A 55018-nucleotide genomic window follows, 5' to 3' on the forward strand; every position below is an offset into this window, starting at 1 on the left:
TCGCCCTTCTTCACGAGCGCGCCGTCCTTGAAGTTGACCGACACGATCGTGCCCGACACCTGCGGGCGCACGTCGACCTTCTCGATCGCTTCGAGACGGCCGGAATAGCTTTGCCAGTCGGTCACCGTCTGCGGCACGACGGTGGCGACGTCGACTTCGGGCAGCGGCGCCGCCTGTTTCTCGGGTGCGCTCGCATTGACGCGCAGCGCGCCGAACGTGCCCAGCCCGACGACGGCGAGCGTCGCGATCGCGGCAACCGCGATCCGGGTGCGAGGGGTGCGTAGGATGGCCATGGTGATCTCCAAGTGAGCGTGGATTGGATTGGTTATTCGGTTCGATTCGCGATTCGGTTCGGCTGGCACGCCTGGAAGCGGCACTGGAAGAAGCGCACGGCTTCCTCGAACGCGGCCTCGTGCGTCGCAAGCGCCGCGTGCGTAATGTCCGGGTAGCGGATCACCTGGGTGAGCACGCCGGACGAGATCAGGCAGCTCGCGTATTTCTCCGCCTCGACGTGCAGCACATCGTTCTGCGCGGTGACGATCAGCGTCGGCGGCAGGCCGCCGAGGCGCACCGACTCGAGCGGTGCCGCATACGGGTGCATGCGCTGCGACGCCTGCGGCAGGTAGGCGCGGTAGCACGCCGCGCATTCCCGCGCGGTGATGTCGGACGCGAGGCGCTCGGCGTCGCCGATGCGCGTCATGCTCGGGTCGAGCATCGGGCCGAACAGCGCCTGCGCGGCGATCGGCACGTCGCCGCGGTCGCGCGCGATGAAGGCGAGGCAGTTCGCGAGCTGGCCGCCCGCGTCATGGCCGGCGACGCCGATCTTCTTCGGATTGCCGCCGAACGCGCGAGCGCGGGTCGCGGCCCACACCGCCGCGCGATATGCGTCTTCCGGCGCGGCCGGAAACGGATGCGCGGGCGCCAGCGAATAGTCGACGGAGACTACGAGCGCCGGTAAGCGTTCTGCTAAAAAGCGCGCGGCGAAATCGGCGTCGTCGAGCGTGCCGCGCACGAAGCCGCCGCCGTGGAAGTAAAGCACTACCGGCAGTCCGGTTTTATCGGGACGGCGATAGATGCGCAGTGCAATGTCCTGCGCATAGCCGGGGATCTCCACCTCGGCGACCGTCAACGCCGCGCCGGCATTGGCATTGGCCGGCAGCGCGGCTTTCAGGAATTTGCTGAATTCAGAAGCGTCCATGACGAAACGTCATCCATTTCAAGATGGATCGCATTCTGGGTCCGGCAGACATCCGGATAAATGCCTATAATCCGGCAACACAATTCAACGACCCCGAACAATCACAGGCTGCGTTCACCTCAGGTGACGCAGCCTTGTCGTTGGGTCAGTCAAATGCGGAGGTAGCGATGGATCGGCTGCAAGCCATGCAGGTGTTTACACGCGTCGTCGACACGAGCAGCTTCACCAAGGCGGCAGAAACGCTCGGTCTGCCGCGAGCCTCCGTCACGACGATCATCCAGAACCTGGAGGCGTTCCTCGGTGTGCGGCTGATGCACCGGACCACCCGCCGGCTGTCGCTGACACCCGACGGCGCCGCGTACTACGAACGCTGCGTGCGGATCCTCGCGGACGTCGAGGAAACCGAAGCAAGCTTCCAGAACAACAACCGCAAGCCGCACGGAAAATTGCGTGTCGACATGCCTGGCTCGCTCGGACGGCTGGTCGTGATCCCGGCGCTGTGCGAATTCCACGATCGCTATCCGGACATCGACCTGCAGCTCGGCCTGACGGACCGCCCGGTCGACCTGCTGCAGGAAGGCGTCGACTGCGTAATCCGGGTGGGCGCATTGCAGGATTCGTCGCTCGTCGCGCGCCGCGTCGGCCTGTTCGAAGGTACGTCGGTCGCATCGCCCGCGTATCTCGAGAAGTACGGCGAGCCGCAATCGATCGAGGACCTGAGCCAGCACAAGGCCGTGAACTACTTCTCGAACCGCACCGGCCGGATGATCGACTGGTCGTTCCTGATCGACGGCAAGGAAGTCGAGGTCAAGATGAACGCGGTCGTGTCGGTGAACGACGCGGACGCATACGTGAGCTGCGGGCTCGAAGGCTTCGGGCTGATCCAGCCGCCGCTGTTCATGGTGCTGCCGTACCTGCGCGACGGCCGGCTGAAGGAAGTGCTGCCCGGCTACAAGCCGCTGCCGATGCCGATCTCGGTCGTCTATCCGCACAGCCGCCATCTGTCGCCGAAAGTGCGCGTGTTCGTCGACTGGGTGGCCGAGGTGTTCGACCGCTGCCCGCTGTTGAGCGGCAAGAAGGGCCTCGACGCGACCTGCACGAAGCGCACGTTCGAGGATGCCGAGCGCGCGCCGGCGCTCGACACGCCGGTGCTCAACGAGTGGGTGGCCTGAGCGGCACGCAAGGGTTGTACAAGGCCGGCGCACGCCGGCCGTCCCGTCACTTCACCCGCCAGGCGGCCATGAAATCGCCGGCCCGGCCGGCGGGTGCATCGCGATCCGCTCGCTTCACGCGCGCCAGGGCCCTCGCAACGTCGGCGCGCTGCGCGCTCACGTGCCGCGCGCAATGGCGGTCGACCACGCCGATCTGGTTCTTCAGGAACGCGATCGTCTGTTCGATGCCCCCGCGCACACTCGAGTGGCACCACGCCAGCAACTGATACTCCGCCATCAGCGTGCGTGCGAGTTGCCGGCGGCGCTGCACCAGCGCCTGTACGTAGCGCAGTTGCGGATCGGACAGCGGTGCAACGATCCGGCTGCAAGACGGATGCCGCACGAGCACGCACGCCAATTCCGCCAGCATACGGGCACGCGCCCCTTTCCCTTCGAGCGACCGCTCGGCCGCGCCCGCGACGAAATCGCGGGCATGGTGCGGATTGACCACCACGACAGGCAACCGCACTGCCTGCAGCGCACACGCCACTTCCAGCTCGAGACCGCCGGCTGCCTCCAGCACGATGAGCGCCGGCGACCATTCGGCAATCGCATCGGTCAGCGATTCGATGCCGAACGTCTCGTTCCGGTATCCGAGAATCACGCTCAGCGACGACACGGAGATTTCAACGATCTCGGTCGCGACACTGATGCCGACGTACACGGGATCCGTCCCCAACGCCTCGTCTTCCTGCTGGATTGCACAGTCGCTCATACGCTTTCGCGCCTCCGTCCCGCCCGCTCGCACATGCCGGCGCGGGCTTCGACCTTGACAGCAACAAATGTCATAAACAAAATGTAAGATTGACGAATGGAACTGGTTCCATCCGCAACGGCAGCACATTCGCCGCCGTTGCACGGCAAACCTCCGTCCATGCGTCGCGCCCGTCGTCATCTGCAGCAGCACCGCTGCGGCACACGACCCGCCCGCCTCTTCTCGACATCGACACGACGACGTTTCATATGCCAAATGATCAGGATTCCTCATCCCGAGACAGTTCATCCGTGTGCGCAGCGATCTCGAACCGGCTCCGATCCTGGCCACGCAGCCACGTCGGCTCCCGACCGACACCTGACCACGTCTGCCCGGTCTGCGGATTGAAATACTTCACGCGGCGCTTTTTGCTCCGAGCGCCCGCGCCTGGAAAAACCACGTCTTGGCTAAAACCGAATTCTTCGATGCACCGCCGCACCTCGAGCAACACGGTTGCCGCTATCGCGAGACGTTCCCGCTCCAGCTGCTCTTCGAGCAGCGCCTTCTTTTCGATGAACGATCTGTAGATCAGCATGCCTGCCTCCGAAAAACGCACGTCCGCGGTCGTCGCATCGACGCCATGACGGCACGTCCAAGCGTAATCGCGCGAGCTGGTCCAATTGACAACTTTTGTCAACGCGCGCCCATCGATACTAAATTCAAGAACAAATTAAATCCCGATTATCTATTTTTGCATTTCCAAAAAAGGCTTCGAAAAATCTTGATTTAAAAAATCAAAGAAAATCCAACTTATTTCGGTTTAAATAATTCCACTGAAGTTCACAATTGTTGACAATTCAAGAACGCAGCGATGCGAACATCGTGGCTGCTGATTGCCCGCTTACGGGCGGTTCCGCGCGGATCGTCACACCCGATGCAGCCCGATCGATTCGCCCGCTACCAAAGGAGTACTGAAGATGAACGTTCTATATCTCGAGGACGATAAAACTTATATCGAATTGATCACCGCAGTACTGGAAAAATCGGGATACCACGTGCATGCGGTGAGCAACGGTCACCAGGCAATCCGCCATCTGGAAAGCTCGGTCGTCGATCTGCTGATCCTCGACTGGCTCGTCCCGGGGCTGTCCGGATTCGAGGTTCTCAAGTGGACCCGCGAACGCATCGGCGGGCGCCTGCCGATCCTCTTCCTGACAAATCGTGTGCGGGAGGACGTGATGTTCTCCGCGATCAACGCAGGCGCCGACGACTACATGGTCAAGCCGGTCAACGAGTTCGAGCTGCTGGCGCGGGTCAATGCGCTGCTGCGCCGCGCGTATCACGACGGCGTCGTCCGTCAGAGCGTGCTCGACGTCGGCGGCTACCGGATCAGCATGAAGACGCGGACGGTGCTGCTGCATGGCGCGCCGGTCAGGCTGACGCCGCGCGAATTCGATCTCGCCGTGCTGCTGTTTCGCAATCTCGGGCGCATCATGCCGCGCGATGAACTGATTCGCTCGCTGTGGGGACGCGACATGGCCGGCGTGTCGCGCAGCCTCGACACGCACATCTACCGGCTGCGGATGAAACTCGCGCTCCATCCGGCGAACGGCGTGCGGCTCAGCACGATCTATACGCTCGGCTATCGGCTCGAAGCGGCCTGACGAGCGCGCGCCGGCCATTCTTCCTCGATAGGCACAGCACTATTGCGCCAATAGGATTCATGCATCGCGCGGCGGACGGCACGACCGCCCGGGGCGTGCCGCCATCCCGCGCCAGCCCCTTGCGGCATCGCGTTGCGCGATATCCCCAATGCGCACGCGGGATACGATTGTTCCGCCCTGACGACAATTCAATTCGCTGAACCGCCATTTATCGCAGCGGGTTCGACTCTTAGAGTAAACCCTGTCGCGCAACCCCATGCGCATCGAATCGACAGGAGTTCCATCATGAACCGCCGCGGTCTGCTCTCCGCCCTCGTTCTCGCACTCGCCGTGTCCGCGCCGGCCTTCGCCGACACCACCCCGGTTCACGCGGGCGATTACAGAAACACGTCGTTGTACAGCCAGAACAACGGCCCCCGGACCCGCGCCGAAGTGCTCGCGGAACTGGAGCAGGCGCGCCACGACGGCACCGTCGAACGCCTGCGCAAGGAAACGTCGTACGCGCAAGGGCTCGATCTCGTGCCGCGCCCGTATCGCCCGACGCCGGAAGGCAATCAGCTCGCGGGCGCCGGCCGGTAAACGGACGACGCCGCGCGGCGGGCCATCCCCGCGCGCGGCGTCGCGATCTGCATCAGGCAATCAGCCAGTCAATTGAAGGAGTTCATCATGAACGATCAACTGCCCTCGCCGCTCGATCACTGGAACAGCGATACGCCGGTCTGGACGCCGTATCGGCCGTCGCAGCATTCGCACTGAACCGTCAGCGGCGCGGCACGCCGCCGCGCCACTCGCCCCAGTGCGACACGATGTCCTGCACGAGCGGATTGCCCGCGCGGTACAGGTTTTCGGTCGCCGAGGCGAAGCCGCCCTGGTCCGCGTAGTTCAGCAGGTTGTCGACGCTCGTCTGCCCCGCATACGGCCGGTCGAAGTCGGAGCCGGTGCGCAGCACCGCCACGCGCGACAGGTCCACCCGCTTCACGCTTGCCGCACGCTTGAGCGCCTCGAACGTCGCGTTGTCTTCCTGCGCGGTCATGCAGTAGGTGCCCTTGCCGTCCGTCAGGATCTTCGTCCATTGCCGCGCGCGCTCGCCGAGCAGCGTGCCCGAGAACCACGTGTTGCCCGACGACGTGTCGCAGCGGATCACCGACGGCGGCTGGTTCGCGGGCGCGTAGCCGAACTTCGCGCGCGCGGCCTGCGCCTGCGGGCTGTCGGCGAGCACCACGTTGCGCGACAGCGCATACGCGGCGTCGGCCAGCTGCGGGTTCAGCTGGAACACTTCGTTGCGGTAGTCGAGCGGCGGCTTTTCCGTCGGGCTCTTCGTGTTGATGCCGAGATAGCCGGTGTTCCAGCCGGCGGGAATCTCGCGCGCATCGAGCTCCCACTGGATGCCGAAATCGACGAGGTAGTTCGCCCACGCGGCGGAGCCCACCGTCCCTTGCGCGGGGTCCACGCCGGCGATGCCGGAGATCAGGAAATACGTGTGCCGCAGGTCGAAGCGCTGCGAGAACGTCAGCGCCATGATCGACGCGGTGGCGTTCGCATAGCCCATGCCGGTCGTGATCACGCACACGTCCTGCTTGTTGCAGTGGACCGCGGGGTAGTCGGGCGACAGGCCCGGCACCGTCACATCGCGCCACGGGCCGAGACGATCGAGCCAGGCCTGGCCTTCCGGCCCGAACATCGTGATGATCATGACCTTGACCGGGCGGCCCTGTGCGCCGGTCTCGGCAAACGCATTGCCCGTGTTGTCCTGCGCGATCGACGGTGCGGTCGCACAGGCCGCGAGCGAGAATGCGGCGGCTGAAAGAATGGAGCGAGTCAGCATCGGCGTTCCTTGTTTGGGTGATGTTGGGTGAGAACGACTGTCGGAGACTGCGCGACGGAGTATAAAGCGATCGGCATCGATGCGGGATGCGTGGCGCGACGCCAGCGGCGGGATGCATCAAGCGCCGCCGGCTTCGGATGCGTGCGATGCAGCGCGGAATCGCAGCGTCAGGGGAAAACGTCAGGAATACTATCCGCTCGATCCCGGCGGACGTCGCGCGCGCCGCCGCGCGCGCGACAGATCGATCAGATCACGTCGACGCGCCCCGGCCCGTCGACCATCTCGCCGATCACCGCCGCGCGATCGAACCCGTCCGCACGGAAGCACGCGAGCACGTCGTCGACCGCATCCGGCGCGCAGGCGACAAGCAGGCCGCCCGACGTCTGCGGATCGGTCAGCAGCGCCTGTGCGACCGGCGGCAGCGCATCGGCGAGCCGCACGTCCGCGCCGTACGCGGCCCAGTTGCGCCCCGACGCGCCGGTGAACACGCCGTCTGCCACGAACGCCTCGACGCCCGCGAGCCACGGCAGCGACGCGTAGTGCACGCGCGCCGTGAGCCCCGCACCGCGCGCGAGTTCGAGCGTATGGCCGAGCAGCCCGAAACCCGTCACGTCGGTCAGCGCATGCACGCCCGGCAGCGCGGCCAGTTCGGCGCCCGGCCGGTTCAGCTTGGTCGTGGTGGCGATCATCTGCGCATAGCCCGCGTCGTCGAGCTGGTTTTTCTTCAGCGCGGCCGACAGCACGCCGACCCCGAGCGGCTTGCCGAGCACCAGCACGTCGCCCGCGCGCGCGGCCGCGTTGCGCTTCACGCGCGACGGATGCACCACGCCGATCGCCGCGAGGCCGTAGATCGGCTCGACTGAATCGATCGAATGGCCGCCCGCGACCGGAATCCCGGCATCCGCGCACACCGCTTCGCCGCCGCGCAGCACCGCCGCGATCGTCTCGTGCGGCAACACGTTGATCGGCATCCCCACCAGCGCGAGCGCGAGGATCGGCTTGCCGCCCATCGCGTACACGTCGGACAGCGCGTTGGTCGCCGCGATGCGGCCGAAGTCGAACGGATCGTCGACGATCGGCATGAAGAAATCGGTGGTCGCGACGATCGCCTGCTCGTCGTTCAGGCGGTAGACCGCCGCGTCGTCGGAGGTTTCGGTGCCGACGAGCAGATCCGGGAACAGCGCCGGCGGCGTCGCGCGCTTCAACAGCTCGGACAGCACGCCCGGCGCGATCTTGCAGCCGCAGCCGCCTCCATGCGACAGGCTCGTGAGGCGCGGAACGGCGGGCGGGGTCTGGGTGGCTTCGGTCATCGTCGGCATCCGGTGAATAACAACGTTCTATTATCGACAATTCCGCGCCCGCGCGCGCGCCGCCCACATAATGACGGCGCTGCCCCGTCCGTCTTCCCTCTGTCGCCCTCCATGGATCACCTGTTCATCGGCCTCGTGCTGTGCTCCGCGCTGCTGCACGCCATCTGGAATGCCTTCCTGCACGTCAGCGAGGACCGGCTCGTCCAGCTCGGCACGATGTCGCTGCCGTATCTCGCGTTCGGCGTCGCCGGCGCCGCGCTGCTGCCCGCGCCGGCGCCCGCCGCGTGGCCGTATATCGCCGCGTCGGCCGCGCTCGAGGTCGCGTACTGCTTCACGCTCGCGCGCGCGTATCGCAACGGCGAGTTCGGGCAGATCTATCCGATCGCGCGCGGGATATCGCCGCTGCTCGTGTCGGTGCTCGCGTTCGCCATGCTGCACGAACGGCCGACGCCGTTCGGCTTCGCGGGGATCGCGCTGGTGTCGTTCGGGATCATGTCGCTCGCGCTGCGGCGCGGCTTCCAGTTCTCCGGGGAAGGCGTGCCGTACGCGCTGCTGACCGGCGTGTTCATCGCCGCGTATTCGATCTGCGACGGGATCGGCGCGCGCGTCGCGGGCAGCGCGCTCGCCTACATCGCATGGGTATACCTGCTGTGGAGCGTGCCGCAGATCGTGCTCGTCTGCGCGGTGCGCGGCGGCCCGCGCGCCGTGCTCGGCTCGCGCGTGGCGCTGAGGCAGGGCGCGATCGCCGGCACGATCTCGCTCGCCGCCTACGGGATCGTGATCCTCGCGTACCGGCACCTGCCGGTCGCGACCGTGTCGGCGCTGCGCGAGACGAGCTCGATCTTCGCGGTCGCGATCGGCTGGTTCGTGATGCGCGAGCGGCCCGGCGCGCAGCGGCTCGTCGCCTGTGCGCTGGTGGTCGCGGGCGCGGCGTTGATCCGGATGTGAGCGCACCGCTGCGCACGCACGGCGCTCACGCGACGGCAATACCCGGCCGGTCGAACGCCCGCTCGTCGATCGCCTCCGCCAGCGTCGCGAACGCCGGCGCGATCTCCTGCTCCGGCACGCACGCATAGCCGAGCAGCAGGCCCGACGCCGCGCGCTCGCGATCCGCGTAATACCCGGACAGCGGCCGCACGACGATGTTGCGTGCAAGCGCGGCCTGCGCGACCGCGCGATCGTCGACGCCATCCGGCAGGCGCGTCACGAGATGCAGCCCGGCATCGCTGCCCGCCGCCTGCAGCGTGTCGCCGTAGCGGCGCGCGACCGCGTCGAGCAGCATCTCGCGGCGCTGCCCGTACAGCGTGCGCATCTTGCGGATATGCGACACGAAATGCCCTTCCGCGATGAATTCCGCGAGCACCGCCTGCTGCAGCAGCTGCCCTTCGCGATAAAGCTCCGCGCTCGCCGTCGCGAAGCTCTCCGCGAGCGGCTCGGGCGCGACCAGGTAGCCGACCCGCAGCCCCGGGAACAGCGTCTTGCCGAAACTGCCGACGTAGATCACCTGCCCGGCCGTATCGAGCCCCTGCAGCGACGCGAGCGGGCGGCTGCCGTAGCGGAATTCGCTGTCGTAGTCGTCCTCGATGATCCAGCAGCGGTGCTGGCGCGCGTATTCGAGCAGCATCCGCCGCCGCGCGAGGCTCATCACCATCCCGAGCGGATACTGGTGCGACGGCGTGACGAGCATCAGCTTCGGCGGCTCGGCGAGATCGGCGGCCGACGGCGCGATCCCTTCGTCGTCGACCGGGATCGGCCGCGTCGTCAGCCCCGACACGTTCAGCACGCTGCGCACGCCCCAGTAGCACGGGTCCTCGGTCCAGATCGCGTCGCCGGGGTCGGTCAGCAGCCGCACCGCGAGGTCGATCGACTGATGAATGCCGGTCGTGATGACGATCTGCTCGGGCGTGCAGCGCACCGAGCGCGACGTGCGCAGGTAATCGGCAAGCGCCTCCCGCAGCAGCGCCAGCCCGCCGCCCGGCGCGTAGGTCAGCAAATCGGGGCGCAAGCGCCGCCAGTACTTGTTGTGCAGCCGGGTCCACACGCGCGCCGGAAATCGCGACACATCGGGCACGCCCGGCATGAACGCGCCGCCCTGCCGCTTCGACACGCCCGCCCCCTCGACGAGCCGCGCGCCGCGCGCGGACAGCGGCCGCGCGGCCGTCGGCAGCGTCACGGCCGGGCTCGCCAGGTCCGGCGGCGCGCCGACGATCTCGTCCGGCGCGCTGTCGGCGACGAACGTGCCGCGGCCGGTGGCCGAACTCACGTAGCCCTCGAGCGCGAGTTGCTCGTACACCTGGGTGACGGTATTGCGCGCGATGCCGAGCTCGGCCGCGAGCAGCCGCGACGACGGCACCCGCGTGCCGGCCGGCAGCTCCCGCGACAGGATCGCCTGCTGCAGCAGCCGGTGCAGCTGCCGGTAGATCGGTTGTCCGCCGCCGCGCACGAGACGCTGCGCCAGCCAGTCCGACAACACGCTTGCCCGCATGATTGGCTCCTAACTATTTATTGAAATGGCTCTGATTGTCAGAGCCAAATCTGATTATAGTCGCCGTCATGGGCTGCCGGAGCGCGCCCGATTCCTTCTCACCGGATACGAAACATCAAGGAGATGACCGTGAAGAATGCCGATCTGCAGGCCCGCAAGAACGCCGCCACCCCGCGCGGCGTCGGCGTGATGTGCGACTTCTACGCAGCCCGCGCCGAGAACAGCGAGCTGTGGGACGTCGAAGGCCGCCGCTTCATCGATTTCGCCGCCGGCATCGCGGTGCTGAACACGGGCCACCGTCACCCGAAGATCGTCAAGGCGATCGCCGACCAGCTGAACAACTTCACGCACACGGCGTACCAGATCGTCCCGTACGCGTCGTACGTCGAGCTAGCCGAGAAGATCAACGCCCGCGCGCCGGGCGACTTCACGAAGAAGACCGCGTTCTTCACGACCGGCGCCGAAGCCGTCGAGAACGCGGTCAAGATCGCGCGCGCGGCCACCGGCCGTCCGGGCGTGATCGCCTTCTCGGGCGGCTTCCACGGCCGCACGATGATGGGCATGGCGCTCACCGGCAAGGTCGCGCCGTACAAGCTGAACTTCGGCCCGTTCCCGGGCGACGTGTTCCACGCGCCGTACCCGAACGCCGTGCACGGCGTGACGACCGCCGACTCGATCAAGGCGATCGAGATGCTGTTCAAGGCCGACATCGATCCGAAGCGCGTCGCCGCGATCATCTTCGAACCGGTGCAGGGCGAAGGCGGCTTCAACCCGGCGCCGGCGGAATTCGTGCGCGCGCTGCGCAAGATCTGTAACGAGCACGGCATCCTGCTGATCGCCGACGAAGTCCAGACGGGCTTCGCGCGCACCGGCAAGCTGTTCGCGATGCAGCACTACGACGTGCAGGCCGACCTGATCACGATGGCGAAGAGCCTCGCGGGCGGCATGCCGCTGTCGGGCGTCGTCGGCCGTGCGGACGTGATGGACGCGGCGGCTCCCGGCGGCCTCGGCGGCACGTATGCGGGCAACCCGCTGGCCGTCGCGTCGGCGCACGCGGTGCTCGAGATCATCGACGAAGAGAAGCTGTGCGAGCGCGCGACGCAGCTCGGCGACGTGCTGAAGGCCAAGCTGAACGCGCTGCAGGCCGACGTGCCGCAGATCGCCGACGTGCGCGGCCCGGGCGCGATGATCGCGGTCGAGTTCCTGAAGCCGGGCTCGGGCGAGCCGGACGCCGATTTCACGAAGCGCGTGCAGGCGCGTGCGCTCGAGCGCGGCCTGCTGCTGCTCGTGTGCGGCGTGTACTCGAACGTCGTGCGCTTCCTGTTCCCGCTGACGATCCCGCAAGCCGTGTTCGACGAAGCGCTCGTCATCCTGGAAGAAGTGTTGAAGGAAACGGTCGGCGTGCCGGCCTGACGTCCCGCCCCTGATCGCGCCGCCGCCGTCCCGCCATTGCGCCGGACCGCGGCGGCCGTCGCATCTGCAGCATCCGCAAACAGGCATCCCCATGAGCACTGTCCAAGAAACGCTTTCCCTGAAAGACCCGTCGCTGTTCCGCCAGCAGGCCTACGTCAACGGCGTATGGCAAGGCGCCGCGAACGGCGAGACGTTCGAAGTCCGCAACCCGGCGACGGGCGGCCTCGTCGGCGTGGTGCCGGCGATGGGCGCGGCCGAGACGCGCCAGGCGATCGAAGCCGCCAACGCCGCATGGCCGGCGTGGCGCAAGAAGACCGCGAAGGAACGCGCGGCGATCCTGCGCAAGTGGCACGACCTGATGATGGAACACGCCGACGACCTCGCGCTGATCCTGACGACCGAGCAAGGCAAGTCGCTGGCCGAGGCGAAGGGCGAGATCGGCTACGCGGCATCGTTCCTCGAGTGGTTCGCGGAGGAAGGCAAGCGCGTGTACGGCGACACGATTCCGACCCCGGCGAGCGACAAGCGCATCGTCGTGACGAAGGAGCCGGTCGGCGTGTGCGCGGCGATCACGCCGTGGAATTTCCCGGCGGCGATGATCACCCGCAAGGTCGGCCCGGCGCTCGCCGCCGGCTGCCCGATCGTCGTGAAGCCGGCCGAGGCGACGCCGTTCTCGGCGCTCGCGATGGCCGTGCTGGCCGAGCGCGCGGGCGTGCCGGCCGGCGTGTTCAGCGTCGTGACGGGCGACCCGAAGGCGATCGGCGGCGAGCTGACGTCGAGCCCGATCGTGCGCAAGCTGTCGTTCACCGGCTCGACGCCGGTCGGCCGCCTGCTGATGGCGCAATGCGCGCCGACGGTCAAGAAGGTGTCGCTGGAGCTCGGCGGCAACGCGCCGTTCATCGTGTTCGACGACGCCGATCTCGACGCGGCCGTGCAGGGCGCGATCGCGTCGAAGTACCGCAACAGCGGCCAGACCTGCGTGTGCACGAACCGCTTCTACGTGCATGAAGCCGTGTACGACCAGTTCGCGCAGAAGCTCGCGGCGGCGGTCGGCCAGCTGAAGGTCGGGCGCGGCACCGAGCCGGGCGTCACGCAAGGCCCGCTGATCAACGAAGCGGCGGTGCTGAAGGTCGAGGCGCACATCGAGGACGCGCTCGCGAAGGGCGCGACCGTCGTGACGGGCGGCAAGCGCCACGCGCTCGGCCACGGCTTCTTCGAGCCGACCGTGCTGACGGGCGTCACGCCGGCGATGAAGGTCGCGAAGGACGAGACGTTCGGCCCGCTCGCGCCGCTGTTCAAGTTCAGCAGCGACGACGAGGTGATCCAGCTCGCGAACGACACCGAGTTCGGCCTGGCCGCTTACTTCTACAGCCGCGACATCGGCCGCGTGTGGAAGGTCGCCGAAGCGCTCGAATACGGGATGGTCGGCGTGAACACGGGCCTGATCTCGAACGAAGTCGCGCCGTTCGGCGGCGTGAAGCAGTCCGGCCTCGGCCGCGAAGGCTCGCACTACGGCATCGACGACTACGTCGTGATCAAGTACCTCTGCCTGGCCGTCTGACGGTTCGGGGCCTGCCGCTTCGGCGACAGGCCCTGGCCGCCCGGCCGGAACCGGGCGGCCCGACGCGGGCCGGCGCCTCTCCGTTGCGCCCGCGTCACCTTGATACGCGCGATGTCTCCCCGCTCCGCGGACGCGATTTCGATCGCGGCATCCGCCGAACGAATACTGTCCAAAACGGCCAGCGCATCCAGATCAACGTCGGTATAACGCCACGCAAGGCGTTCGAAGGCGCGCCTTTGGGCCGAACCAGCTTCTCGCGGGTCAGCCAGCGCCGCGCCAGCCGATTCGCGGGCGCGCGGCTGAAACCGCTGAAGCGGCGCAGGTAGCGCAACACCAGCCCGCGACTGGCGCGCTTGAGTCGGCGATGGTGCCGCCGGCCAGCACCGATGCGATCCATGTGCAGCGCGCTACGGGCATCGATTGCGGGCACAAATTCCAGCGTCTCGGTTCCGTCGAGTATGGCGCGTACCTGTTCGATGGTGCGAATTCTTGTTTCATTCAAATCGATGATCATCCACAGATCATCAACCATCCCGACTAGCCTACAGTCCATCGGCAGTCGATCCCTTGCCGCGTCCGCTTCAGCCCAGGCTCATCGTCCCGTTGAAATGCGGAGGAAATGCTCCATCCAGGCTCATCTTCCGCTGGACAGCGCTTTGGATTGCTAACATAAATCATACTCGTCCAATATACGAATCAATCGCTACCGGCGACCCTCCATAGCTCGTCCATACGACTGAGGAAACGACCATGAGCCGACGAGCAGTCAGGAACGGCGACACGACGACAACGGGCGGCATCGTCATCGCCGTTACGTCTACGATGTCCAATCACGGCAAAAAGGTCGCCCTGGATGGCGACAAGGCGACATGCGGAAATTGCGAGGGGACGTTCCTGATAGCGGGCAGTGCGCAGCGCATGATTCACCGCGGGCGATGTGTTGCGCTGGAGGGTGACGCCGTACTCTGTCCATGCGGGCAAAACCGACTCATCGCGGGTAGCGACAGCTCGATTTTCTATGGCGGCAAAGGCGGTCACAATGCAGCGAACCCGTTCGTCACACCTTCGACATACACTCCCACGAGACACGCGCCCGGGTCGGGCATCCATGACGATCAGTTCGTGATCCGCGACGTGCGGACAAAACAACTGTTAAGCAACGTGCGCTATTGGATCAAGGATCAATCCGGGAACGTGCTGGCGTCAGGCGTGAGTGACCGGAACGGATGTACCGTGCGCGTGCAGACCGAAGGCGCGCAGACATTGAAGCTTGTAATCGAGGATTGAGCTGATGGGGAACCAAACTACCGTTGCCGAAACAACGACAAACACCATCTCAGGATCACAGCGATTCGCGGACGTTGACATGCGGCCGATCTGCGAAAACATGCCTAATTCAGAATTCCGAGTCGTATTCGCCAAGGCTCAGGCCAAAGCCGTCGAGAAGCTAGGCGCACGCACCGCCGCTTTGCAAAGGTGGTCGCAGTCCGAAAAAAATCGCGTGTTCAAGTGGTTCGGCCGTAACGACGAGCGAACGCGTATGCACCTGCTCACCGGCTTAACGAAAGTGCTTGATGTAGTTCGAGCGTTCAACGAAAACAATGTCGTTCGAAGCGGCAGTGCTGGCGATCTGGCGACGGGCTGCACGCCTCATCCGCGCGGAACAGCCAACGAAGCCGCTCACGTATGCGCACCGGACACGGCAACACATACCATCGCTATCAGCGCGCGATTCTGCACGATGCGCCCATGGACCGACGGTGCTGATTCTCATGTATCGACTATCATCCATGAAGCAACCCACTTCCGCGACACCATGTCTTCGACAGACGATCAATACACAATCACGCCATTTCTCGCGCCTTGGGGCCGGTCAAATCCTGACTTGGCAATCCACAACGCCGACAGCATCGCGGGGTACGTTGTCGATGGCGACTAAATTCCTAACCGCCGCCGCGCTCGCGTTGTGCTGCGCACATGCAGCATTCGCGTGTGACGGTGCGTCGAACATGCCCGCTCATTACATCGATATTGTTTTCGATGCTGATTCGAGCGCGATTTCTCCGGCCGAACTGTCGAGGTTGTCGGCATGGTCGAGCGACATGCACAAGCGCTTTCCGATCATTGATACGGTATGGCTGATCGGACTGGCCAAGCAATCCGAACGTGACGCGCAACAGCTTGCAACGCGACGAGCGAAAAACGTGATGGCGGTCCTAGATCAGTTTTCGATCCGTGGCGAGAAAAGCGCCTTGGCAGGGAAAATTTTCAAGCCGGACGAGTTCGGTCAATCCGGGCGACGCGTCGAAGTGAACGTTAGTCCGGGATGCCCTAACCACTGTTGCCCGAACCTGAATCCCATACCCAGGACGCAATGACGTAGCACGACACCCCAACGCCGGCCCGCGCAATGCGGGCCGCCTTCCTCCTGCCTCGCACGTTTCCGCCATCACCGAAACGCATTCACCGCATCGACGAGCCGCGTCGCCTGCTGCTGCAGGCTCTCCGACGCCGCCGCGCTCTGCTCGACCAGCGCCGCGTTCTGCTGCGTGATGCTGTCGAGATGCACCACCGCCTGATCGACCTGCGTGACGCCCGAGCTCTGCTCGGCGGTCGACGCGCTGATCTCCGCGATCAGGTCCGACACGCGCTTCACCTGCGCGACGATGTCCTCCATCGTCCGGCCCGCGCCGTCGACCAGCTGCGCACCCGATGCAATGCGTCCGACGCTATTCTCGATCAGCGTCTTGATCTCCTTCGCCGCATTCGCGCTGCGCTGCGCGAGCGCGCGCACCTCGCCCGCGACCACCGCGAACCCGCGCCCCTGGTCGCCCGCGCGCGCCGCCTCCACCGCCGCGTTCAGCGCGAGGATGTTGGTCTGGAACGCAATCCCGTCGATCACGCCGATGATGTCCGAGATCCGCCGCGAGCTCGCGCTGATGTCATTCATCGTATTGACGACTTCGGACACCGCCTGCCCGCCGCGCACGGCCGCCTCGCTGGCCGAAACGGACAACTGGTTCGCCTGCTGCGCCGTCTGCGCGTTGCTGTCGACGGTCGCCGTCATCTGCGCCATCGACGCCGCCGTTTCCTGCACGCTCGACGCGGCCTGCTCCGTGCGCGCGCTCAGGTCGTTGTTGCCCTGCGCGATCTCGCTGCTCGCGCGCTGCACGTTGTGCACCTGCTCGCTGACGTCGTCCACCAGCCAGCGGAACATCAGCCCGAGCTGGTTGATCGTGCGCAGCGTCATGCCGATCTCGTCGATGCGGTTCATCCGCACGCCGCTCCGGCTTTCGCCGGTCGCGACGTTCAGCGCCTGGTCGCGCAACTGCTTCAGCGGGCGCACGATCTGCGCATCGAGCCACACGCCCGCCGCGGTAGCCAGCCCGGCCGTCACCGCCGCGAACGCCGCGAGCGGGACGCCCGTCAGGCCGCAGGCCCAGCCGGTGCCGACCACGGCCGGCGCCATCACGAGCAGCGCCGAATGGATCCGCCCGCGCACCGACATCGTCTGCAGCAGCGACGCGGCGCGGAAGATCCCCGTGCGAACCACCAGCCCCTTGAAGAAGCGCCGGCTGCCGGCCTTGCCTTCGCGGAACGCGCGATACAGCGCGTCGGCGGCCGCGACCTCGTCGCGCGGCGCCTTGGTGCGCACCGACAGGTAGCCGTGCGGCCGGCCGTTGCGCATCACCGGCACCGCATTCGCGCGCACCCAGTAGTGGTCGCCGTTCTTGCGGCGGTTCTTCACGAGCGCAGACCACGCCTCGCCGCCCTTGAGCGTCGCCCACATGTCGGCGAACGCCTCCTTCGGCATGTCCGGGTGGCGCACGAGGTTGTGCGGCTGGCCTTCGAGCTCTTCGCCCGCGTAGCCGCTGATCTGGATGAAAGTCGCGTTCGCGTACGTGATGATGCTGTCGGTGTCGGTGGTCGACATCAGCGTCGCGTCATCGGGGAATTCGAATTCGTGTTGGGTAATGGGCTGGTTATTGCGCATCAGCAGGGCTCCGAATGGCGGGTCTCGCGCCCGCTTCAGGATTGACGACTCGGGACCGTTCGCGTCCGGCTTCATCGCATGCGAATGGTCATGCCTCTGCTATTCGGCAAACTCTTCTAAAACCTTACCCCTTGCGTGTAAAAAATATGTCAAAAAAGAGTGCGCACTGATTTACGTCAACAAAATTGCTTTTCCGAGAAATGATCGACCCATTAATGAACAGTAAAAATCAAATAAATAGCAATACGATTATTTCTGTTTTCAAAACATGAAATTTCCCGGAATAGACGCGCAGGCATTTTCCGGCATCGAATGCCGGCATTCACGCGGCGGAGCGTGCCGGCGCCCCGCCGCGCCCGCCTCACTGGAACACGTTTACCGCATCGACGAGCCGCGTCGCCTGCTGCTTCAGGCTCTCCGACGCCGCCGCGCTCTGCTCGACCAGCGCCGCGTTCTGCTGCGTGATGTTGTCGAGATGGACGACGGCCTGGTCCACCTGCGCGACGCCCGTGCTCTGCTCGGCCGTCGACGAGCTGATTTCCGCGATCAGGTCCGACACGCGCTTCACCTGCGTGACGATGTCCTCCATCGTGCTGCCCGCGTCATCGACACGCCGCGCGCCGGACTCGACCCGCTCGACGCTCGCGTCGATCAGCGCCTTGATCTCCTTCGCCGCATTCGCGCTGCGCTGCGCGAGCGCGCGCACCTCGCCCGCGACCACCGCGAACCCGCGCCCCTGGTCGCCCGCGCGCGCCGCCTCCACTGCCGCGTTCAGCGCGAGGATGTTGGTCTGGAACGCAATCCCGTCGATCACGCCGATAATGTCGGCGATCTTGCGCGAGCTCTCGGTGATGTCGCTCATCGTCGTGACCACCTCGGACACCGCCTGCCCGCCCCGCACGGCCGCCTCGCTGGCCGAAACGGACAACTGGTTCGCCTGCTGCGCCGTCTGCGCGTTGCTGTCGACGGTCGCCGTCATCTGCGCCATCGATGCCGCCGTCTCCTGCACGCTCGACGCGGCCTGCTCCGTGCGCGCGCTCAGGTCGTTGTTGCCCTGCGCGATCTCGTTGCTCGCGCGCTGCACGTTGTGCACCTGTTCGCTGACGTCGTCCACCAGCCAGCGGAACATCAGCCCGAGCTGGTTGATCGTGCGCAGCGTCATGCCGATCTCGTCGACGCGGTTCATCCGCACGCCGCTCCGGCTTTCGCCGGTCGCGACGTTCAGCGCCTGGTCGCGCAGCTGCCGCAGCGGGCGCGCGATCTGCATGTCGAGCCAGACGCCCGCGGCGACGGCCCCGCCCGCCGCGCCGACGGCGAATGCGGCCAGGCCGCCCCCCGTCAGGCCGCAGGCCCAGCCCGCGGCGATCACCGCTGGCGCGAGCGTAAGCAGCGGCAAATGCAGCCGCCAGCTCACCGACAGCGTCTGGAACAGCGACGTGACGCGCGCAACGCCCGTGCGCACGATCAGCCCCTTGTAGAAGCGGCGATTGCCGGCCTTGCCTTCGCGGAAATCGCGATACAGCGCCTCGGCGGCCGCGATCTCGTCGCGCGTCGCCTTCGTGCGCACCGACATGTAGCCCTTCGGCTGGCCGTTGCGCATCACCGGCACCGCATTCGCGCGCACCCAGTAGTGGTCGCCGTTCTTGCGGCGGTTCTTCACGAGCGCCGTCCACGGCTCCCCGCCCTTGAGGGTCGCCCACATGTCGGCGAACGCCTCCTGCGGCATGTCCGGGTGCCGCACGAGATTGTGCGGCTGGCCTTCTATTTCGTCGCTGGAGAATCCGCTGACCTGGATAAAGGCCGCGTTCGCGTAGGTGATGTAGCTGTTCGTGTCGGTGGTCGACATCAACGTCGCGTTATCGGGAAACTCGAATTCGCGTTGGGTGACGGGCTGATTGTTGCGCATGGGGTAGGGCTCCGGTGGTCGGGTCTTGCGCCCGCTTCTGGATTGACGGATTTCGACCGGCGCCTCCCGGAATTCCGCAAGCCACCGATTCGATCCCTACGCTTTCGGCATCTTTTTCGAAAACATGATCCGTCTAAGGGTAAAACATGTACATCTAATGCGATTTCTTATCTCCATCAAACAAATCGTTCATGGATAAACGCCAGACCCAATCCGGACAAGGTTTCCAGCGCGGTCCGACGATGAATCCCGCAGCGTGTCCATGCATCGATTGATTCAATGAAATTGCCTCGATCGCAGTGCGAATATGTCTCGTTTCAGATCGGCGCATCGCATCAAATCCATGCGGCCCAAAACAGAACCGCCCGGCCTCGCGCGACAGGCGCGCGAGCCGGGCGGACGGGATGCGTGCGGCCGCGCCGCACGCACGGCATCAGATGCGTTCGATCGCGAGCGCGATGCCCTGGCCGACGCCGATGCACATCGTGCACAGCGCATAGCGGCCCTTCGTGCGATGCAACTGGTACATCGCGGTGGTGACGAGCCGCGCGCCCGACGCGCCGAGCGGGTGGCCGAGCGCGATCGCGCCGCCGTTCGGGTTCACGCGCGGATCGTCGTCGGCGACGCCCAGCATCCGCAGCACCGCGAGCCCCTGCGACGCGAACGCCTCGTTCAGCTCGATCACGTCGAACTGGTCGATCGTCATGCCGAGCCGGGCGAGCAGCTTCTGCGTGGCCGGTGCCGGGCCGATGCCCATCACGCGCGGCGCGACGCCCGCCGTCGCCACACCGAGCACGCGCGCGCGCGGCGTCAGGCCGAAGCGCTTCGCGCTCGCCTCGTTCGCGAGCAGCAGCGCACATGCGCCGTCGTTGACGCCCGACGCGTTGCCGGCCGTGACCGTGCCGTCCGGACGCACGACGCCCTTGAGCTTCGCGAGCGCCTCGAGCGACGTCTCGCGCGGATGCTCGTCGCGTGACACGACGAGCGGGTCGCCCTTCTTCTGCGGAATCGTCACCGCGACGATTTCCTCGGCCAGCGTGCCGTCCTGCTGCGCACGCGCGGCCTTCTGCTGGCTGCGCAGCGCGAACAGGTCCTGGTCAGCGCGGCTGACGTTGTAGTCGGTCGCGACGTTCTCGCCCGTCTCCGGCATCGAGTCGACGCCGTGCAGCTGTTTCATCAGCGGATTGACGAAGCGCCAGCCGATCGTCGTATCGAAGATGTCGGCCTGGCGCGCGAACGCGGTGGCCGACTTGCCCATCACGAACGGCGCGCGGGTCATGCTCTCGACGCCGCCCGCGATCATCAGCCGCGCTTCACCGGACTTGATCGCGCGCGCGGCGGAGCCGACGGCGTCCATCCCGGAGCCGCACAGCCGGTTGATCGTCGAGCCCGGCACGTCGATCGGCAGGCCGGCCAGCAGCGCGGACATGCGCGCGACGTTGCGGTTGTCCTCGCCGGCCTGGTTCGCGCAGCCGTAGATCACGTCATCGATCGCGGCCCAGTCGACGTCGCGGTTGCGCTCGACCAGCGCCTTGAGCGGCACCGCGCCGAGATCGTCGGCGCGCACGCCGGACAATGCACCGCCGTAACGCCCGATCGGGGTGCGGATGGCATCACACAGGAAAGCTTCGGTCATCAAGTGTCTCCAGGAATCCAGGAAATGGAACGGGCACCCCCATTGCATTGCCCGCCGGGATGCGCTCTAATGTTCTATATACGAACATAAGATCGTGTATCGAACGTTCGAAGCATCATAGGGAGCGCGGGGACGACCTGTCAAGCGCCGGCGGCGGCCGCGTGGTTGGCGTGTCAGGCCCCATGCGCTATCTTCTCGGCTGCACGACATTCCGACAGCTCATGACTACCGAAGACATCCAGGCCAAACCCGGCGACTCCTACGTCCAGTCGTTCGCGCGCGGGCTCGCGGTGATCCGCGCGTTCGACGCGAACCGTCCCGAGCAGACCCTCACCGAGGTTGCGTCGGCGACCGGCCTCACGCGCGCGGGCGCGCGCCGGATTCTCCTCACGCTGCAGACGCTCGGCTACGTCGAGGCGGACGGCCGGCTGTTCCGGCTCACGCCGAAGATTCTCGAGCTCGGCTTCGCGTACCTGACGTCGATGCCGTTCTGGAATCTCGCGGAACCGGTGATGGAGCAGCTGTCCGCGCAGATCCACGAAAGCTGCTCGGCCGCGGTGCTCGACCGCACCGAGATCGTCTACGTGCTGCGCGTGCCGACGCACAAGATCATGACGATCAACCTGTCGATCGGCAGCCGGCTGCCCGCGTACTGCACGTCGATGGGCCGCGTGCTGCTGTCCGCGCTCGACGATGCGGCGCTCGACGCGACGCTCGCGCAAAGCGGCATCCGCGCGCACACGCAGCGCACCATCACGGATCTCGGCGAACTGAAGGCGACCATCGCGCAGGTGCGCCAGCAGGGCTGGGCCGTGGTCGACCAGGAACTCGAAGTGGGGCTGATGTCGATCTCCGCGCCGATCCGCAACCGGCGCGGGCAGATCATCGCGGCGATGAACGTGAGCGGCAATGCGCAGCGGCATACCGCGAAGCAGATGGTGAAGGAGTTTCTCGGGCCGCTGCAGCAGGCTGCGCAGACGGTGTCGGAGCTGGTGGCGCGGCGCGGGTGACGCGCGCGCGGCGGATGCCGGACGCATAAGGCGGAAGCCGGGGCCCCGTTCGGCGCCGGCGCCCGCCGCGCACGAGCCGTCAATCGCCCGTGTCCCCCGCCGTCTCCCGCAGCATCGCGACCGCCGCCAGCGACACCAGCACGCACACCGCGACATACCCGGCCGGCGCGAACTTGCTGCCGGTGGTCTGCACGAGCCACGTCGCGACGAGCTGCGACGTGCCGCCGAAGATCGTCACCGCAAGCGCATACGCGATCGAGATCCCGGTCGCCCGCACGCGGCGCGGGAACGATTCGCACATCAGCGCGAATTCCGACGCGGACCCCATCGAGTAGAACAGCAGCATCAGCGCGGTCAGCGGCATGATGACCGACAGCGACGGGTGACGGTTCATCAGCCAGAACGCGGGGAACAGCAGCGCGACGAGCACGCCGCGGCCGACGAAGATCGGCAGGCGCCGGCTGCCGATCCTGTCCGACAGCCAGCCGAACAGCGGGCACGTGACCAGCATCACGCACCCCGACGCGACGCCGACGAACATCGACAGCTTCATCGGCAGCCCGAGCGTGTGGATCGCATAGGTCGGCATGTAGAAGGTCAGGATGTAGGTCGACACCGTGCCGCCCATCACCGTGAGCGTCAGCAGCAGCACCGTGCGCGCGTGCTGCGAGAACAGCTCGCGCAGCACGCCGCCGTCGATGCCGTGATGGCTGTCGCCGGGCGCATCGTCCGCGAGCCGCCGGCGCAGGAACATGCCGACCGGCGCGATCAGCACGCCGACGAAGAACGGAATCCGCCAGCCCCAGCTTTCGAGCGCGCCCTTCGCGAGCGTGTTCGACAGCAGCGCCGCGAAGCCCGAGCCCATCAGCGCGGCGCCGCCCTGCGTCGCGAGCTGCCAGCTCGCGCGGAACCCGCGCCGCGACACGCCGCCCTGTTCGAGCAGCGTCGAGGTCGCCGCGCCGAATTCGCCGCCCTGCGAGAAGCCCTGCATCAGCCGCGCGCAGACGACGATCAGCGGCGCGGCCACACCGATCTGCGCATACGTCGGCGCGATCGCGATCAGGCCCGTGCCGAGCGCCATCAGCATGATCGTCAGGTTCAGCGCGGCCTTGCGGCCGTGGCGATCCGCGTAGACGCCGAGCACGATGCTGCCGAGCGGCCGCGTGAAGAACCCGGCCGCGAACGTCGCGACCGACAGCAGCAGCGACGTCGTCGGGTCGCTCGACGGGAAGTACAGCTTGCCGATCAGCACCGCGAAGAAGCCGTACACGGTGAAATCGAAAAACTCCAGCCAGTTGCCGATCACCGCCGCCGCGATCGCGCCGCGCCGCGTGACCGAAGGGGCAGCGGGTCGGGCGTCGGCCGCGATGGCGACGGACGCGGCGGCAGGCAATGCGAGAGGATCTTTCTGCATCGTTCAGGTCTCCGATCGAATCGGCCGGAAGCGCCGGCCGCGTGCTGCCGGCTTCAGCGGCCCAGATAACGCTCCACGAGGCGCGTCCAGAACGCCGCGCCGATCGGCAGGTTGCGATCGTTGAAGTCGTATTTCGGGTTGTGTACCATGCAGCCGTCCTCGCCCGCGCCGTTGCCGAGGCGCACGAACGAGCCCGGGCGCTGCTGCAGCATGAACGCGAAATCCTCGCTGCCCATCAGCAGGTCGGTCTGCTCGACGACGTTCGCATCGCCCACCAGTTCGCGCGCGACCTGCGCGGCGAAATCGGTTTCCGCATCCGAATTGACGACGACCGGATAGCCTTCGATGTAGTCGACCTGCGCGGTGGCGCCATAACTCGCGGCCTGCGATTCGGCGAGCTCGACGATGCGGCGCTTCAGCAGCGCGCGCACGTCGGGGCTGAACGAGCGCACGCTCAGCTCGAGCCGCGCGCCGTGCGGGATCACGTTGTTCGCGGTGCCCGCGTGCATCGAGCCGACCGTGACGACCGCCGGCTGCGCGGGGTCGACGTTGCGCGCGACGATCGTCTGCAGCGCCATCACGATGCTCGCGGCGACGACCACCGGATCGACCGTGAGATGCGGCCGCGCCGCGTGCCCGCCGACGCCGTCGATCGAGATGATCGCCTTGTCGCCGGCCGACATGAACGGGCCGCGCCGCGTGAGAAACACGCCGGGAGCCGCGCCCGGATGGTTGTGCATGCCGAACACCGCGTCGCACGGAAAGCGCTCGAACAGGCCGTCGTCGATCATCTTCTTCGCGCCGCTGTCGACGCCATGCTCCTCGGCCGGCTGGAAATACAGGTGCACGGTGCCGGAGAAGTTGCGGGTTTTCGCGAGATGCTGTGCGGCGCCGAGCAGCATCGTCGTGTGGCCGTCGTGGCCGCATGCGTGCATCTTGCCGTGCGTCGCGCTCGCGTATGGCAGGCCGGTCGCCTCGACGATCGGCAGCGCGTCCATGTCCGCGCGGATGCCGATGCTGCGCGCGCCGTCGCCCACCCGCAGCGTGCCGACCACGCCGGTGCGGCCGACGCCGCGCGTGACCTGCCAGCCCCATTGCGCGAGCTTGTCGGCGACGAGCGCGGCGGTCTCGACTTCCTCGTACGCGAGTTCCGGATGATGGTGGATGTGATGGCGGATCTCGCGCAGCCCGGCGGCGGCGGGCAGCAGATCCTCGACTTCGGTGTAGCGGGTGTCGGTCATGAAAGGGCTCCGGCTCGTGTTCTGGTGTGGCGTCCGCGTCGGCGGGGCGACGAAAGCGAGCCACTATATCGAGCCAAATCCCGTTCAATAAGATGCTAAATTTTTCACCGCGATAAGCAATTTTAATCAGGGTTTTCCCGGCGAAGCGGCTCGATGCACGCGCTCCGGCGCCTGCGCTATCGCCCGTCCCAGCGCGCCTTGGCCCGCTTCAGCGCATACGTCGAGCCATAGCCCAGCTCCCGCGCCAGCGCCTTCGCGGACGAGCCCGCATGGCCGTGATATTCCAGCGCCCGCGCGCGCCGCACCTCGTCGCGCAACCGGCGATAGCTGACGCCCGCGCGCTCGAATTCCCGCTGCATGCCGCGGTGCGACACGCCGATCAGGCCGGCCAGCTCCTCGGATTTCAGCACGCCGCCATACTCGTGCAGGCACTGCAATGCGCGGGTGACGATCCGGTCGGGCTTCCATGCGCGCAACTCGCGCTCCCGCTGCTCGCACAGGTTCCGCGCCACTTCGTACTCGATCTCGTGGTGGTAGAACAGCGGCGACGACAGATAGCGCCGGGGCATCACGATCGACGTGCTGGGCATGTCGAACAGCACCTCGCATCCGAGCAGCGCCTCATACCGTTCCGGGTGGCTCGGGCGCGGGAAATCGAAGGTGATCCGCTTGAACGCCGGCAGCGGCTGCACGAGGTCCGACACTTCCCGCACGGAGGCCCCGACGCACATCGCCGTGTTCAGGATCCGCAGGTCGGACCGATACGCATAGCCGCCGATCGTGATGACCGCATCGTCGTCGTACTCGTGCAGCACCGACTTGAAGTACGTGATGGCCAGCAGCGGATACGCGTAAGCGAGATTCAACGCGTCGCGCAAGGTCGGGCTCACGAGCATCGCGTGCCCGCGCGCGCCGTATGCGGTCACGGGAATGGCCTTCCCGATCGTGAGGCCGATCGACTCGTCCTCGGTGACGCGTAGCGCATTGGCGAGCACGATCAGCTCCTGCGCATGCGAGACGATCAGGTCCGGCTTGGTCAGGTCCGCGGTCGTGATGCCGGAGCCGTCCAGCAGCGCGTCGACCGAATGGCCGAGCTTCTCGAGCACGCGGACGGTGATGATGATGGTATGCAGGGGCGCCGGGCTTCGGCTCGCAAGGTCGGCCGCCAGCGGAGTCGCGCGCTGCATGGGTCAGCGCCGCAGGGCTTTCGTGAAGATCACTTGCACGCCGTACGCGTCGAGGTTGCCGCGCTGCCACCCGAGCCCCTGGTAGAAGCGATCCGCATTCGACCCGGGGTCCGTCACGAGCGTCACGGTCTGCACGCCCTGCGCCGCGAGCCAGTCGAGCGACTTCGTCAGCAGCGCCGCGCCGATGCCCCGGCGATGATAGTCGGGGCGCACGAACAGCCCGCTGATCATCGGCGTTTCCGCGACGATCGGCAGGCACACGCCCGCCGCGACGCCGCTGGCTTCGTCGACGCAGATCCACCCGCCGCCCTGGTTGATCTGCTCGACGAGCAGGCTCCGGTCCAGCAAATGCACCTGATGCGGATGGATGCGGTTCTCCTTGACCGAAAAGCGGATGTCGTAGAAATCGCCGATATCCTGTTCCGTCAACGGGCGAATGGAAAGATCGTTCAGTTCGCGGCTTTTCAATTTATCTCCAAGCAGAGGCAGCAATTCACACACCGATAATCAACAAAATCACTCACAATTCCAATATTTAAAACTGACCGACCCGGACTATATGGCAATTCGATCGGAATGCGCCGCGCATGGCGCATAAGGTGGTCATATTGGCGCAAAAGGTGCAAATCCGCCATCTCGATTCATTGCGCTTCCGGTAAGCTTTCGTTTGTCAACGTATACCAAAGAAGGTCGGATGCCATGGGGGAGGCGCGCATGCGCGAACATCGGATTACGCTGCCTGCACGGCATGCCGGTTGCTGGCCCGCGGCCATCCTGCTGATCGCCGGCATGCTCGCGCCGATTGCCGTGGTGCTGTATGTCTCCCTTTGCCGGCCGCTGGATTTCGGCGGCGTGGCGTGGGCGTCGCATTCGCTCGATGCCTATGTCGGCCTGATATTCGAACATGATTTCGACGGAAATACGGTATTTAGATCGGCCTATCCTGCGATCTTTTTCCGCTCGTTTTTATTCGCATCGGCCACCACGCTCCTTTGCGTCCTGACCGGATTGCCGACCGCATTATTCATCGCCACCCAGAAAGCGTCCCGGCGCACGACTTTCCTGTTGCTGGTGATTGCGCCCTTCGCGATCAGCCTCGTCGTGCGTGCATATGGCTGGGTCATCCTGCTCGCGGACGGCGGCCTCGTGAACCAGGAGTTGAACGCGCTGCTCGATCGGCCGGGCGCGTCGGGCATCCTGTATTCGAACACCGCCACGATGATCGGGCTGGTGTCCATTTTCTTCCCCTTCATGGTGTTGCCGATCTACGCGACGCTGCGCGAGTTCGACTGGGAGCTCGCCGAAGCGGCCGCCACGCTCGGCGCATCGCCCGCCGCCGTGCTGCGCCGGGTCGTGATCCCCGCCTGCATGCCGGGCGTCCGGGCCGGCATCGCGCTGGTGTTCGTGCCCGCGCTGGGCGCGTACGTCGTCCCGGACCTGCTCGGCGGCGCGAAGTCGATGATGGTCGGCAATCTCGTGCAACTGGCGTTCACGTCCGACCGCAACTGGCCGCTGGGCGCCGCCCTTTCCGTCGCATTGATCGGCCTCGTCGGGCTCGTCGCATGGTTCGCACGGCGCGCGCCGCTGATCCCCGTGCGCGGCGCCGGCGGCCGCGACAGCCACGCCACTTACCCGGGCGTCGCATGGATCGCGCTGCCGATGCTCGCGTTTCTCTATGCGCCGATCCTCGCGCTCGTCGTCACCAGCTTTTATGCGGGGCCGTCCGCGCTGGTCTGGCAGGGATTCGCGATGGACGCCTACGCGCAGGTGCTGGCCGACGAGAACCTGCTGCGCGCCGCGTCAACGTCGTTCTGCCTCGCCGGCTTGACCGTCGCCATCGTGACCGTGGTGGCGGTGCCGGCCGCCATCGGCATCGGCGACGGCAGCGCGGGAATCGCGCGGCTGTTCGAGCAGGTGCTGAAGATCCCGCTCATCGTCCCGGAGATCGTGCTGGCCATCGCGACGCTGCTCGGGTTCGCCGCGCTGTCGATCGAGCTGAATTTCCTGACCGTGCTGTTCGCGCATGCGGTGTTCTGCCTGCCGGTCGCCTATCTGCCGATCAGGGCCAGCGTGCAGAAGATCGACCGGGATCTGCTCGATGCGGCCGCGACGCTGTCGGCCACGCCGTTCCAGACGTTCCGGAGCGTGACCTTGCCGCTCATCTGGCCGGGAATCATGACCGGCGCGATCCTGAGCTTCGTCACGTCGCTCGACGATTTCGTCACCACCTATTTCGTTGCCGGGGCCGGCGTGATCACGCTGCCGACCTACCTCTACGGCGCGCTGAAGGTCGGCGTGTCGCCGAAGATCAGCGCGATCTCCACGATCGTCATCGTCGCGTCCGCGCTGCTCGTGATCGCCGGCGCGGTGCTGAACCGGCGCCAGCAGCACCGCGACGGGAAGCGTGAGGCGATCGCGCCCGCCTTGATGACCACACCTGTACGACTAGCAAGGGGTATTGAGTGAAGAAACTGATTCTCGCCGCGGCCTGTTCGCTGTCCGTTGCCGCCCATGGTGCCGAACTGCATTTCGCGAACTGGCCGGACTATTTCCCGTCGTCGCTGCTGGCCAAGTTCCAGAAGGAGACGGGCATCAAGGCCACGCTCGACACCTACGACAGCGACGCCACCCTGCTGACCAAGCTCCAGGCGGGCGGCGGCAGCTACGACGTGGTGGTGGCCGGCGACTACTACGTGCCGGTGCTCGCGAACGGCGGCCTGCTGACGAAGCTCGACAAGTCGAAGCTGCCGAACCTCGCGAACGTCAAGCCGGAGTACCGGCACCCGACGTTCGACCCCGGCCGCGACTACGCGATGCCGTACACCATCGTGCTCACCGGGATTTCGTACGACAGCGCGCGCGTGCCCGGCGGCAAGCTCGACGACTCGTGGAAGTCGTTCTTCGAGCCCGCCGAGGCGCTGCGCGGCCAGGTTGCCGACCTCGATGTGCAGGAAGAACTCTACATGGCCGCGAGCTGGTATCTCGGCCAGAACGAATGCACCGAGAGCGCCGCCGATGCGAAGCGGGTGCTCGGCGTGCTGATGAAGCAGAAGCCGTACGTCAAGGTTTACAGCAACGACGGCACGGTCGACCGGATCGCGTCCCGGCAGGTGATCGTCGAGCAGAACTGGAACGGCGCGAGCGTGCGCGCGCAGAAGATCCTGCCGAGCGTCCGTTTCGCGTATCCGCGCGAAGGCGTGCGGCTGTTCATGGACAGCCTGCTGATACCGGCCAGGGCGAAAAACGTTTCGGAAGCCTATACGTTCATCAACTGGATGATGAAGCCGGAGAACATCGCGGTGGTGTCGAACGCGCTGAAGTACGACAACGCGATCTCGGGCGCCGAGAAGTTCATGGAGCCCGCGCTGCTCGCCAATCCCGCCGTCGTGACGCCCGCGGCGCTGAAAGGCCGCCTGAAGCCCTTCCAGATGTGTTCGGCGGCGGCCGTCACGCTGCGCAACAAGGTCTGGGCGAAGCTCAAGGAATGAGCGGCACGCGCTTCGCCCTGCAACAGCGGTCCGTTTTCATCCGGAGATTCATCGGAGTCAGTCACCTTGAAACATGATCACCAAGAATCCTATGGCGCGCTGAAGCACAAGCTTCGCGAAATCGAGGCGGCCATCGAAGAGGCGCGCAAGCGGGAAATCGAGTCGGTCCTCGCGTCGATACGAAAGACCATGATCGAATACGGCATCACGGAGCGCGACCTCTTTGGCGAACGCAGGCGGGCCGCCGGCCGCAACGGCCGGCTCGGCCGCCTCAAGCCCAAGTACCGGAATCCGGAGACGGGCGAGACCTGGGCCGGGCGCGGACGCCCGCCGCGATGGATTTCGGGCAAGCGCTACGACGCGTTCCTGATTCGCCCCGACGCATAGCCAGCCCGCGGCTCACGCCGCCCTGCGCCGTCACGCCGCCTTGAGCGCCTCGGCGATGCGCTGCGGCGCCTTCGGCCGCGCATACAGGCGTTCGAGATACGCGCGCAATTGCGGGAACCCGTCGATCAGCTTCAGTTCGTTGGCCCAGTCGATCAGATAGGCCGTCACGCAGTCGGCGATCGTCAGCGCGTCGCCGACGATGAACCGGCGCCCTTCGAGATGGGCGTCGAGGATCGCGGCCATCGCGATGAAGTCGTCCCGCGCCAGCGCGATATCGGCCGGCAGGCGCTTCTCCGGCGGGTAGAGCATCGTATGCCGCGTGATCCTCCATAGCGGCTGCTCGAGCTCCGTGACCGCGAACATCACCCAGCGATAGACCTGCGCCCGCCCGGCCAGGTCGACCGGCAGCAGCGCCTTCTCCGGGTACTTGTCCGCGAGATACAGCACGATCGCGGCCGACTCGGGAATCACGAGGTCGCCGTCCACCAGCACGGGCACCTTGCCCGCGGGGTTGAGGCGAAGGAATTCGGGCCGCTTGTGCTCGCCCTGAAGCAGGTTGACCGAGACGAACTCGAAATTCGCGTCGAGCTCCTTGAGCCCCCATAGCGCGCGCTGCGTGCGCGTTCCGGGGAATCCGTACAGTTTCATGGCGCACCCCCAATGTGTCGAACGCTCATGCGCCGGGAATCGGCAGCACCGGCATCACGTCGATCGACTCGCCCGGGAAGATCGTGAAATGCGGGTGGTTTTCGAACAGCCGGGCCGCGTCTTCGTGCGACGCGGCGCGCACGACCGTGAAGGCCGTCAGCGCATTGGACGCATCGACGATGCCTTGCTCGCCGATCGTCTTGGTCTTGCCGAGCGGCCCGCCGATCTCGAGGATCGACGCCCGATGCCGTTCGACCCACGCCTTCCATGCGGCAATGCCTTCCCGTTCCCGCGCATGCCGCTCCTGGTCCGTCATCGCGAGCCACGCCTTCATGCGCGGGCTGTCCTTGCTGCCGAGGAAAACGGCGAGAAACACCTGTCGATCGCTCATGACCCCTCCGTCCGGTGAAGGGCGCAACGGGGCGTCGCGCCCTGCCCTTGACACGATAGGTTGATATCAACACAATTGCAACATGTCACGAAAAGAAGCCCTCCCTTTCGAATCGACGCTGATGGTGCGCGATTGCTGCCTGTGCCTGCACATGCAGCGGGCGGCACGCAATCTCGCACGCGTGTTCGACGACGCGCTGCGCCCGCTGGACCTGACGAACGGGCAGTTTTCGCTGCTGATGTCGCTGAACCGCCCCCACCCGCCGGCGATGAAGGACGTGTCGGCGCTGCTGGCGATGGATCGCACCACGTTGACCGCGGCGCTCAAGCCGCTCGAACGGCGCGATCTGATCGTCATTACGCAGGATCCCGACGACAAACGCAGCCGCCTGCTCAGCCTGACGCCGGCCGGCCATCGCCTGTTGGCCAAGGCGTTCCCGGTATGGCAGCAAGCGCACGCGGAGATCGAGAAGCCGTTTTCCGCGGAGGAGGTCGACCGGCTGCGCGACCAGTTGCGCGCGCTTTCGTAACGCTTGCGACGCAAAAGGCAGCCTGCCGGCGCCGATGCTACGATCGGGCTTTACGTCACGGAGCCGCCATGAACGCACTGGGCATCATCCCGGAATCGTCGAGCCGGACGGCCGGCAACCGGCCGCCGTTCATCCCGTCGTTCGGCTTCCATGAATGCCATCAATCGCGGCCGATCGACGCGCCGCCCGACCGCATCATCGACACCGTCGCGTCGCTGGACATGCGCACCGACCCGATCGTCAACACGCTGCTGACCGTGCGCGAATTCCCGTCGGCCGTGATCGGCGCGCTGCGCAACGAAGCCGCACGCCGCGAACGCGAGCCCTTCGGCCTCGACACGTTCACGCTGCTGCAGCGCGACGACCGCTCGCTGTCGCTCGGCCTCGTCGGCCGCTTCTGGCGCCCGGATTTCGACCTTCGAACCATCGCCGATGCCGACGCCTTCGTGCACCACGCCGACCCGCGCGATGCGAAGCTCGTGCTGCGTTTCCAGGTGGCGGACTGCGGTCACGGCGCACATGCGTTGCGCACCGAAACCTTCGTGCATTGTCCGACCGCACGCACGCGGCTTCGATTCATGCCGTACTGGCTCGCGATCCGGCTGGCGAGCGGCTGGATCCGCCGCCGCACGCTGACGGCCGTGGAAGCGGCGCTCGCGTGACGGGGAAACGCCGCGCGGGCCCGCGCGCCATGTCACCCCGCATCAGAACGGCTTGATCACGACCAGCCCGACGACGATACCCGTCGCGACAACGACTGCGCCCGCAGCCTGCCCAAGCCACGGTTTCGGCATGACGACGAGATCGTCGCGCGTCATGCGCCGCAGCGTGCCGGCCAGGATGCCGTGCAACGCCGACAGCGCGACCACGACGACGAGCTTCAACGACAGCCACGCATCGCCGAACCAGTGCCCGTGCAGCGCGAGCGCGATGCCGGTGATCCAGACGAGCGCAAGCGCCGGCGCCGTCACGACGCGATCCCAGCGCCGCACCGCGCGATGAACCGCGAGATTGGCGATGCGCACGCACACGGACAGCATCAGCAGCCCGCCTGCGAACGTAACGACGGCCAGCACATGAACGGCCTTGAGCAGCAGGTAGCTCATTGCGCCTCCCGCCTGCGCGCGATCCACCCGGCGCTCGCCAGCCCCGCGAACGGCACGAGCGCCGACAGTACGAGCCGCGCAACCTCCGCCCTGCTCCACAGCCCGCTCGACGCCGTGCCGACCACCGCCCACACGTACGTCACGAACGCGACGCCGTGAATCGGGCCCATGATCGACACCGCGGCCGGAACGCCGGCCAGATGCTTGAGCGGCACGGCGACACACACCAGCGCGACGAGCGTGGCCGCCTCCAGCAACGACAGGTATTGCAGGTTCCGCAGCGCCGTGCGGTCGTCTTCTTTCATTGCGGGCCTCCATGTGGGTGCCGCCATTGTCGCGTGTGGAGCAGGTTCGAACCATTGGCTAAAATGCCAGCTTCCAACGAATTCCGGCCACGGCCTCGAAGCCCATGCACACGCTCGCCGTTCTCGCGCTGCCCGACGTCGTCCCGTTCGATCTTGGCGTCGCGTGCGACACGTTCGCGCGCGTGCGCGTGCCCGACACGGCGGGCGCGTACCGTGTGCAGGTCTGCAGCGAGCAGGCGCGCGTCGCCGGCGACCTGTTCGAACTACGGCCCGCGTTCCGCCTCGACGGGCTGGACGATGCCGATACGATCGTCGTCCCCGGCACGTCCACGCCGCTGGTGCCCACGTCGCGCCGCGTGCTCGCGGCGCTGCGCGCAGCAGCCGAGCGCGGCTGCCGGATCGCGTCGATCTGCACCGGCGCGTTCGTGCTCGCGGAGGCGGGGCTGCTCGACGGACTGCGCGCCACGACGCACTGGCTCGCGGCCGCGGAACTCGCGCGCCGCTATCCTCGCGTGTCGGTCGATCCGAACGTGCTGTTCGTCGACAACGGCCAGGTGCTGACGTCGGCCGGCGCGGCGGCGGGCATCGATCTGTGCCTGCACATGATCCAGGCCGACTATGGCGCAGCGGTCGCCGCCGACGCCGCCCGCTGCGCGGTGACGCCGCGCATGCGCGAAGGCGGGCAGGCGCAGTTCATCGCCCCTGAGCGTCGAACCGGCGGTTCGACCGGCGGCCCGGCCGGCGCCGAAGGGCTGCACGACCTGATCGACTGGCTGCACGCGAACCTGCACCGCCCGCTCACGCTCGACGCGATGGCGCGCCAGGCGTCGATGAGCGTGCGCACGCTGACGCGGCGCTTTCACGCGCAAACGGGCACGTCGCCGCTGCAATGGCTTCAGACCGCGCGCGTCCGGCATGCGCAGCAGCTGCTGGAAATCACCGAACGGTCGATCGAACATGTCGCGACGGAGGCCGGCTTCGGCTCGGTCACCGCCTTCCGCGAGCGTTTCGCGCGCATCGTCGGCACCTCGCCGCAGCGGTATCGGCAGGCGTTCCGGGCCCGGTCGGGCGCGTAGCGCGCAATGAACATCCCGCTTGCGCACGCACGCCGCCGCGCAACCTTCCCGCCCGATGCCGCACCCGGGCCTTCACGCGTTTCCGGACCCGACTCATGACCCGCATCCGCAGCCCCCTGAACATCGCGCAGCTCCAGGCCTTCGTGTCGGCCGCGCACCACCGGAGCCTGCGCGCCGCCGCGCGCGAGCTCGGCGTCACGCAGCCTGCGATCACGCACACGATCCGCGAGCTGGAAACGGCGCTCAGCGCGGAGCTGCTGGTGCGCAGCGTGCGCGGCGTCGAGCTGACCGCCTGCGGCCACGCGCTGCTGCCGCGCGCCGAGCAGCTGCTCGGCGACATGCGCCGCACCGTCGAGGCGGTCGAGCAGGTGAAGGGCGAAATGTCGGGGCGCGTCGCGCTCGGCACGATGCCGTCGATCGCGCTGACGGCGCTGCCGCACGCGGTGACGGCGTTCCGCCGGTCGATGCCGAACGTGAGCCTGCATCTGGAAGAAGTGACCGTGCCGGACGCGCTCGCGCAATTGCGCAACGGCACGCTCGACATCGCTGCAATGCACCATGTCCCGACGCTCGACCGCGAATTCACGCAGCGGCCACTGTTCTCGACCGAATTCACCGTCGTGATGCGCGAAGGCCACCCGCTCGCACACGCGCGCCGGCTGGAGGAGTTGCTCGATGCCGAATGGATCGTCACGGTCGGCGCCGACCAGTTTCCGCACAGCGTGATGCTGACGATGTTCGACGCGCGCGGCCTGCCGCGGCCGAAACGCCTGCTGCGCTCGCCGATGTCGTTCGCGGTGACGCTCGGGCTCGTCGCGCGCTCGGACGTGATCGGCTGCTTCACGCGCCCGCTCGCGGCAATGGTCGCGCCGCTCGGCATCCGCACCGCCGAGCTCGACGAAACCCTGCCGCGCTTCGACCTGTCGATCCTCGCGCGGCGCGACCTGCTGCCGACGCCCGCCGTCAGCGAGTTCGTCGCGTGCCTGCAGCGGGCAGTCAACGAAACGCTGGGCTGAATCGTTCCTTTCCTTGAAACGGTCGCGCAAGCTTTACCGCGCCGCCGTCCGGCCCGTCCGGCGACTATCGGGGCATGTCCTAGGCGCACCGGCGGTATTTTGTCTTGATAATCTCCGCACGTCGTGCGCCCCTATCGGGCGGGCGAAACGGACTGTCCGACGCGAAGCCGCGCCGGGCCGAACGCTTACGGCGCGGCACAACCGCGCACCCATCGAACAAAACGAGGAGTCACCGAGTGAAAAAAATTCTTGCGGCTGTGACGGTTGCCCTGCTCGCCGTATCGGCCGGCAGCGCATACGCAAAGGACTGGACCACCGTGCGTTTCGGCGTCGACGCAAGCTACCCGCCTTTCGAATCGAAAGGCCCGGACGGCAAGGTCGTCGGCTTCGACGTGGACCTCGGCAACGAAATCTGCGCGCGCCTGAAGGCGAAGTGCGTGTGGATCGAGAATGACTTCGACGGCATGATTCCGGCGCTGAAGGCACGCAAGTTCGACGGCGTGCTGTCGTCGATGTCGATGACGCCGGCGCGCCAGGAGCAGATCGCGTTCTCGGCGAAGCTGTTCAACACGCCGACGCGCCTCGTCGCGAAGAAGGGTTCGTCGCTGATGCCGGACGCGAAGTCGGTGAAGGGCCACCGCATCGGCGTCGAGCAGGGCACGATCCAGGAAACGTACGCGAAGACCTACTGGGCGCCGGCCGGCGCGACGGTGGTGCCGTACCAGAACCAGGACCAGGTCTACGCCGACCTGATCGCGGGCCGCCTCGACGGCGCGCTGCAGGACGCGGTGCAGGCCGACATCGGCTTCCTGAAGACCGCGCGCGGCAAGGACTTCCAGTTCGCCGGCGGCGACATCGACGATCCGAAGACGCTCGGCAACGGCGCGGGCATCGGCCTGCGCAAGGAAGACACCGACCTGAAGGCGAAGATCGACAAGGCGATCGGCGACATGCGCAAGGACGGCACGTACGACAAGATCGCGAAGAAGTACTTCGATTTCGACGTCTACGGCAAGTAAGCCGCGCGCAATTTCCGCGCACGCAGACGGGCTCCGCGAGGAGCCCGTTTTTTTATGCACGCGCGCTGCGGGATGTGTTTTTTTCCGCACCAAGCGGATGATTCGAAAGGAAAAAACCGTCGATCCGGCACCGGTTTGATGGGTTCGCGACAGGCAACGTACAATCGATCTTCCACGCACACCGGATCATTCGCGGCTGCGCCGCACTCCCTCATCATGCAAACGCAGACCCATCCGCTGATTTCCCCCGCCGTCGGCACCGAACGCCAGATCACGAGCTTTCACTACGGCCCGCGCGGCGGCCAGAAGATCTACATCCAGTCGTCGCTGCACGCCGACGAGCTGCCCGGCATGCTGGTCGCCACGCTGCTGCGCCGCAAGATCGCCGCGCTGGAGAGCGCCGGCAAGCTGCGCGGCGAAATCGTGATCGTGCCGGTGCCGAACCCGATCGGCCTCGCGCAGCACGTGTTCGGCGATCACCTCGGCCGCTTCGAGCTCGGCTCGATGCAGAACTTCAACCGCAATTTCTACGATCTCGCGGCGCTCGTGCTGCCGCGCGTCGAATCGCGCCTGACGGGCGACGCGCAGCGCAACGTCGCGGTCGTGCGCGCCGCGATGCGCGAAGCGCTCGACGAGCAGGCGCCGCGCACCGAGCTCGAATCGCAGCGCCTCGCGCTGCAGAAGCTGTCGCACGACGCCGACATCGTGCTCGACCTGCACTGCGACAACGACGCGGTGATGCACCTGTATACGAACCCCGATCTGTGGCAGGACGTCGAGCCGCTCGCACGCTATCTCGATTCGCAGGCGTCGCTGCTCGCGCTGAACTCGGTCGGCAACCCGTTCGACGAGATCCACAGCTTCTGCTGGTCGGATCTGCGCGCGCGCTTCGGCGACCGCTTCCCGATTCCGAACGGCGCGATCTCGGTCACCGTCGAGCTGCGCAGCGAGCGCGACGTGTCGTACGAATTCGCGGAAAAGGATGCGCAGGCGATCGTCGAATACCTGACCGGGCGCGGCGTGATCGACGGCACGCCCGCGCCGCTGCCGCCGCTCGCGTATCCGGCGACGCCGCTCGCGGGCACCGATCCGCTCGTCGCGCCGGTGTCGGGCGTGATCGTGTTCCGCACGCCGGTCGGCGCGTGGATCGAGGCGGGGCAGGAAGTGGCCGACATCGTCGATCCGCTGACCGATCGCGTCGTCACGCTGAAGAGCAGCGTGTCGGGCGTGCTGTATGCGCGCCAGGTCGTGCGCTTCGCAACGGCCGGCATGGAAGTCGCGCGCATCGCCGGCGCGACGCCGATCCGCACCGGCTCGCTGCTGTCGGCCTGATCGGTTGGCCTGAACCGTTGGCCTGAACCGTTGGCCTGATCGGTCGGCCTGATCGGTCGGCCTGATCGGTTGGCCTGATCGGCCGGCCTGAACCGCGGCGCCGGCCGCCGGCTTTCCTGTCGACAAAAGCACATCGCCCGCTTGCGCGGGCGATGTCGTTTTCGCGGGAAGGCAGGTACGGTCAGAACGCTGGGATGATCGCGCCGCCGAACTTCGCGTCGATGAACTTGCGCACGTCGTTCGATTCATATGCCGCGACGAGCTTCTTCACCCACGGCTTGTCCTTGTCCTGCGCGCGCACCGCGATCAGGTTCGCATACGGCCCCTTCAGATCCTCGACCGCGATCGCATCCTTCTTCGGCGTCAGCCCCGCCTTCACCGCGTAGTCGGTGTTGATCGATGCGGCGTCGAGGTCCGGCAGCGCGCGCGGCAGCTGCGCGGCATCGAGCTCGACGAGCTTGATCTTCTTCGGGTTCTCGGCAACGTCGAGCGGCGTGGCGTTCACGCCGTTCGTGCCGGCGCCCGGCTTCAGCTTGATCACGCCGTATTTCTGCAGCAGCAGCAGCGCGCGGTTGCCGTTCGACGGGTCGTTCTGGATGCCGACCTTCGCCCCTACCGGCAAGTCCTTGAGCGACTTGAGTTTTTTCGAGTAGAAGCCCATCGGCATCGTGTACGTCAGCCCGGCGTTGACGATCTTGTAGCCGCGCTGCTTGATCTGGCTGTCGAGGAACGGCTGGTGCTGGAAGCCGTTCGCGTCGAGATCGCCGGCGTCGAGCGCGGCGTTCGGCTGCACGTAGTCGTTGAATTCGACGATCTTGAGCGCGAGGCCGTCGCGCGCGGCCACCTTCGTCACTTCGGCCCAGATATCGGCGTCGGGGCCGCTCATCGTGCCGACCTTCAGTGTCTGCGGTTCCGCGTGCGCGCCGGGCGCCGCGAGCATCAGGGCCGCGCCGAGCGCGGCAAGGCCGGTCAACCAGTTCGAGCGTCGCATGGGGGTGTCCTCTGTCCCGTGTCGTTGTATGAACGCGCATCGTCGCATGGGGCCGGATCGGCTCCAACGAAGCTTATTTCATGACCATATTCCCGCACGGAATCAAACGTCAGCCGAAATCGGCATAACCGCCGCACGGGCATTCGGGCATGATTTGGTGTCGCATCGGCGCCACACTCATTAAATATGACAAGAGCTGTCACATACATTACGTGACGTCCCGATAAAGTTGCGGCCGGTCCGTAACAGCGCCGCCAGAGCGCCGGAACCGCAACTGGACACGCCATTTACTCGCTCGGAGAATCCTTTGAACAAGAAACTGTTGACCGCCGCCATCCTCGCAGCAACGGCCAGCGCGGCACACGCACAAAGCAGCGTCACGCTGTATGGCCTTATCGATGCAGGTGTCAGCTACGTGAACCACAGCGCCAAGACCGGGACGGTCCCGGGCAGCAAGCTGTTCAAGTTCGATGACGGCATTGCGCAAGGCAGCCGTTGGGGCCTGCGCGGCACGGAAGACCTCGGCGGTGGCCTGAAGGCGATCTTCGTGCTCGAAAACGGCTTCAACGTCGGCACCGGCGCGGCTGGCCAGGGCGGCGCGATGTTCGGCCGTCAGGCATACGTCGGCCTGAGCCAGGCTCAGTACGGCACGCTGACGTTCGGTCGCCAGTACTCGTTCTCGACCGACGTGCTCGGCGCGAACTACTCGACCGGCGGCAACACGGTTGCAGGCAACTACGCTTACCACGCCAACGACGTCGACCAGCTGACGTCGAGCCGCATCAACAACGCAGTGAAGTTCCAGAGTGCGAACTACGCAGGCTTCACGTTCGGCGCGTTGTACGGCTTCTCGAACTCGACGAATTTCGCCGGCGCAGCAGGCACGGGCGCCACGAACTCGGGCGGTTCGTCGCGTGCATACAGCTTCGGCCTGAACTACGCGAACGGCCCGTTCTCGGTCGGCGCCGCCTACACGGACATCCGCTTCCCGAGCCAGTCGGCCCCGGCAATCTCGACGACGATTGCGAACGTCAGCACGGGCAACGTCCGCGACCTGCGCACGTATGGCGTTGGCGGCCGCTACGTCTGGGGCCCGGCGACGGCATGGGCGCTGTGGACGCGCACGCAATTCTCCACGGTCTCGGGCACGGGCGGCACGTTCTACAACGCCTATGAAGCCGGCCTGAAGTACGCACTCACGCCGGCCCTGTCGGCTGCTGCGGGCTACACGTACACGAACGCGACGCAAAACGGCGGTTCGGCTCACTGGAACCAGGGCAACCTCGCGCTCGACTACGCACTCAGCAAGCGTACCGACGTGTACGGCCTCGTGATCTACCAGAAGGCATCGGGCGACGGCGTGCAGGCACAGATCGGTTCCAACTCGTCGAGCTACTTCGGCACGTCGGGCACGAACTCGTCGAACCAAATCGCCGCTCGCGTCGGTATCCGCCACAAGTTCTAAAGCATCCGCTTAACACGCGGATCACGACGGCAAGAACGCCCCGCTCTCCGGCGGGGCGTTTTTTTATGGGCTTTTAAGTTTCGCTTAATTCTGGGTTGAGAGGATGCTCTCACCCCCCCTGTTGGCCGCCTGAGCATCGGCGGCTTTTTTTTTACACCGGCAACACGGCCGGCCACCACGAGACAGGATCGGAGGCTACGATGATCGAAGATACCGTTTTCAGCCATCTGCATGCGATTCTGACGCGCGAGCACTCGCTGCCCGTCCAGAGCTGCCGCGTGTCGGTCGAGATGCAGCGCCCGTGGGGGCGCCCGTACCGGCTCGTCGAATGGACGATGCATCTCGATGCGCCCGCACGACGCCAGATCGTGCCCGCCGAGTGCACCGATGCGGAAATCGCCGAACTGGTCGCCTCGCACGTGCCGGGCCGCCTGTACGGCGACGGCCGGCTGCAATTCTGATGCCCTGCCGCCCCGTGCGGCACTCCGTCCCGTGCATCGCGGCCATGAAGTCTGCTACGCTGCGCGTTTTCGTCCACGCCACACACGATGGAAAACGCATTCAACGAACGCGGCGTGATGGTCACGCGCAACGGCCTGTCGGCCGCCGGGCAAGTCTTCCCGCTGCGTGACATTCGCCACGTCGACGTCGTCACCATTCCCAAGAACAAACTCGTCCCGTCGCTCATCTCGGTGATCGGCGCCGTGTCGGCTGCCGCGGGCGGCCTTTACGGTTCGAGCGCCGCGCTCGTCGTCGGCGTGATGCTGGCGGTGGTCGGCTACCTCGCGTGGCTGACGCAGGACGTGACCTACCGGCTCATCGTCGACATGCCCGACGGCAAGCGCGAGGCGCTGTCGAGCGTCGACGTCGTATTCGTCGAACGGGTCGCGCAAGTCGTGCGCAGCGCCCAGACGGCCACCGCCGCGAGCTGACCTCCCCGGTTCCTTCCGCATCCCGGCGCGCGCGCTTTTCCGCAGTGCCGGCGACCGCCTAGTATGGAAAGATCGGCGCCCGGCGCCGCATCGACCGAGGAGGTCGGCATGAACGTTCAATCGCTGTCCGGCATGCTCCGCGCGCAGGAATTGCTGATCGTCTCGATGATTCGCGCGCTTCCCCTCGACGAACGCCGCGCGCTCGCCGAGATCTTCGCCGAGCAGATCGCGTTCGCCGAAGAAGCTCATCTCGAAGCCCGCGGCGACCGCGACACGCACGACGCATTCATCGCGCACGCGCGCAGCCTGCTGATCCGCGTCGAATCACTGTCGTAGCGCGGCGTCGTTGCCTGCGGCGCGCGCGGGCGGCGGCATCGCACGCCTGACCGGCCCGGCATGCCCGATGCGCCGGGCCGTCGATCGCGCGCGCCGCAGGCCCCGCTCGCCGGTCGCCCCATCCAATCGTTCGCGTCACCCCGCCTCCCGCCGAAGCATGTCGCCGCCGTTGCGCGCATTCCCGCCGGCTCGTCGAATCTTGTATTGATAATAATTCTCATTTACACTTCGACAAGTTTCATCGCTTTCCTTTCATCAACCAGCCGTCCGCCCCATCGCGCGGACGGGCCAGCCAGGTGAACGCGTCACCCAGCCAGCCTCCGGGCTTGTTTCATCACTGGGAGACCACCTGTGCATTGCTCTACGTTGGCGCGGCGGCCGATTTGCGCCGCGTTGTTCGGCGCCGTCGGCCTGTCCGTCGCGCCGGCTTTCGCCGAATCCTTGCCGCAAGGCGCCACGCCGCCCCCTGCCGCCATCCTCGCCGCGTCGACGCGCGGCAATCCCGCGCTGCTCGACCCCGTCTCCGTCACGGCCACCCGCACCGCGACCGCGGCGAGCCGCACCGCCGCCTCCGTGTCGGTGATCACCGACGAGGACCTCGAGGAACAGCAGGCCGCGAACATCAAGGACGCGCTGCGCTACGAGCCGGGCGTCACCGTGCGCCGCACCGCGTACCGGCCCGGCAGCGCCGCGCTCGGCGGCGGCCGCGACGGCGATTCGAGCATCAACATCCGCGGCCTCGAAGGCAACCGCGTGCTGCTGATGGAAGACGGCATCCGCCTGCCGAGCGCGTTCTCGTTCGGCCCGCTCGAAGCGGGCCGCGGCGACTACGCCGACCTCGACACGCTGAAGCGCATCGAGATCCTGCGCGGGCCCGCATCGGCGCTGTACGGCAGCGACGGCCTCACCGGCGCGGTGAACTTCATCACGAAGGATCCGCAAGACCTGCTGTCGATCTATCGGAAACCTTACTATTTCTCGTTCCGGCCGAGCTACGACTCGGCCGACCGCAGCATCGGCGCGACGGTGTCGGCCGCGGCCGGCAATGATCGCGTGCAGGGCATGATCATCGCCGATGGCCGGCGCGGCCACGAGATCGACACGCGCGGCGGCAACAACAGCGCGAGCACGCTGCGCACGACGTCGAATCCGCAGGACGTGTACTCGGAATCGCTGCTCGGCAAGCTGGTGCTGACGCCGACCTCGCGCGACACGATCAGGCTCACCGCGGAAACCGTGCAGCGGCGCATCAACACGAACGTGCTGTCCGCGATCAACCCGCCGCAGACGCTCGGCCTCACGACGCAGGACCGCCTCGAACGCAACCGCTTCAGCGTCGACTACGACTTCCGCGACGACACGCTCCGCTGGTTCCAGACCGCGCATGCGCAGTTCTACTACCAGGAAGCGACGCAGGATCAGTTCGCGTTCGAGACGCGCGGCGGCACGCTGCGCTCGCGCTCGCGCAACAACCGCTACGCGGAGCGCACGTTCGGCGGCTCCGCGTTCGCGGAAAGCGCGTTCTCGACCGGCCCGTTCGCGCACAAGCTGATATATGGCGTCGACGGCAGCCTGTCGCGCGTGAAGAACTTCCGCGACGGCACGGTGCCGGGCGTCGGCGAGGCATTCCCGAACAAGGCGTTCCCGGACACCGACTACACGCTGCTCGGCGCGTTCGTGCAGGACCAGATCGGCTACGGGCGGCTGCTCGTCACGCCGGGGCTGCGCTTCGACGCGTACCGGCTGAGCCCGAGCGCGAACGATCCGCTGTTCACCGGCAAGGCCGTGTCGTCGAGCGCGCGCGAACTGTCGCCGCGCGTCGCGGTGCTGTACGAGATCACGCCCGCGCTGATTCCATACGTGCAGTACGCGCACGGCTTCCGCACGCCGACGCCGGACCAGGTCAACAGCAGCTTCTCGAACCCGGTGTTCGGCTATACGTCGATCGGCAATCCGGACCTGAAGCCCGAAACGAGCGACACGTTCGAAGCGGGCCTGCGCGGCAAGGCCGGCACCGGCTACGGCGTGGTGCGCTACAGCGCCGCCGCGTTCACGGGCCGCTACCGCAACTTCATCTCGCGCACCACGATCGCCGGCGCCGGCCGGCCGAACGATCCGTTCGTGTTCCAGTACGTGAACTTCGCCGACGCCCGCATCCACGGCCTCGAAGGCCGCGCGGAATGGATCATGCCGAACGGCATCACGCTGAAGACCGCGCTGGCCTTCACGAAGGGCTCGACGCAGAACAACGGCGCGGCCAGCCAGCCGCTCGACACGGTCAACCCGTTCTCGGCCGTGTTCGGCGTGCGCTACGAGCCGGGCGAGCGCTGGTTCGTGCAGACCGACCTGCTGTTCCAGGCCGCGAAGCGCGACAAGGACATCCCGGCCGGCGCGTGCTCGCAGACGAACAAGCCGTGCTTCGCGCCGCCGTCGTCGCTCGTCGTCGACGTGCGTGGCGGCTACCGCTTCAACAAGCACGTGAGCGCCACGATCGGCATTCGCAACCTGTTCGACCGCAAATACTGGAACTGGTCGGACGTGCGCGGCATCGCCGCCGATTCGCAGGTGCTCGACGCGTATTCCGCCCCCGGGCGCACCGTCGCCGTCAGCATGAAGGTCGATTTCTGATGCGCGCCGCCTGCCTGCCCTCCCCATCCGTCACCCGAAGGAGTCCGACATGATGCAATCCGCCCTTCCCGCCCAACCGGCCCCGCATACGCGTTCGGCCGCCGCGCTGCGCGACGCGTTCGTCCAGCTCAAGCGCGAGCGCCAGCTGCGCAACCGCGACGCCGCGCAGGCGCTCGGCGTCAGCGAAGGCGAGGCGCTCGCCGCGTTCGTCGGCGAGCACGTCGTGCGGCTCGACGCGCGCTTCCCGACGATGTTCGAGGACATGCCGCGGCTCGGCCGCGTGATGGCGCTCACGCGCAACGAAGCGGCCGTCCACGAGAAGGACGGCGAGTATGCGCAGATGAGCCACGACGGGCCGGTCGGCCTCGCGCTCGGCGACATCGACCTGCGCATCTTCTACCGTCACTGGGCATCGGCGTTCGCGGTGCGCGACGAGACCGCGCACGGCACGCTGAAGAGCCTGCAGTTCTTCGATGCGCACGGCGACGCGATCCACAAGGTTTATCTGCGCGCGCACAGCGATCACGCGGCCTTCGACGCGTTCGTCGAGCGCTGGCGCGCGCCGCAGCAGGAACCGGGGCTCGCGGTCACGCGGGCCGTACCGAAGGCGCCCGAGCGCGCCGACACCGAGATCGACGTCGCCGGTTTCCGCGCGGCGTGGGACGCGATGACCGACACGCACCAGTTCTTCGGCATCACGCAGCGCTTCGGCGTGAGCCGCCTGCAGGCGCTGCGGCTCGCCGAGCCGCAGTACGCCTACCCGGTCGACACGCGCGCGCTGCGGTACGTGCTCGAACACGCGGCCGGCAGCGGGCAGCCGATCATGGTGTTCGTCGGCAACGCGGGGATGATCCAGATTCATACGGGGCCGGTCGCGAACGTGCGCGAGATGGGCACGTGGATCAACGTGCTCGATCCGGGCTTCAACCTGCACGTGCGCGAGGACATGATCGCCGCCGCGTGGGTCGTGAAGAAACCGACGAGCGACGGCATCGTCACGTCGGTCGAGCTGTTCGACCGGCAGGGCGAGCACGTCGCGCTGCTGTTCGGCGAACGCAAGCCGGGCCGGCCGGAACGCGACGACTGGCGCGCGCTCGTCGCGAGCCTGCCGCACACGTCGCGCGGAGACGCGCAATGAGCCGTGCCCCGTTCAACCGGCAGCGCCGCATCGTGCTCGCGAGCGCGGCGGCCGGCGCGCTCGCGGGCGTGCTGCCTGGCCGCGGGCACGCGCAGGCGCCGTCGAAGCGCGTCGTCGTGATCGGCGGCGCGCTCGCGGAAACGGCATTCGCGCTCGGCGGCGCGGATACGCCGGGCTTCCGGCTCGTCGGCGCGGACACGACCTGCACCTATCCGGACGCCGCGCGCCGCCTGCCGAAGGTCGGCTATCAGCGCGCGCTGTCGGCCGAAGGCCTGCTGTCGCTGCGCCCGGACCTCGTGCTCGCGTCGGCCGAGGCCGGGCCGCCCGCCGCGCTCGCGCAGGTGAAGCGCGCCGGCGTCACGGTGACGGCCTTCGACGAGCGCCACGACGTCGATTCAGTGCGTACGAAGATCACAGGCGTCGCGCAGGCGCTCGACGTGCGCGACGCGGGCGCGGCGCTGCTGCAGCGCTTCGACCGCGACTGGCAGGCCGCGCGCGATGCGGTTGCCGCGCGGCCGCCCGGCGGCGCGGCGGCGCCGCGTGTGCTGTTCGTGCTCAATCACACCGGCAACCAGGCGCTCGCCGCCGGCCAGCGCACCGCCGCCGACGCGATGATCCGCTATGCGGGCGCACGCAACGCGATGCAGGGCTTCGACCACTACAAGCCGCTGACGACCGAGGCGCTCGCCGCCGCAGCGCCGGACGTCGTGCTGATTTCCGACGAAGGGCTCGCCGCGGTGGGCGGCCGCGCGGCGCTGCTCGCGGCGCCCGGGTTCGCCGCGACGCCGGCCGGCCGCGCGCAGCGCGTCGTGTCGCTCGACGCGCTGCTGCTGCTCGGTTTCGGCCCGCGCCTGCCGCTTGCCGTCACGACGCTGCACCGACGCCTGTCGGATGCGTTCGCCTGATTCCGGATCGATCCGATGCCCGCACATGCTTCGCCCCTTTCCGCGTCATCGCACGCACCGTCGTCCGGCGCCCTGCGCATCGGCGCGTCGCGCCGCCTCGCGCCCTACGCGCTGGCGGCGCTCGCCGTCCTGGTTCTCATTGCCGCGCTCGTCGCGCTGTGCGTGGGCGCGTATCGCATTCCGCCTGCGCAAGCCTGGGCCGCTCTGACCGGCGACGCCGCCGCGCAACAGGCACGCGCGGTGCTGTTCGAGATCCGCGCGCCGCGCGTCGTGCTCGCGCTGCTGGTCGGCGGCGGCTTCGGCGCGGCGGGCGCGGCGATGCAAGCGCTGTTCCGCAATCCGCTCGCGGATCCGGGGCTCGTCGGCGTGTCGAGCGGCGCGGCGCTCGGCGCGACCACGACGATCGTGCTCGGCCCCGCGCTGTTCGCCGCGCATGCGAGCGCCGCCGCGCTTCCCGTCGCGGCATTCGCGGGCGCGCTCGCGGTCGCGGCGCTCGTCTACCGGCTCGCCGCGTCGCGCGGCCGGCTCGCGCTGCCGCTGCTGCTGCTCGCCGGCATCGCGATCAACGCGCTCGTCGGCGCGGCGATCGGGCTGCTCACGTTCGTCGCCGACGACGCGCAGCTGCGCTCGCTGACCTTCTGGAGCCTCGGCAGCCTCGGCGGCGCGCAATGGCCGGCGCTCGCGGCGGTCGCGCCCTGCGTCGCGATCGGCTGCGCGCTGCTCGCGCGCGAACGCGATGCGCTGAACGCGCTGCAGCTCGGCGAAACCGAGGCGCTGCATCTCGGCGTGCCGGTGCAGCGGCTCAAGCGACGCGTGCTCGTCGCGGTCGCGCTGGCCGTCGGCGCGCTCGTGTCGTGCGCGGGGATCATCGGCTTCATCGGGCTCGTCGCGCCGCACTGCGTGCGGCTCGCGTGCGGCCCCGACCAGCGCGTCGTGCTGCCCGGCGCCGCGTTGCTCGGCGCGCTGCTGACGCTCGTCGCCGATCTCGCCGCGCGCACCGTGGCCGCGCCGGCCGAGATTCCGCTCGGCGTGCTGACCGCGTTGCTCGGCGCGCCGTTCTTTCTCGCGCTGCTGTGGAAAAGCCGCGGCGCGCTGGGGGGATGAGCGCGCCGGAGATCATGTCGCCGCCCATCCCCGATGAACCGATCCACCTCGCCGGAGACTCACTTGTCATCGCTTGCCTCGACGATCAACGCACTGCGCCCGTTCGTCCCATCCAGGGATTTCGACACGAGCAAGCGCTTCTATCTCGAACTCGGCTTCACGCTGGCCTACGACGGCGAAGGCATCGCCGAGCTGCTGTTCGGCCGGCACAGCATCCTGCTGCAGGATTTCTACGAACCTGCGCATGCGAACAACACCATGCTGCAGATGGTCGTCAGCGATCTCGATGCATGGTGGCGGCACATCGATTCGCTGTGGCTGACCGAACGCTATGCGCTCAACGCGCCGATCGCGCCGACGATGCAGCCGTGGGGACGACGCGTCGCGTTCCTGTTCGATCCGTCCGGCGTGCTCTGGCACATTTCCGAGGCGGCGCCCGCCGCGTCCTGACGCGCTCCATCCGTTCCCGACCATGCTCATCGCCCATCAACTCGACGTCTCCCGGCGCCGCGCCGCCATCCTTCGCGACGTGTCGCTGTCGATCGAACCCGGCCGCGTCACCGCGCTGCTCGGCCGCAATGGCGCCGGCAAAAGCACGCTGCTGAAAGCCCTGGCCGGCGAGCTGACGGGCAGCGGATCGCCGGCCGGCGCACGCGTGTCCGGCGCCGTCACGCTGAACGGCGAACCGCTGGCGCGCATCGACGCGCCCCGGCTCGCCCGCCTGCGCGCCGTGCTGCCGCAGGCGGCCCAGCCGGCGTTCCCGTTCAGCGTCGACGAAGTCGTGCTGCTCGGCCGCTATCCGCATGCGCGCCGCAGCGGCGCGGCGTCCCGGCGGGACCGCGAGATCGCGTGGTGTGCGCTCGAACGCGCGGGCGCCGATGCGCTCGTCGGCCGCGACGTCACGACGCTGTCCGGCGGCGAACTCGCGCGCGTGCAGTTCGCGCGCGTGCTGGCGCAGTTGTGGCCCGACGACGATGGCGGCACGGCGCCGCCCCGCTATCTGCTGCTCGACGAACCGACCGCCGCGCTCGATCTCGCGCACCAGCACCGGCTGCTCGACACCGTGCGCACGGTCGCGCGCGAATGGCGGCTCGGCGTGCTCGCGATCGTCCACGATCCGAACCTCGCCGCCCGTCACGCGGACTGCATCGCGATGCTCGCCGGCGGCACCATCGTCGCGCACGGCGCGCCGCGCGACGTGATGACGCCCGCGTACATCGCGCGCTGCTATGGATTCTCCGTGAAGATGGTCGATGCCGGCGACGGTGCGCCGCCGGTGATGGTGCCGGCGTGAGGGCGCCGGTACTCGGCTCGGCAACCGATACGCACGATATCCGCGACGTCATGAGCCAGCGTCGTGCAACCCGAGCGGATCGCATTCGAAAGACCCACCGCAACGCCAACCACGACAGGACACTGACATGCCGATTCCCATGACCCGCGTGATGCTCTACGTCCACGACGTCGCGCTGCTCAAATCTTTCTACCGGCAATACTTCGACTTGCCGATCGTCGAGGAAATCGAGGACGAATGGATCGTGCTCGATGCAGGCAAGGTCGAACTGGCGCTGCATCTCGCGGGCCCGGCTTTCCGCGGCGCAGCGTCCGTCGATCGACCTCGCCACACGAACGTCAAGCTCGTCTTCTCGATCGCGTCGGGCCTCGATGCGCACCGCGCGCGGCTGGCCGGCGACGGCATCACCGTGCGGGATCTCAAGCGCTTCGACGGCTTCGCGTACCGGATGTATGACGGCGTCGATCCGGAGGGCAACGTGTTTCAGGTCATGCAGGCCGACTGAGCGCCGGCACGCCCGCCCTCAACGCTCGACGTCGGCCACGCCGAACGTCCGCATCTTCCAGCCCTGGCGCACCGCGAGCATCCGCATCGCGAAGCCGGCGGCCAGCGCAATCACCGTCGCCCCATCGGCATCGATGCCCAGGTGCTGCATCCCGACATACAGCGCGCCCGTGCAGAACGCGACGCTCGCATACAGCTCCTCCCGCAGGATCAGCGGCATCTCGTTGCACAGCAGGTCGCGCAGCATCCCGCCGCACACGCCGGTGATCGCGCCGGCCAGCACGACGATGATCGACGCGTGGCCGGTCGCCGCGCCGATGTCGCAGCCGATGATCGTGAACGCCGCGAGGCCGACCGCATCGACCGTGACGAACTGCGTCTTCATCCGCGCGAGGTGCCGCGCCGCCCACGACGCGAACGTCGCCGCGGCGAGCGTGATGACGAGATATTCGGGATGCGCGATCCAGCCGAGCGGATAGTGGCCGAGCAGCACGTCGCGCACCGTGCCGCCGCCGAGCGCGGTGACCGCGCCGACGAACGCGAGCCCGAAGCGGTCCATCCCGCGCCGCATCCCCATCAGCGCGCCCGACATCGCCTCGGCGACGATCGCAATCAAGTACAGCGTATGCATGTCGCGTCGCCTCAGTCGTCGGTCCGGAACAGGTCGAGCACGCGCTCGCGCTCGGCGGCGTCGACCGCGGCGGGCGTCGCGTCGCGATCTGCCGCAGGTGCGTCCGCGGCCGCGGCGGACGCGCCCGCCGCACGCACAGCCCCGCATGCGAAATCGCTGCGCACGAACGGCGGCACGTCGGACGTGCAGGTGCCGCGCGTGTATTCCGCGTAGACGAAATCGCCGTCGACGAGCGCGACGTCGGACGGCGGCGCCCGATCCACCGGCGCGCGGCCGTCGACCGCCGTCTTCATGTAGTCGAGCCACACCGGCAACGCGAGCGTCGCGCCGGTTGCGCGCCCCATGCTGCGCGGCGTGTCGTAGCCGAGCCACGCCACCGCGGCGACGCCGGACGAGTAGCCGGCGAACCACACGTCCTTCGAGCCGTTCGAGGTGCCCGTCTTGCCGGCCGCATCGTCGCGGCGCAATGCCAGCGCGCCGCGCGCGGTGCCCGCGCGCACGACATCGCGCAGCATGCTGTCCATCACGAATGCGTTGCGCGCGGAGACGACACGCGCGCCGGCGGCAGCCGGTGCGTCGTACAGCACGCCGCCGTGCCGTTGCTTCACCGACGCGATCAGGCGCGGCTCCATCCGCATCCCGCCGTTCGCGAACACCGCGTACGCGCTCGCCAGCGCGAGCGGCGTGACGGCGCCTGCGCCGAGCGCAAGCGGCAGCGATGCCGGGTTGCGCGGCCCTTCGAACCCGAAGCGCAGCGCATGCTGCTGCACGTACCGCGCGTCGGCCGCCTGCATCAGGCTCACCGCGACGAGGTTCTTCGATCGCACGAGGCCGCGCCGCACCGCGATGAAGCCCTCGTAGCGGTTGCCGAAATTGCGCGGCCGCCACGGCATCGCGCCGGTTTCCTCCCGCGTCAGCGTGCGCTGCGTGTCGTCGACGAGCACGCCCGGGAAATAGCCCTTCTCCAGCGCCGCCGAATAGACGAACGGCTTGAAGCTCGAACCGGGCTGACGGTAGGCCTGCAGCGCATGATCGAACACGTTGCGGTTGAAATCCGCGCCGCCGACGAGCGCGAGCATGTCGCCGGTTGCCGCATCGACCGACACGAGCGCGCCTTCGAGCGGGTTCTTCGCATCGGCCTTCGCCGGCGGCCGCCGCAGCGCGCGCGCGAGCGCCGCCTCGGCTGCGCGCTGGTCGCGCATCGAGATCGTGGTCGTCACGTCGAGGCCGAGCGTGTATGCGTCGTCGTGAAAACGTTCGACCATCATGCGCCGCGCGCGCTCGGCGACGTACGGCGCGGCGAGGATGCCGGGCGGCCGCGTCGCCGCCAGCGCGATCGGCGCATCGACGGCTGCGCGGTACGTCGCGTCGTCGAGCTGGCCGAGCGCATGCATGCGGCCGAGCACGTAGTTGCGCCGTGCGGTCGCGCGCGGCGGATTGACGACCGGGTTGAACGCCGACGGCGCCTTCGGCAGGCCGGCGAGCACCGCCGCTTCTCCCGCGCTCAACGCGTCGAGCGGCTTGCCGAAATACACCGACGCGGCCGCCGCGAAACCGTACGCGCGCTCGCCGAGGTAGATCTCGTTCATGTACAGCTCGAGCAGCTTGTCCTTGCTGTATTCGCGTTCGAGCTTGACCGCCATCAGGATCTCGGCGAGCTTGCGGCTCAGCACCTTGTCGCGGGTCAGGTAGAAGTTGCGCGCGACCTGCATCGAGATCGTGCTGCCGCCCTGGCCCGGCTGCCCGGTGACAAGGTTTGCGAACGTCGCGCGCGCGAGCCCGCCGACGTCGACGGCGCCGTGCCGGTAGAACTGCGCATCCTCGGCCGCGAGCAGCGCGTGCCGCATCAGCGGCGGAATGCGTTCGAGCGGCACGAACTCGCGGCGCTCGACGCCGTATTCGGCGAGCAGGTCGCCGTCGCGGGAAAAGATCCGCAACGGCAGCGCGGGGCGATAGACGGCCAGATGCTCGACGGACGGCAACTGCGTCCAGATGCGGTGGATCGTCCACGCGCCGATGCCGGCGCACGCGAGCGCCAGGCCGAGCAGCGCGCCCGCGAGCGTGCGCCAGTAGCGGCGGCGGCGCGGCGGCGCGGATTCCGGTGGCGTGGGAGCGGTGTGGTCGGTCATGTCGGGTTCCTTCTTGGATGCCGCGGCGGCATGGCGCGCGACACGCCGCCATCCGTCGCTGAAGGCGCGCATTGTCGAAGGGTTGCCCCGAAACCGGAACAATCTTTAGCCAAAGTTGGGCTGGCTGAATTTTATTTAGGAAAGGGGCGGCAGCCGGTGGCAGGTGGTCAACCGCCGGCGGCGGCCCGCGAGCGTGATGGCGTCCATGCCGGTCGCGCTGCTCGACAGGCCATACCCGAGCAGCCCGTACGCCGACAGGTGGTGCGACAGCCCGAGCTTCAGGCCGAGGCCGGCTTCGTCCCCGGACAGCCGCCACAGGTTCGACGCGACCGCCCGCTCCTGCGCGGCCGACACCGTGAAGCCGGGGCGCTCGCAGACGGTCGACGCGATCGACGCGTTCTATCGCGATGTCGCGCGCCGGATCCAGGCCAGTTGCCTGTGAAAGAACGTCGTCCCGCAGTACGTGCCGTCGGGCATCAACGCATAGTTGGGCACGTCCCCGACGCGCTGCCAGCCGGCCCGCTCGTACAGCCGCGCGGCATCGCTGCCGGTCACGGTGTCGAGCACGAGCACCGACTTGCCGGCCGTGCGCGCGGCGTCGTCCGCCGCGGCCATCAGGCGCGCGCCCACGCCCTGCCTGCGCGCCGTGCGGCAGACCAGCATCTTCGCGACGTCGGCGCGATGCGGCTGGTTCTCGGGCTGCGCGGTGATCAGCTGCACGGTGCCGACGACGCGGCCGCCGGCATCTTCGGCAACGAGCAGGATTCGCTCGTCACGCATCACGCTTTCGGCGACCTGCGTCCAGAACCGCACGGCGGTGTGCCGCGCGATCGGCAGCATGAAGCTGACGGATGCGCCGCCTTCGACGCAGTCGATCAGGATGTCCGACAAGGCGTCGATGTAAGCCATCACGCTGTCGGGGCCCACGCGCCGGACGGTGATCGATTCGCTCATTTCCTGCTCCGTGGTGCGTCGGCGGACAGGTTGCACAGTGCGACGAGATAACGCGCCGGCCGGCGCGACGGGTTTCGATAGCTGATCGGCTGGTCCAGCTTCATCGCGAGGCAGTCGCCCGTGTCGAGTTGCCATTGCCGATCGCCGACGGTCACTTCCATCGTGCCTTCGACGACCCAGACCTGCTGGTGGATGTCGGCATTACGGATGCCCGTTTCGTATGCGACCTGCTTCCCCGGCGGAAACTCGACCTCGACCAGTTGAATCGGCGACCACGCAGGCGGCGACAGGTTGCGCCGGACGTAGCCCGACCCGGGATCGGTCCAGCGCGCCTGCTCGCGCGATGGCGCATGCGGCGACAGCTCGGCGGACGTGGCGGCCTCCGTCGGTTCGAACAGCGACGCGACGGACACGCCAAGCGCGGTGGACAGCTTGTCGAGGACAACGGCGGTCGGGCTGCTTTGCCCGCGCTCGATCAGCGAGATGTTCGAGCGGCTGACTGCGCTGCGCTCCGCGAGGGTGTCGAGCGACCAGCCCCTGGCGTCGCGAAGCTCGCGGACGCGTTGGGCGATTCGGGTGTGGATGTCCATGCAATCTAGTTTAATGGATTGAATTTCCAGTAAACTAGATCAGGCGATTTTCCCTGTCAATGCACGAAGCACCCAGAAAAAAACCCGCCGGCTTGCACCGGCGGGTTTTTCATTCCGCGAATGCGCGATGCGTTCAGCGCGGCGCGTTCAGCGTCAGGTTCATGTGACGGTTCACGTCCTTGTACAGCAGGTAGCGGAAGCGGCCGGGGCCGCCCGAGTAACACGCCTGCGGGCAGAACGCGCGCAGCCACATGAAGTCGCCGGCCTCGACCTCGACCCAGTCCTGGTTCAGGCGATACACGGCCTTGCCTTCGAGCACATAAAGCCCGTGCTCCATCACGTGCGTTTCCGCGAACGGGATCACGCCGCCCGGCTGGAACGTCACGATGTTCACGTGCATGTCGTGGCGCATGTCGCTCATGTCGACGAAGCGCGTCGTCACCCACGCGCCGTCGGTGCCAGGCATCGGGATCGGCTCGACATCCTGCTCGTTGGTCACGAACGCTTCCGGCAGCGGAATGCCGTCGACGGCCTGGTAGCGCTTGCGGATCCAGTGGAAACGCGCGGCGGCGTCGCTGACGTTGTGCAGCGTCCACGCGGCGCCCGGCGGAATGAACGCGTAGCCGCCCGGCTTCAGCACGTGCTTCGTGCCCTGCAGCGTCAGCGCGACTTCCCCTTCGACGACGAACAGCACGCCTTCGGCTTCCTTGTCCTGCTCGGGCTTGTCGCTGCCGCCGCCCGGGCTGACTTCGACGATGTACTGCGAGAACGTCTCGGCGAATCCCGACAGCGGACGCGCGAGCACCCACAGGCGCGTGTTGGTCCAGAACGGCAGCCAGCTCGTCACGATGTCGCGCAGCACGCCCTTCGGAATGACCGCGTACGCCTCGGTGAACATCGCGCGATCGGTCAGCAGGTCCGTCTGCGGCGGGTGGCCGCCATGCGGCGCGTAATACGTTGTCTTAGACATAAGGCATCCAGGCAATGGGTTGGTCCGGTCCCCGGCGGCGACGGTGTCCTGCGATGCATCTGCGAGCGGGGCGCGCAGGCGGCAGGACGCCGTTGCCGGGGAAACGTGAAAGCGGGTCGGCTTCCGGTCGGTCGGCCAGGTTCGCGACGGCCCACCCGGTTCGGCGAGTGGTCGCGGCTGCGCTCGGCGGCCGTGCCGTCCTGCCGCGACGCAGCGGCGTCGATCGGCCTGGCGTGGCAACGGGCGTGGTCTGATTCCGTGCGCGGGCAGCGTTGACGATAGCGAAGTCGTTCGCGATTCACCAATTAAATGTCACGATGGTTTCCATTCGATTTCGCACTACTGTGGCGCGGGTGTCGGCTGGCGTCGGCTGGCGTCGGCTGGCGTCGGCTGGCGTCGGCTGGCGTCGGCGGGTGTCGGCGGGTGTCGGCGAGTGTCGGCGGGTGTCGGCGCATGCACGCAGCGTCGACGCGCGGCAGACGGCAATCATGGTTTGAAAACGTAGAGAAGGAATCAGTGTGCCGCGCACATCGCATTATCGATGGCGGGTTCGGTGCGCACGCGCGTGGCGCGACGTGGCGTGGGGAGAATCTGCGGAGGGGGTGCTGCGCGATGCCCGGCGCGCGAAACGCGGCGGGCATCGCAGGGGCGTGGCGGTGGTTCGCGCCCGGTGTGCGTGTCGCACGCCGGACGGGTCAGCCCGCTACGCCGGCATCACGATCAGTCGTCGTGATGGTGACGGCGATGCTTGTGGCGACGATAGCCGCGATCGTAGTCGCGGTCATACGAGTTGCGCTGGAGGTTGCCGCCGAGCGCCGCGCCGGCGCCGCCGCCGACTGCCGCGCCGAGCAGGCCGCCCGTGCGGCCGCCCATCGCGTTGCCCGCCGCGGTGCCTGCACCGCCGCCGAGCGCGCCGCCGATGATCGCGCCCGTGCGCTCGTGACGGTTCGCCGTCACCGCGCCGCCGGCGCCGCCGCCGATCGCGCCGCCGATCACCGAGCCGGTGCGGCCGCCGACCGCGCCGCCGACCGCCGCGCCGGCAACCCCGCCGAGCGCGCCGCCAAGGGCGTTGTTCAAATCGTTAGCTGCTGCCGGCAGCGCAGTCGCGCCAGCAAGAGCGGCGACGACGAGGGTGGAGGCGATCTTCTTCCACATGCCCGTATTGTTCCTTGTTCGCAATCTGATTATCGAGGGTTCGCTCTGTACGTCGATCTGATCCGGCCGGCATCGCCGCGCACATTGCATTGTGCAGGGGGCCGGACGAATGCATTTCAAAGAGCTTGCGGCGAAGAATAGCATCGCTCCCCGACGCTTGCCGCGAAGATTCTGGTAACAAGTTGTGTGAGCTGCGGAAAGAGTTACCGAATGCGTTACAACCGGCGCTCAAACCCGCCGTGGCGC

At 67.4% G+C, this 55018-nt stretch carries 56 protein-coding genes and 1 pseudogene; 30 read left to right on the plus strand and 27 right to left on the minus strand.

Annotation, left to right across the window (positions count from 1 at the left end):
* Both HWY45_RS07040 and HWY45_RS07045 read right to left on the minus strand, forming a co-directional pair.
* Positions 1-293 (minus strand): annotated as a pseudogene (locus HWY45_RS07040) (biotin/lipoyl-binding protein); the annotation flags it as partial.
* Between the two features lie 32 nt (positions 294-325).
* Positions 326-1198 carry an alpha/beta hydrolase gene (locus HWY45_RS07045; RefSeq protein ID WP_059565758.1) on the minus strand — a complete coding sequence of 291 codons (873 nt, stop codon included), beginning with the start codon at positions 1196-1198 and terminating at the stop codon, positions 326-328.
* A 167-nt stretch (positions 1199-1365) separates the two neighbouring features.
* On the opposite strand from HWY45_RS07045, the gene HWY45_RS07050 reads away from it, so the two are divergent.
* Positions 1366-2370, plus strand: coding sequence for a LysR family transcriptional regulator (locus tag HWY45_RS07050; RefSeq protein ID WP_059565759.1), 1005 nt, complete (start codon positions 1366-1368; stop codon positions 2368-2370).
* 46 nt (positions 2371-2416) lie between these two features.
* Here HWY45_RS07050 and HWY45_RS07055 read toward each other — a convergent pair whose 3' ends face one another.
* Together HWY45_RS07055 and HWY45_RS07060 are read right to left on the minus strand one after the other, a co-directional pair.
* Positions 2417-3073, minus strand: coding sequence for a hypothetical protein (locus HWY45_RS07055; RefSeq protein WP_124492004.1), 657 nt, complete (start codon positions 3071-3073; stop codon positions 2417-2419).
* 310 nt (positions 3074-3383) lie between these two features.
* Positions 3384-3698: an H-NS histone family protein gene (locus HWY45_RS07060; RefSeq protein ID WP_059565761.1), complete on the minus strand. Its 315-nt coding sequence runs from the start codon at positions 3696-3698 to the stop codon at positions 3384-3386.
* 382 nt (positions 3699-4080) lie between these two features.
* Between HWY45_RS07060 and HWY45_RS07065 the strand changes: the two genes are divergently transcribed.
* Together HWY45_RS07065 and HWY45_RS07070 are read left to right on the plus strand one after the other, a co-directional pair.
* Positions 4081-4767, plus strand: a complete 687-nt coding sequence (locus HWY45_RS07065) for a response regulator transcription factor (RefSeq protein WP_059565762.1) — start codon at positions 4081-4083, stop codon at positions 4765-4767.
* A gap of 285 nt (positions 4768-5052) precedes the next feature.
* Entirely contained in the window at positions 5053-5346 is a 294-nt protein-coding gene (locus HWY45_RS07070) for a DUF4148 domain-containing protein (RefSeq protein WP_059803826.1), read from the plus strand.
* Between the two features lie 181 nt (positions 5347-5527).
* Here HWY45_RS07070 and HWY45_RS07075 read toward each other — a convergent pair whose 3' ends face one another.
* Both HWY45_RS07075 and selD read right to left on the minus strand, forming a co-directional pair.
* Positions 5528-6592, minus strand: a complete 1065-nt coding sequence (locus HWY45_RS07075; protein ID WP_059885751.1) for a purine-nucleoside phosphorylase — start codon at positions 6590-6592, stop codon at positions 5528-5530.
* Positions 6593-6837: 245 nt separating this feature from the next.
* Positions 6838-7902, minus strand: a complete 1065-nt coding sequence (selD, locus tag HWY45_RS07080) for a selenide, water dikinase SelD (protein WP_063888840.1) — start codon at positions 7900-7902, stop codon at positions 6838-6840.
* 111 nt (positions 7903-8013) lie between these two features.
* Here selD and HWY45_RS07085 point away from each other — a divergent pair, with 111 nt between their 5' ends.
* Complete coding sequence (locus HWY45_RS07085; RefSeq protein ID WP_059885749.1) at positions 8014-8850, plus strand: DMT family transporter; 837 nt, start codon at positions 8014-8016, stop codon at positions 8848-8850.
* A gap of 25 nt (positions 8851-8875) precedes the next feature.
* Here HWY45_RS07085 and pdxR read toward each other — a convergent pair whose 3' ends face one another.
* A complete protein-coding gene (gene pdxR / locus HWY45_RS07090) occupies positions 8876-10387 on the minus strand; it encodes a MocR-like pyridoxine biosynthesis transcription factor PdxR (protein WP_059565767.1) in 1512 nt (503 codons plus the stop codon).
* Between the two features lie 129 nt (positions 10388-10516).
* Between pdxR and HWY45_RS07095 the strand changes: the two genes are divergently transcribed.
* Positions 10517-11800, plus strand: a complete 1284-nt coding sequence (locus tag HWY45_RS07095) for a 4-aminobutyrate--2-oxoglutarate transaminase (RefSeq protein ID WP_124481864.1) — start codon at positions 10517-10519, stop codon at positions 11798-11800.
* A gap of 91 nt (positions 11801-11891) precedes the next feature.
* Complete coding sequence (gabD, locus tag HWY45_RS07100) at positions 11892-13361, plus strand: NADP-dependent succinate-semialdehyde dehydrogenase (RefSeq protein WP_059565769.1); 1470 nt, start codon at positions 11892-11894, stop codon at positions 13359-13361.
* 94 nt (positions 13362-13455) lie between these two features.
* Here gabD and HWY45_RS07105 read toward each other — a convergent pair whose 3' ends face one another.
* Complete coding sequence (locus HWY45_RS07105) at positions 13456-13893, minus strand: hypothetical protein (protein WP_150999107.1); 438 nt, start codon at positions 13891-13893, stop codon at positions 13456-13458.
* Positions 13894-14111: 218 nt separating this feature from the next.
* Here HWY45_RS07105 and HWY45_RS07110 point away from each other — a divergent pair, with 218 nt between their 5' ends.
* Genes HWY45_RS07110 through HWY45_RS07120 form a run of 3 tightly spaced genes read left to right on the plus strand, consistent with a single transcriptional unit; the run spans position 14112 to position 15739 of the window.
* Positions 14112-14648: a PAAR domain-containing protein gene (locus HWY45_RS07110; RefSeq protein ID WP_081069928.1), complete on the plus strand. Its 537-nt coding sequence runs from the start codon at positions 14112-14114 to the stop codon at positions 14646-14648.
* 4 nt (positions 14649-14652) lie between these two features.
* Positions 14653-15300, plus strand: a complete 648-nt coding sequence (locus tag HWY45_RS07115; RefSeq protein ID WP_081059609.1) for a M35 family metalloendopeptidase — start codon at positions 14653-14655, stop codon at positions 15298-15300.
* Positions 15290-15739 carry an OmpA family protein gene (locus HWY45_RS07120; protein ID WP_081069927.1) on the plus strand — a complete coding sequence of 150 codons (450 nt, stop codon included), beginning with the start codon at positions 15290-15292 and terminating at the stop codon, positions 15737-15739. The genes HWY45_RS07115 and HWY45_RS07120 overlap by 11 nt, the downstream gene beginning before the upstream one ends.
* Positions 15740-15810: 71 nt before the next feature.
* Here the strand turns inward: HWY45_RS07120 and HWY45_RS07125 are convergent, their stop codons facing one another.
* The 3 genes from HWY45_RS07125 to pcaF all read right to left on the minus strand — a co-directional run bounded on the left by HWY45_RS07125 (position 15811) and on the right by pcaF (position 20897).
* Positions 15811-17355, minus strand: a complete 1545-nt coding sequence (locus tag HWY45_RS07125) for a methyl-accepting chemotaxis protein (protein ID WP_059920334.1) — start codon at positions 17353-17355, stop codon at positions 15811-15813.
* Positions 17356-17716: 361 nt separating this feature from the next.
* Positions 17717-19261: a methyl-accepting chemotaxis protein gene (locus HWY45_RS07130; protein WP_059957957.1), complete on the minus strand. Its 1545-nt coding sequence runs from the start codon at positions 19259-19261 to the stop codon at positions 17717-17719.
* 433 nt (positions 19262-19694) lie between these two features.
* Positions 19695-20897, minus strand: a complete 1203-nt coding sequence (gene pcaF / locus HWY45_RS07135; RefSeq protein WP_059565772.1) for a 3-oxoadipyl-CoA thiolase — start codon at positions 20895-20897, stop codon at positions 19695-19697.
* Positions 20898-21118: 221 nt separating this feature from the next.
* Here pcaF and HWY45_RS07140 point away from each other — a divergent pair, with 221 nt between their 5' ends.
* On the plus strand, positions 21119-21907 hold the full coding sequence (locus HWY45_RS07140; RefSeq protein WP_059565773.1) for an IclR family transcriptional regulator: 789 nt from the start codon (positions 21119-21121) through the stop codon (positions 21905-21907).
* A 79-nt stretch (positions 21908-21986) separates the two neighbouring features.
* Here the strand turns inward: HWY45_RS07140 and HWY45_RS07145 are convergent, their stop codons facing one another.
* From HWY45_RS07145 to HWY45_RS07160, 4 genes are all read right to left on the minus strand, one after another.
* A complete protein-coding gene (locus HWY45_RS07145; RefSeq protein ID WP_059801383.1) occupies positions 21987-23321 on the minus strand; it encodes an MFS transporter in 1335 nt (444 codons plus the stop codon).
* Between the two features lie 53 nt (positions 23322-23374).
* A complete protein-coding gene (locus tag HWY45_RS07150) occupies positions 23375-24562 on the minus strand; it encodes a M20 aminoacylase family protein (protein ID WP_059565775.1) in 1188 nt (395 codons plus the stop codon).
* A gap of 176 nt (positions 24563-24738) precedes the next feature.
* Entirely contained in the window at positions 24739-25749 is a 1011-nt protein-coding gene (locus tag HWY45_RS07155) for an AraC family transcriptional regulator (RefSeq protein ID WP_059565776.1), read from the minus strand.
* Positions 25750-25752: 3 nt separating this feature from the next.
* Complete coding sequence (locus HWY45_RS07160) at positions 25753-26217, minus strand: GNAT family N-acetyltransferase (RefSeq protein WP_230942231.1); 465 nt, start codon at positions 26215-26217, stop codon at positions 25753-25755.
* A gap of 246 nt (positions 26218-26463) precedes the next feature.
* On the opposite strand from HWY45_RS07160, the gene HWY45_RS07165 reads away from it, so the two are divergent.
* The 3 genes from HWY45_RS07165 to HWY45_RS07175 all read left to right on the plus strand — a co-directional run bounded on the left by HWY45_RS07165 (position 26464) and on the right by HWY45_RS07175 (position 29624).
* Positions 26464-28215 (plus strand): ABC transporter permease subunit, encoded by a 1752-nt coding sequence (locus tag HWY45_RS07165; RefSeq protein ID WP_059879627.1) that lies wholly within the window; start codon positions 26464-26466, stop codon positions 28213-28215.
* Positions 28212-29237 (plus strand): extracellular solute-binding protein, encoded by a 1026-nt coding sequence (locus HWY45_RS07170; protein WP_059565777.1) that lies wholly within the window; start codon positions 28212-28214, stop codon positions 29235-29237. The genes HWY45_RS07165 and HWY45_RS07170 overlap by 4 nt, the downstream gene beginning before the upstream one ends.
* Before the next feature lie 66 nt (positions 29238-29303).
* The gene (locus tag HWY45_RS07175) at positions 29304-29624 is read left to right on the plus strand and encodes an H-NS histone family protein (protein ID WP_059801381.1); all 321 of its coding nucleotides are present in this window, start codon (positions 29304-29306) and stop codon (positions 29622-29624) included.
* Between the two features lie 30 nt (positions 29625-29654).
* Here HWY45_RS07175 and HWY45_RS07180 read toward each other — a convergent pair whose 3' ends face one another.
* Together HWY45_RS07180 and HWY45_RS07185 are read right to left on the minus strand one after the other, a co-directional pair.
* Positions 29655-30272 carry a glutathione S-transferase family protein gene (locus tag HWY45_RS07180; protein ID WP_059879559.1) on the minus strand — a complete coding sequence of 206 codons (618 nt, stop codon included), beginning with the start codon at positions 30270-30272 and terminating at the stop codon, positions 29655-29657.
* Positions 30273-30297: 25 nt separating this feature from the next.
* Positions 30298-30663: a hypothetical protein gene (locus tag HWY45_RS07185; protein WP_059879556.1), complete on the minus strand. Its 366-nt coding sequence runs from the start codon at positions 30661-30663 to the stop codon at positions 30298-30300.
* Between the two features lie 82 nt (positions 30664-30745).
* Here HWY45_RS07185 and HWY45_RS07190 point away from each other — a divergent pair, with 82 nt between their 5' ends.
* The gene (locus tag HWY45_RS07190) at positions 30746-31192 is read left to right on the plus strand and encodes a MarR family winged helix-turn-helix transcriptional regulator (RefSeq protein WP_059879552.1); all 447 of its coding nucleotides are present in this window, start codon (positions 30746-30748) and stop codon (positions 31190-31192) included.
* A gap of 68 nt (positions 31193-31260) precedes the next feature.
* Complete coding sequence (locus tag HWY45_RS07195) at positions 31261-31854, plus strand: hypothetical protein (RefSeq protein ID WP_059879548.1); 594 nt, start codon at positions 31261-31263, stop codon at positions 31852-31854.
* Positions 31855-31896: 42 nt separating this feature from the next.
* Here HWY45_RS07195 and HWY45_RS07200 read toward each other — a convergent pair whose 3' ends face one another.
* Both HWY45_RS07200 and HWY45_RS07205 read right to left on the minus strand, forming a co-directional pair.
* Positions 31897-32298, minus strand: a complete 402-nt coding sequence (locus HWY45_RS07200; RefSeq protein ID WP_059879546.1) for a CopD family protein — start codon at positions 32296-32298, stop codon at positions 31897-31899.
* Positions 32295-32603 (minus strand): DUF3817 domain-containing protein, encoded by a 309-nt coding sequence (locus HWY45_RS07205; RefSeq protein WP_059879544.1) that lies wholly within the window; start codon positions 32601-32603, stop codon positions 32295-32297. Before HWY45_RS07205 ends, HWY45_RS07200 begins: the two co-directional genes overlap by 4 nt.
* A gap of 104 nt (positions 32604-32707) precedes the next feature.
* On the opposite strand from HWY45_RS07205, the gene HWY45_RS07210 reads away from it, so the two are divergent.
* The 4 genes from HWY45_RS07210 (at position 32708) to HWY45_RS07225 (ending at position 37046) form a co-directional block, all read left to right on the plus strand.
* Positions 32708-33679 (plus strand): GlxA family transcriptional regulator, encoded by a 972-nt coding sequence (locus HWY45_RS07210; RefSeq protein ID WP_059879541.1) that lies wholly within the window; start codon positions 32708-32710, stop codon positions 33677-33679.
* Positions 33680-33774: 95 nt separating this feature from the next.
* Complete coding sequence (locus HWY45_RS07215) at positions 33775-34695, plus strand: LysR substrate-binding domain-containing protein (protein WP_059565785.1); 921 nt, start codon at positions 33775-33777, stop codon at positions 34693-34695.
* Positions 34696-34931: 236 nt separating this feature from the next.
* Positions 34932-35714, plus strand: a complete 783-nt coding sequence (locus HWY45_RS07220) for an ABC transporter substrate-binding protein (protein ID WP_059565786.1) — start codon at positions 34932-34934, stop codon at positions 35712-35714.
* Between the two features lie 216 nt (positions 35715-35930).
* Positions 35931-37046 (plus strand): succinylglutamate desuccinylase/aspartoacylase family protein, encoded by a 1116-nt coding sequence (locus HWY45_RS07225; RefSeq protein WP_059565787.1) that lies wholly within the window; start codon positions 35931-35933, stop codon positions 37044-37046.
* A 181-nt stretch (positions 37047-37227) separates the two neighbouring features.
* Here the strand turns inward: HWY45_RS07225 and HWY45_RS07230 are convergent, their stop codons facing one another.
* Positions 37228-38037: a MetQ/NlpA family ABC transporter substrate-binding protein gene (locus HWY45_RS07230; protein WP_059565788.1), complete on the minus strand. Its 810-nt coding sequence runs from the start codon at positions 38035-38037 to the stop codon at positions 37228-37230.
* Between the two features lie 307 nt (positions 38038-38344).
* Between HWY45_RS07230 and HWY45_RS07235 the strand changes: the two genes are divergently transcribed.
* The 11 genes from HWY45_RS07235 to HWY45_RS07285 all read left to right on the plus strand — a co-directional run bounded on the left by HWY45_RS07235 (position 38345) and on the right by HWY45_RS07285 (position 48344).
* Entirely contained in the window at positions 38345-39502 is a 1158-nt protein-coding gene (locus HWY45_RS07235) for a porin (RefSeq protein ID WP_059565789.1), read from the plus strand.
* Between the two features lie 200 nt (positions 39503-39702).
* Positions 39703-39963 carry a DUF2866 domain-containing protein gene (locus HWY45_RS07240; RefSeq protein WP_017331139.1) on the plus strand — a complete coding sequence of 87 codons (261 nt, stop codon included), beginning with the start codon at positions 39703-39705 and terminating at the stop codon, positions 39961-39963.
* Positions 39964-40050: 87 nt separating this feature from the next.
* Positions 40051-40434: a DUF6232 family protein gene (locus tag HWY45_RS07245; RefSeq protein WP_059801366.1), complete on the plus strand. Its 384-nt coding sequence runs from the start codon at positions 40051-40053 to the stop codon at positions 40432-40434.
* A 108-nt stretch (positions 40435-40542) separates the two neighbouring features.
* Positions 40543-40770: a hypothetical protein gene (locus tag HWY45_RS07250; protein WP_026044430.1), complete on the plus strand. Its 228-nt coding sequence runs from the start codon at positions 40543-40545 to the stop codon at positions 40768-40770.
* A 351-nt stretch (positions 40771-41121) separates the two neighbouring features.
* Complete coding sequence (locus HWY45_RS07255) at positions 41122-43398, plus strand: TonB-dependent hemoglobin/transferrin/lactoferrin family receptor (RefSeq protein WP_059879538.1); 2277 nt, start codon at positions 41122-41124, stop codon at positions 43396-43398.
* Positions 43399-43447: 49 nt separating this feature from the next.
* Positions 43448-44536 carry a hemin-degrading factor gene (locus HWY45_RS07260; protein ID WP_059879535.1) on the plus strand — a complete coding sequence of 363 codons (1089 nt, stop codon included), beginning with the start codon at positions 43448-43450 and terminating at the stop codon, positions 44534-44536.
* Positions 44533-45441, plus strand: a complete 909-nt coding sequence (locus HWY45_RS07265; RefSeq protein WP_059879531.1) for a heme/hemin ABC transporter substrate-binding protein — start codon at positions 44533-44535, stop codon at positions 45439-45441. Before HWY45_RS07260 ends, HWY45_RS07265 begins: the two co-directional genes overlap by 4 nt.
* A 15-nt stretch (positions 45442-45456) precedes the next feature.
* Positions 45457-46545 carry a FecCD family ABC transporter permease gene (locus HWY45_RS07270; RefSeq protein WP_059879529.1) on the plus strand — a complete coding sequence of 363 codons (1089 nt, stop codon included), beginning with the start codon at positions 45457-45459 and terminating at the stop codon, positions 46543-46545.
* A gap of 63 nt (positions 46546-46608) precedes the next feature.
* Positions 46609-46995: a VOC family protein gene (locus tag HWY45_RS07275; RefSeq protein ID WP_059879525.1), complete on the plus strand. Its 387-nt coding sequence runs from the start codon at positions 46609-46611 to the stop codon at positions 46993-46995.
* Positions 46996-47017: 22 nt separating this feature from the next.
* Positions 47018-47839 (plus strand): heme ABC transporter ATP-binding protein, encoded by an 822-nt coding sequence (locus tag HWY45_RS07280; RefSeq protein WP_059879522.1) that lies wholly within the window; start codon positions 47018-47020, stop codon positions 47837-47839.
* A 127-nt stretch (positions 47840-47966) separates the two neighbouring features.
* Entirely contained in the window at positions 47967-48344 is a 378-nt protein-coding gene (locus tag HWY45_RS07285; RefSeq protein ID WP_059879519.1) for a VOC family protein, read from the plus strand.
* An 18-nt stretch (positions 48345-48362) separates the two neighbouring features.
* On the opposite strand, the gene HWY45_RS07290 is transcribed toward HWY45_RS07285, so the two are convergent.
* The 7 genes from HWY45_RS07290 to HWY45_RS07320 form a co-directional block, all read right to left on the minus strand.
* A complete protein-coding gene (locus tag HWY45_RS07290; protein WP_059879515.1) occupies positions 48363-48974 on the minus strand; it encodes a trimeric intracellular cation channel family protein in 612 nt (203 codons plus the stop codon).
* An 11-nt stretch (positions 48975-48985) separates the two neighbouring features.
* Entirely contained in the window at positions 48986-51103 is a 2118-nt protein-coding gene (locus tag HWY45_RS07295) for a penicillin-binding protein 1A (RefSeq protein WP_059879623.1), read from the minus strand.
* Between the two features lie 135 nt (positions 51104-51238).
* The gene (locus tag HWY45_RS07300; RefSeq protein WP_081069704.1) at positions 51239-51493 is read right to left on the minus strand and encodes an AraC family transcriptional regulator ligand-binding domain-containing protein; all 255 of its coding nucleotides are present in this window, start codon (positions 51491-51493) and stop codon (positions 51239-51241) included.
* Between the two features lie 9 nt (positions 51494-51502).
* Complete coding sequence (locus tag HWY45_RS07305) at positions 51503-52057, minus strand: GNAT family N-acetyltransferase (RefSeq protein ID WP_059879507.1); 555 nt, start codon at positions 52055-52057, stop codon at positions 51503-51505.
* Positions 52054-52647 carry a helix-turn-helix domain-containing protein gene (locus HWY45_RS07310; protein ID WP_059879504.1) on the minus strand — a complete coding sequence of 198 codons (594 nt, stop codon included), beginning with the start codon at positions 52645-52647 and terminating at the stop codon, positions 52054-52056. The genes HWY45_RS07305 and HWY45_RS07310 overlap by 4 nt, the downstream gene beginning before the upstream one ends.
* 133 nt (positions 52648-52780) lie before the next feature.
* Positions 52781-53617, minus strand: a complete 837-nt coding sequence (locus HWY45_RS07315) for a bifunctional allantoicase/(S)-ureidoglycine aminohydrolase (protein ID WP_059879501.1) — start codon at positions 53615-53617, stop codon at positions 52781-52783.
* Between the two features lie 720 nt (positions 53618-54337).
* Complete coding sequence (locus tag HWY45_RS07320) at positions 54338-54772, minus strand: hypothetical protein (protein WP_059565803.1); 435 nt, start codon at positions 54770-54772, stop codon at positions 54338-54340.
* Positions 54773-55018: the final 246 nt, after the last annotated feature.

This window comes from Burkholderia stagnalis (assembly GCF_902830275.1).
In the GTDB taxonomy this organism is placed as follows: domain Bacteria; phylum Pseudomonadota; class Gammaproteobacteria; order Burkholderiales; family Burkholderiaceae; genus Burkholderia; species Burkholderia stagnalis.

Bases quoted from the DNA above. Each gene is read 5' to 3' on its own strand.
- HWY45_RS07045 (WP_059565758.1), bottom strand. From the start codon at position 1,198: ATGGACGCTTCTGAATTCAGCAAATTCCTGAAAGCCGCGCTGCCGGCC.
- HWY45_RS07050 (WP_059565759.1), top strand. From the start codon at position 1,366: ATGGATCGGCTGCAAGCCATGCAGGTGTTTACACGCGTCGTCGACACG.
- HWY45_RS07060 (WP_059565761.1), bottom strand. From the start codon at position 3,698: ATGCTGATCTACAGATCGTTCATCGAAAAGAAGGCGCTGCTCGAAGAG.
- HWY45_RS07065 (WP_059565762.1), top strand. From the start codon at position 4,081: ATGAACGTTCTATATCTCGAGGACGATAAAACTTATATCGAATTGATC.
- HWY45_RS07070 (WP_059803826.1), top strand. From the start codon at position 5,053: ATGAACCGCCGCGGTCTGCTCTCCGCCCTCGTTCTCGCACTCGCCGTG.
- HWY45_RS07075 (WP_059885751.1), bottom strand. From the start codon at position 6,592: ATGCTGACTCGCTCCATTCTTTCAGCCGCCGCATTCTCGCTCGCGGCC.
- selD (WP_063888840.1), bottom strand. From the start codon at position 7,902: ATGACCGAAGCCACCCAGACCCCGCCCGCCGTTCCGCGCCTCACGAGC.
- HWY45_RS07085 (WP_059885749.1), top strand. From the start codon at position 8,014: ATGGATCACCTGTTCATCGGCCTCGTGCTGTGCTCCGCGCTGCTGCAC.
- pdxR (WP_059565767.1), bottom strand. From the start codon at position 10,387: ATGCGGGCAAGCGTGTTGTCGGACTGGCTGGCGCAGCGTCTCGTGCGC.
- gabD (WP_059565769.1), top strand. From the start codon at position 11,892: ATGAGCACTGTCCAAGAAACGCTTTCCCTGAAAGACCCGTCGCTGTTC.
- HWY45_RS07105 (WP_150999107.1), bottom strand. From the start codon at position 13,893: ATGGTTGATGATCTGTGGATGATCATCGATTTGAATGAAACAAGAATT.
- HWY45_RS07110 (WP_081069928.1), top strand. From the start codon at position 14,112: ATGAGCCGACGAGCAGTCAGGAACGGCGACACGACGACAACGGGCGGC.
- HWY45_RS07115 (WP_081059609.1), top strand. From the start codon at position 14,653: ATGGGGAACCAAACTACCGTTGCCGAAACAACGACAAACACCATCTCA.
- HWY45_RS07120 (WP_081069927.1), top strand. From the start codon at position 15,290: ATGGCGACTAAATTCCTAACCGCCGCCGCGCTCGCGTTGTGCTGCGCA.
- HWY45_RS07125 (WP_059920334.1), bottom strand. From the start codon at position 17,355: ATGCGCAATAACCAGCCCATTACCCAACACGAATTCGAATTCCCCGAT.
- HWY45_RS07130 (WP_059957957.1), bottom strand. From the start codon at position 19,261: ATGCGCAACAATCAGCCCGTCACCCAACGCGAATTCGAGTTTCCCGAT.
- pcaF (WP_059565772.1), bottom strand. From the start codon at position 20,897: ATGACCGAAGCTTTCCTGTGTGATGCCATCCGCACCCCGATCGGGCGT.
- HWY45_RS07140 (WP_059565773.1), top strand. From the start codon at position 21,119: ATGACTACCGAAGACATCCAGGCCAAACCCGGCGACTCCTACGTCCAG.
- HWY45_RS07145 (WP_059801383.1), bottom strand. From the start codon at position 23,321: ATGCAGAAAGATCCTCTCGCATTGCCTGCCGCCGCGTCCGTCGCCATC.
- HWY45_RS07150 (WP_059565775.1), bottom strand. From the start codon at position 24,562: ATGACCGACACCCGCTACACCGAAGTCGAGGATCTGCTGCCCGCCGCC.
- HWY45_RS07155 (WP_059565776.1), bottom strand. From the start codon at position 25,749: ATGCAGCGCGCGACTCCGCTGGCGGCCGACCTTGCGAGCCGAAGCCCG.
- HWY45_RS07165 (WP_059879627.1), top strand. From the start codon at position 26,464: ATGCGCGAACATCGGATTACGCTGCCTGCACGGCATGCCGGTTGCTGG.
- HWY45_RS07180 (WP_059879559.1), bottom strand. From the start codon at position 30,272: ATGAAACTGTACGGATTCCCCGGAACGCGCACGCAGCGCGCGCTATGG.
- HWY45_RS07185 (WP_059879556.1), bottom strand. From the start codon at position 30,663: ATGAGCGATCGACAGGTGTTTCTCGCCGTTTTCCTCGGCAGCAAGGAC.
- HWY45_RS07190 (WP_059879552.1), top strand. From the start codon at position 30,746: ATGTCACGAAAAGAAGCCCTCCCTTTCGAATCGACGCTGATGGTGCGC.
- HWY45_RS07195 (WP_059879548.1), top strand. From the start codon at position 31,261: ATGAACGCACTGGGCATCATCCCGGAATCGTCGAGCCGGACGGCCGGC.
- HWY45_RS07200 (WP_059879546.1), bottom strand. From the start codon at position 32,298: ATGAGCTACCTGCTGCTCAAGGCCGTTCATGTGCTGGCCGTCGTTACG.
- HWY45_RS07205 (WP_059879544.1), bottom strand. From the start codon at position 32,603: ATGAAAGAAGACGACCGCACGGCGCTGCGGAACCTGCAATACCTGTCG.
- HWY45_RS07210 (WP_059879541.1), top strand. From the start codon at position 32,708: ATGCACACGCTCGCCGTTCTCGCGCTGCCCGACGTCGTCCCGTTCGAT.
- HWY45_RS07215 (WP_059565785.1), top strand. From the start codon at position 33,775: ATGACCCGCATCCGCAGCCCCCTGAACATCGCGCAGCTCCAGGCCTTC.
- HWY45_RS07225 (WP_059565787.1), top strand. From the start codon at position 35,931: ATGCAAACGCAGACCCATCCGCTGATTTCCCCCGCCGTCGGCACCGAA.
- HWY45_RS07230 (WP_059565788.1), bottom strand. From the start codon at position 38,037: ATGCGACGCTCGAACTGGTTGACCGGCCTTGCCGCGCTCGGCGCGGCC.
- HWY45_RS07240 (WP_017331139.1), top strand. From the start codon at position 39,703: ATGATCGAAGATACCGTTTTCAGCCATCTGCATGCGATTCTGACGCGC.
- HWY45_RS07245 (WP_059801366.1), top strand. From the start codon at position 40,051: ATGGAAAACGCATTCAACGAACGCGGCGTGATGGTCACGCGCAACGGC.
- HWY45_RS07250 (WP_026044430.1), top strand. From the start codon at position 40,543: ATGAACGTTCAATCGCTGTCCGGCATGCTCCGCGCGCAGGAATTGCTG.
- HWY45_RS07260 (WP_059879535.1), top strand. From the start codon at position 43,448: ATGATGCAATCCGCCCTTCCCGCCCAACCGGCCCCGCATACGCGTTCG.
- HWY45_RS07265 (WP_059879531.1), top strand. From the start codon at position 44,533: ATGAGCCGTGCCCCGTTCAACCGGCAGCGCCGCATCGTGCTCGCGAGC.
- HWY45_RS07270 (WP_059879529.1), top strand. From the start codon at position 45,457: ATGCCCGCACATGCTTCGCCCCTTTCCGCGTCATCGCACGCACCGTCG.
- HWY45_RS07280 (WP_059879522.1), top strand. From the start codon at position 47,018: ATGCTCATCGCCCATCAACTCGACGTCTCCCGGCGCCGCGCCGCCATC.
- HWY45_RS07285 (WP_059879519.1), top strand. From the start codon at position 47,967: ATGCCGATTCCCATGACCCGCGTGATGCTCTACGTCCACGACGTCGCG.
- HWY45_RS07290 (WP_059879515.1), bottom strand. From the start codon at position 48,974: ATGCATACGCTGTACTTGATTGCGATCGTCGCCGAGGCGATGTCGGGC.
- HWY45_RS07295 (WP_059879623.1), bottom strand. From the start codon at position 51,103: ATGACCGACCACACCGCTCCCACGCCACCGGAATCCGCGCCGCCGCGC.
- HWY45_RS07305 (WP_059879507.1), bottom strand. From the start codon at position 52,057: ATGAGCGAATCGATCACCGTCCGGCGCGTGGGCCCCGACAGCGTGATG.
- HWY45_RS07310 (WP_059879504.1), bottom strand. From the start codon at position 52,647: ATGGACATCCACACCCGAATCGCCCAACGCGTCCGCGAGCTTCGCGAC.
- HWY45_RS07315 (WP_059879501.1), bottom strand. From the start codon at position 53,617: ATGTCTAAGACAACGTATTACGCGCCGCATGGCGGCCACCCGCCGCAG.
- HWY45_RS07320 (WP_059565803.1), bottom strand. From the start codon at position 54,772: ATGTGGAAGAAGATCGCCTCCACCCTCGTCGTCGCCGCTCTTGCTGGC.